39 protein-coding genes (1 of these 39 only partly in view) are annotated in these 43,861 nt (G+C 65.8%); 14 read left to right on the top strand and 25 right to left on the bottom strand.

The window, feature by feature from the left end; genetic code table 11:
• Window positions 1-68, top strand: the 3' end of a protein-coding gene (locus C6W92_RS07825) for a penicillin acylase family protein (RefSeq protein WP_129432444.1). 2,407 nt of this gene lie to the left of the window's left edge; the window shows 68 of its 2,475 coding nt (coding positions 2,408-2,475); the start codon falls outside the window, past its left edge; its stop codon occupies window positions 66-68.
• A gap of 64 nt (window positions 69-132) precedes the next feature.
• On the opposite strand, the gene C6W92_RS07830 is transcribed toward C6W92_RS07825, so the two are convergent.
• The 7 genes from C6W92_RS07830 to C6W92_RS07860 all read right to left on the bottom strand — a co-directional run bounded on the left by C6W92_RS07830 (window position 133) and on the right by C6W92_RS07860 (window position 8,199).
• Window positions 133-921: a xanthine dehydrogenase family protein subunit M gene (locus C6W92_RS07830; RefSeq protein WP_129432445.1), complete on the bottom strand. Its 789-nt coding sequence runs from the start codon at window positions 919-921 to the stop codon at window positions 133-135.
• Between the two features lie 13 nt (window positions 922-934).
• Complete coding sequence (locus tag C6W92_RS07835; protein ID WP_129432446.1) at window positions 935-3,298, bottom strand: xanthine dehydrogenase family protein molybdopterin-binding subunit; 2,364 nt, start codon at window positions 3,296-3,298, stop codon at window positions 935-937.
• A gap of 120 nt (window positions 3,299-3,418) precedes the next feature.
• Window positions 3,419-3,904, bottom strand: a complete 486-nt coding sequence (locus C6W92_RS07840; RefSeq protein WP_129432447.1) for a (2Fe-2S)-binding protein — start codon at window positions 3,902-3,904, stop codon at window positions 3,419-3,421.
• A 102-nt stretch (window positions 3,905-4,006) separates the two neighbouring features.
• Complete coding sequence (locus tag C6W92_RS07845; protein WP_129432448.1) at window positions 4,007-4,999, bottom strand: molybdopterin-binding protein; 993 nt, start codon at window positions 4,997-4,999, stop codon at window positions 4,007-4,009.
• On the bottom strand, window positions 4,996-5,961 hold the full coding sequence (locus C6W92_RS07850; protein WP_129432449.1) for an XdhC family protein: 966 nt from the start codon (window positions 5,959-5,961) through the stop codon (window positions 4,996-4,998). Before C6W92_RS07850 ends, C6W92_RS07845 begins: the two co-directional genes overlap by 4 nt.
• Window positions 5,962-5,969: 8 nt before the next feature.
• Window positions 5,970-7,232: a VWA domain-containing protein gene (locus tag C6W92_RS07855; protein ID WP_129432450.1), complete on the bottom strand. Its 1,263-nt coding sequence runs from the start codon at window positions 7,230-7,232 to the stop codon at window positions 5,970-5,972.
• A gap of 58 nt (window positions 7,233-7,290) precedes the next feature.
• Window positions 7,291-8,199: a MoxR family ATPase gene (locus tag C6W92_RS07860; protein ID WP_129432480.1), complete on the bottom strand. Its 909-nt coding sequence runs from the start codon at window positions 8,197-8,199 to the stop codon at window positions 7,291-7,293.
• Between the two features lie 211 nt (window positions 8,200-8,410).
• Between C6W92_RS07860 and C6W92_RS07865 the strand changes: the two genes are divergently transcribed.
• From C6W92_RS07865 to C6W92_RS07880, 4 genes are all read left to right on the top strand, one after another.
• Complete coding sequence (locus tag C6W92_RS07865; RefSeq protein WP_129432451.1) at window positions 8,411-9,352, top strand: phosphoadenosine phosphosulfate reductase; 942 nt, start codon at window positions 8,411-8,413, stop codon at window positions 9,350-9,352.
• A 40-nt stretch (window positions 9,353-9,392) separates the two neighbouring features.
• Window positions 9,393-10,430 (top strand): dihydroorotase, encoded by a 1,038-nt coding sequence (gene pyrC / locus C6W92_RS07870; protein ID WP_129432452.1) that lies wholly within the window; start codon window positions 9,393-9,395, stop codon window positions 10,428-10,430.
• 77 nt (window positions 10,431-10,507) lie between these two features.
• The gene (locus C6W92_RS07875) at window positions 10,508-11,185 is read left to right on the top strand and encodes an orotate phosphoribosyltransferase (RefSeq protein ID WP_129432453.1); all 678 of its coding nucleotides are present in this window, start codon (window positions 10,508-10,510) and stop codon (window positions 11,183-11,185) included.
• Window positions 11,186-11,415: 230 nt separating this feature from the next.
• Window positions 11,416-12,903, top strand: coding sequence for a replicative DNA helicase (locus C6W92_RS07880; RefSeq protein WP_104019344.1), 1,488 nt, complete (start codon window positions 11,416-11,418; stop codon window positions 12,901-12,903).
• 102 nt (window positions 12,904-13,005) lie between these two features.
• Here the strand turns inward: C6W92_RS07880 and selD are convergent, their stop codons facing one another.
• From selD to C6W92_RS07895, 3 genes are all read right to left on the bottom strand, one after another.
• Window positions 13,006-15,162 carry a selenide, water dikinase SelD gene (gene selD, locus C6W92_RS07885; RefSeq protein ID WP_129432454.1) on the bottom strand — a complete coding sequence of 719 codons (2,157 nt, stop codon included), beginning with the start codon at window positions 15,160-15,162 and terminating at the stop codon, window positions 13,006-13,008.
• Window positions 15,163-15,247: 85 nt separating this feature from the next.
• A complete protein-coding gene (locus C6W92_RS07890; protein ID WP_129432455.1) occupies window positions 15,248-17,023 on the bottom strand; it encodes an SLC13 family permease in 1,776 nt (591 codons plus the stop codon).
• 178 nt (window positions 17,024-17,201) lie between these two features.
• Window positions 17,202-17,471: an usg protein gene (locus C6W92_RS07895; protein WP_104019347.1), complete on the bottom strand. Its 270-nt coding sequence runs from the start codon at window positions 17,469-17,471 to the stop codon at window positions 17,202-17,204.
• Between the two features lie 190 nt (window positions 17,472-17,661).
• Between C6W92_RS07895 and gyrA the strand changes: the two genes are divergently transcribed.
• Window positions 17,662-20,400 (top strand): DNA gyrase subunit A, encoded by a 2,739-nt coding sequence (gene gyrA / locus C6W92_RS07900; protein WP_129432456.1) that lies wholly within the window; start codon window positions 17,662-17,664, stop codon window positions 20,398-20,400.
• Window positions 20,401-20,531: 131 nt separating this feature from the next.
• Window positions 20,532-21,071 carry a hypothetical protein gene (locus tag C6W92_RS07905; RefSeq protein WP_129432457.1) on the top strand — a complete coding sequence of 180 codons (540 nt, stop codon included), beginning with the start codon at window positions 20,532-20,534 and terminating at the stop codon, window positions 21,069-21,071.
• Between the two features lie 50 nt (window positions 21,072-21,121).
• On the opposite strand, the gene C6W92_RS07910 is transcribed toward C6W92_RS07905, so the two are convergent.
• The 11 genes from C6W92_RS07910 to C6W92_RS07955 all read right to left on the bottom strand — a co-directional run bounded on the left by C6W92_RS07910 (window position 21,122) and on the right by C6W92_RS07955 (window position 32,885).
• The gene (locus C6W92_RS07910; protein WP_241691102.1) at window positions 21,122-22,654 is read right to left on the bottom strand and encodes a nucleoside-diphosphate sugar epimerase/dehydratase; all 1,533 of its coding nucleotides are present in this window, start codon (window positions 22,652-22,654) and stop codon (window positions 21,122-21,124) included.
• A gap of 383 nt (window positions 22,655-23,037) precedes the next feature.
• Window positions 23,038-24,405, bottom strand: a complete 1,368-nt coding sequence (locus C6W92_RS07915; protein ID WP_129432459.1) for a sigma-54 dependent transcriptional regulator — start codon at window positions 24,403-24,405, stop codon at window positions 23,038-23,040.
• Complete coding sequence (locus C6W92_RS17640) at window positions 24,402-24,539, bottom strand: hypothetical protein (protein WP_164989191.1); 138 nt, start codon at window positions 24,537-24,539, stop codon at window positions 24,402-24,404. Before C6W92_RS17640 ends, C6W92_RS07915 begins: the two co-directional genes overlap by 4 nt.
• A gap of 16 nt (window positions 24,540-24,555) precedes the next feature.
• Entirely contained in the window at window positions 24,556-25,842 is a 1,287-nt protein-coding gene (locus C6W92_RS07920; RefSeq protein WP_129432460.1) for a c-type cytochrome, read from the bottom strand.
• Window positions 25,843-25,845: 3 nt separating this feature from the next.
• A complete protein-coding gene (locus C6W92_RS07925) occupies window positions 25,846-27,039 on the bottom strand; it encodes a formate dehydrogenase subunit gamma (protein ID WP_241691103.1) in 1,194 nt (397 codons plus the stop codon).
• A 161-nt stretch (window positions 27,040-27,200) separates the two neighbouring features.
• Window positions 27,201-27,794: a formate dehydrogenase FDH3 subunit beta gene (gene fdh3B, locus C6W92_RS07930; protein ID WP_129432462.1), complete on the bottom strand. Its 594-nt coding sequence runs from the start codon at window positions 27,792-27,794 to the stop codon at window positions 27,201-27,203.
• 12 nt (window positions 27,795-27,806) lie between these two features.
• Window positions 27,807-30,704 carry a formate dehydrogenase subunit alpha gene (locus C6W92_RS07935; RefSeq protein ID WP_129432463.1) on the bottom strand — a complete coding sequence of 966 codons (2,898 nt, stop codon included), beginning with the start codon at window positions 30,702-30,704 and terminating at the stop codon, window positions 27,807-27,809.
• Between the two features lie 107 nt (window positions 30,705-30,811).
• Entirely contained in the window at window positions 30,812-31,003 is a 192-nt protein-coding gene (locus C6W92_RS07940) for a ubiquinol-cytochrome c reductase iron-sulfur subunit N-terminal domain-containing protein (RefSeq protein ID WP_129432464.1), read from the bottom strand.
• A 54-nt stretch (window positions 31,004-31,057) separates the two neighbouring features.
• Entirely contained in the window at window positions 31,058-31,687 is a 630-nt protein-coding gene (locus tag C6W92_RS07945) for a molecular chaperone TorD family protein (protein WP_206735514.1), read from the bottom strand.
• Entirely contained in the window at window positions 31,684-32,310 is a 627-nt protein-coding gene (locus C6W92_RS07950; RefSeq protein ID WP_129432465.1) for a DUF3306 domain-containing protein, read from the bottom strand. Before C6W92_RS07950 ends, C6W92_RS07945 begins: the two co-directional genes overlap by 4 nt.
• The gene (locus tag C6W92_RS07955) at window positions 32,307-32,885 is read right to left on the bottom strand and encodes a DUF3305 domain-containing protein (RefSeq protein WP_241691104.1); all 579 of its coding nucleotides are present in this window, start codon (window positions 32,883-32,885) and stop codon (window positions 32,307-32,309) included. Before C6W92_RS07955 ends, C6W92_RS07950 begins: the two co-directional genes overlap by 4 nt.
• Window positions 32,886-33,247: 362 nt before the next feature.
• Here C6W92_RS07955 and C6W92_RS07960 point away from each other — a divergent pair, with 362 nt between their 5' ends.
• Entirely contained in the window at window positions 33,248-35,233 is a 1,986-nt protein-coding gene (locus C6W92_RS07960) for a 4Fe-4S binding protein (protein WP_129432467.1), read from the top strand.
• On the opposite strand, the gene C6W92_RS07965 is transcribed toward C6W92_RS07960, so the two are convergent.
• A complete protein-coding gene (locus C6W92_RS07965; protein WP_129432468.1) occupies window positions 35,227-35,994 on the bottom strand; it encodes a c-type cytochrome in 768 nt (255 codons plus the stop codon). The genes C6W92_RS07960 and C6W92_RS07965 overlap by 7 nt on opposite strands.
• A 63-nt stretch (window positions 35,995-36,057) precedes the next feature.
• Between C6W92_RS07965 and C6W92_RS07970 the strand changes: the two genes are divergently transcribed.
• Genes C6W92_RS07970 through C6W92_RS07985 form a run of 4 tightly spaced genes read left to right on the top strand, consistent with a single transcriptional unit; the run spans window position 36,058 to window position 38,495 of the window.
• The gene (locus C6W92_RS07970; protein ID WP_129432469.1) at window positions 36,058-36,252 is read left to right on the top strand and encodes a DUF6494 family protein; all 195 of its coding nucleotides are present in this window, start codon (window positions 36,058-36,060) and stop codon (window positions 36,250-36,252) included.
• 1 nt (window position 36,253) lies between these two features.
• On the top strand, window positions 36,254-37,315 hold the full coding sequence (gene apbC, locus C6W92_RS07975) for an iron-sulfur cluster carrier protein ApbC (protein ID WP_129432470.1): 1,062 nt from the start codon (window positions 36,254-36,256) through the stop codon (window positions 37,313-37,315).
• Window positions 37,312-38,019 carry a biotin/lipoate--protein ligase family protein gene (locus tag C6W92_RS07980; protein WP_129432471.1) on the top strand — a complete coding sequence of 236 codons (708 nt, stop codon included), beginning with the start codon at window positions 37,312-37,314 and terminating at the stop codon, window positions 38,017-38,019. The genes apbC and C6W92_RS07980 overlap by 4 nt, the downstream gene beginning before the upstream one ends.
• Window positions 38,016-38,495 carry a DUF6505 family protein gene (locus C6W92_RS07985; protein ID WP_129432472.1) on the top strand — a complete coding sequence of 160 codons (480 nt, stop codon included), beginning with the start codon at window positions 38,016-38,018 and terminating at the stop codon, window positions 38,493-38,495. The genes C6W92_RS07980 and C6W92_RS07985 overlap by 4 nt, the downstream gene beginning before the upstream one ends.
• 29 nt (window positions 38,496-38,524) lie before the next feature.
• Here the strand turns inward: C6W92_RS07985 and glyA are convergent, their stop codons facing one another.
• Window positions 38,525-39,832 carry a serine hydroxymethyltransferase gene (gene glyA / locus C6W92_RS07990; RefSeq protein WP_129432473.1) on the bottom strand — a complete coding sequence of 436 codons (1,308 nt, stop codon included), beginning with the start codon at window positions 39,830-39,832 and terminating at the stop codon, window positions 38,525-38,527.
• A gap of 160 nt (window positions 39,833-39,992) precedes the next feature.
• Between glyA and C6W92_RS07995 the strand changes: the two genes are divergently transcribed.
• Window positions 39,993-40,754 (top strand): NAD kinase, encoded by a 762-nt coding sequence (locus tag C6W92_RS07995; protein WP_129432474.1) that lies wholly within the window; start codon window positions 39,993-39,995, stop codon window positions 40,752-40,754.
• Window positions 40,755-41,358: 604 nt separating this feature from the next.
• The gene (locus tag C6W92_RS17645; RefSeq protein ID WP_164989192.1) at window positions 41,359-41,523 is read left to right on the top strand and encodes a hypothetical protein; all 165 of its coding nucleotides are present in this window, start codon (window positions 41,359-41,361) and stop codon (window positions 41,521-41,523) included.
• 76 nt (window positions 41,524-41,599) lie between these two features.
• Here the strand turns inward: C6W92_RS17645 and prpE are convergent, their stop codons facing one another.
• Both prpE and C6W92_RS08005 read right to left on the bottom strand, forming a co-directional pair.
• Window positions 41,600-43,492 (bottom strand): propionate-CoA ligase PrpE, encoded by a 1,893-nt coding sequence (gene prpE, locus C6W92_RS08000; protein ID WP_129432475.1) that lies wholly within the window; start codon window positions 43,490-43,492, stop codon window positions 41,600-41,602.
• A 197-nt stretch (window positions 43,493-43,689) separates the two neighbouring features.
• Window positions 43,690-43,861, bottom strand: a 172-nt coding sequence (locus C6W92_RS08005; protein WP_206735515.1) for a transposase, incomplete at its 5' end; no start/stop codon positions are given.

Consider the following 43,861-nt stretch of genomic DNA (forward strand, 5'->3'; position numbering starts at 1 on the left):
CTCTAGACGAGGGTCTCGCGCGGGCGGCAGCGGTCGGGGTAACGGTGCTCGAACCGCGCGGTCAGTGAATGAAGGCAGGCCGCGCCGGTTGTCTCGACGCAGCCCTCGACCTGGCCATTCCGCGACCGGACCTCAGCCCGCCGCCGCCACCGCCCGGCGCGTCATCACGCCTACGAGATGTGCGCGGTACTCGCCCGAGCCGTGCAAGTCCGAGATCATACCGTCGCCCGACAGACTCAGGCCCTCGACCGCGCCCGCCGAGAAATCGGAGCTGAGCGCAGCCTCGGCTTCGGACCAGCGGAACACGCCATCCTCGGACGCACCGGTGACCGCCACGCGCACGCCGTCCGGGTATTTTGCCACGAACACACCCACGAGCGCGAAGCGCGAGGCCGGCTGGTCGAATTTCTGGTAGCTGGCCTTCTCGGGCACGGGAAACCGCACCTCGGTGATGATCTCGCCGTCCTCCAGCGCCGTGGCGAACATCCCGTCAAAGAAGTCATCCGCCGCGATCTGCCGGTTGGTGGTCACCACCGTGGCACCCGAGGCCAACACCGCCGCCGGGTAGCAGGCCGACGGGTCATTATTGGCGAGGCTGCCGCCAATCGTGCCGCGGTTGCGCACCGCCGGGTCGCCAATATTGGCGGCGAGGCTAGCCAGCGCCGGATAGGCTCCCGCGCCCTTCGCTACGTCGGCATGGCTGGTGCCCCCACCGATGCACAGCGCACCGTCGTCGGCGGTACAGATGCCCTTGATCTCGTCCACCCCCGACAGCGCGACGAGCCGCGCGGGCGCAGCCAGGCGCGCCTTGAGCGCTGGAATGAGCGTCTGCCCACCGCCCAGCGCTTGCGCCTCCTCGGTGCCCAGCGCCTTGACGGCGTCGGTCAGAGTGGTGGGACGGTCTATCTCGAATGCATACATGATCTGTCCTCCCTCAGCCCTGCATCGCCTGCCACACCCGCGATGGCGAGAGCGGCATGTCGATATGGGTGATGTTGCTGCCACCCGAGCGCAGCGCGTCCACGACCGCGTTGACCACGGCGGGTGGGCTGCCGATTGCACCGGCCTCGCCACAGCCCTTCACGCCCAGCGGGTTATGGGTACACGGCGTCTGGCAGGAATGATCGACGGCGAAGAATGGCAGGTCATCCGCGCGCGGCATGGCGTAATCCATGTAGCTACCGGTCAATAGCTGGCCATTCTCGTCATAGGCGCAACCCTCGAGCAGCGCCTGCCCGATGCCCTGCGCCAGACCCCCGTGCACCTGTCCCTCGACAATCATCGGGTTAACCACGTTGCCGAAATCGTCCGCGGCGGCAAAGCGTTCGATGGTGACCCGTCCGGTCTCGGGATCGACCTCGACTTCGGCCGCATAGGCCCCCGCCGGATAGGTAAAGTTGGCCGGATCGTAGAATGCCGTCTCCTCCAGCCCCGGCTCGATATCCTCCAGCGGGTAGTTGTGCGGCACGTAGGCCGCCAGCGTCACGTCGCCCCACGCCACCGACTTGTCGGTGCCGGCGACGGTGAACTGGCCGTCCTTCAACTCGATATCGCCTTCCGACGCCTCCATCAGGTGAGCCGCTATCTTGCGCGCCTTGTTGATGATCTTCTCGGTGGCGCGCACCATCGCCGAGCCGCCGACGGCTAGGCTGCGCGAGCCATAGGTGCCCATGCCCATCGGTACGCGGGCGGTGTCGCCATGCACGATATCCACTTGGTCGGCGTCAATGCCGATCATCTCGGCGATCACCTGCGCGAACGTGGTCTCGTGGCCCTGCCCGTGGCTGTGGCTGCCGGTCATAACGGTTAGCCCGCCGGTGGCGTTAACGCGTACCGTTGCGCTCTCGTAGAGGCCCGCACGCGCACCAAGCTGGCCGACGAGGTTCGACGGCGCGATGCCGCAGGCCTCGATATAGCAGTTGACGCCGAGGCCGCGCAGCTTACCGCGCTTTTCGCTCTCAGCCCGGCGCGCGGCGAAGCCCTTGATGTCAGCGATCTCCTCAAGCTTGTCCATCGTGGCGTGATAATCGCCGGTGTCGTATTCCACCGCCACGGGCGTGGCATAGGGAAACTCGGTGATGAAGTTCTGCCGCCTGAGCGTGATCGGATCGACGCCCAACTCGCGCGCCGCCTTGTCGATCACGCGCTCCAGCTGATAGGTCGCCTCGGGCCGCCCGGCGCCGCGATAGGCATCCACCGGCACGGTATTGGTGAACACCGCCTTGACGTTCACGTAAATCAGCGGCGTCTTGTAGTTTCCGGCCATCAGCGTGCCGTGCAGCCAGGTCGGCACACAGGGCGCAAAGGTGCTCAGATACGCCCCCATGTTGGCATGGGTATCGGTGCGTAGGGCCGTAAAGTTGTTGTCGGCGTCAAGCGCCAGTTCGATCTTCGTCACGTGGTCGCGGCCATGGGCGTCGGACATGAACGCCTCGCCCCGCGTCGAGGTCCACTTCACGGGTCGGTTCAGCGCCTTGGCCGCAAAGGTGCAGAACGCCTCCTCGGCATAATGATAAATCTTAGAGCCGAAGCCGCCACCGACGTCGGGCGCCACCACGCGCAGCTTGTGCTCGGGGATGCCCAGAACGAAGGCGCCCATCAGCAGCCGGATCACATGCGGGTTCTGGCTGGTGGTGTAGAGCGTCGAATCGCCCGTCGAGCGGTTGAAATCCCCCACCGCCACGCGCGGCTCCATCGGATTGGCGATCAACCGGTTGTTGATAAGCTCCAGCGAGGTGACATGCGCTGCCTTGTCGAACGCCTCGTTCACCGCCGCCTTGTTCTCCTCGACGAAGCCCCAGTCGTAACAGAGGTTCGAGGTGAGATCATCATGCACCTTGGTCGCGCCGTCCTCCAGCGCCGCCTTCATGTCCACGACCGCGGGCAATTCCTCGATATCGAGCACGATCGCCTCCGCGGCGTCACGCGCCTGCTCGCGGGTCTCGGCTACCACGGCGGCGATGGGGTCGCCGACGTGGCGCACCTTGCCCTGCGCCAGCACCGGGTGCGCCGGCTCCTGCATCACCTCGCCGAACCGGTCGGTAACCTGCCAGCCGCAGGGGATACTGCCGACGCCCTCGAAATCCGCGCCGGTAAAGACCCGGATAACGCCGGGCGTGCCCTCAGCATCGGTGGTATCGACCTTGTTCAGCCGCCCATGCGCGACATCCGACCGCAGGAAATGCACATAGGCCTGGCCGCGCAGGTTGATGTCGTCGGTATAATTTCCCGTGCCGGTCAGAAAGCGCACGTCCTCGCGCCGCTTGCTGCTGGCACCGATGCCTCCATCCTTTGGCATGTCTCGATCCTCCCTGAATCTTCCGGGGTCTCCCCCGTCCCTGACCCGCGGCGATTCAACTTGCCCGAAATACTTCGGGGGAGCGCCGCAGGCGCGGGGGCAGCGCCCCCTCGATATCGCCTATTCCGCCGCGACCCGGCTCACATCCTGGCCGCTCGCCGCCATGATCGCTTTCACGATGTTGTGATAGCCGGTGCAGCGGCAGATATTGCCCTCGAGATAGTCGCGAATCTCCGCCTCCGTCGGCGTCGGGTTCTCGGCCAGAAGGGCCGCCGCCGACATTACCATGCCCGGCGTGCAGAACCCGCATTGCAACCCGTGATGGTCCTGGAACGCGGACTGGATCGGATGCATCGTGCCGTCGGGTTCGGCCATCCCCTCGATGGTTTTCACCTCGGCACCCTCCGCCTCGGCGGCAACGATGGTGCAGGCTTTCACTGCGCGCCCATCCACATGCACCACACAGGCACCGCACTGGCTGGTGTCACAGCCCACATGCGTACCCGTCAGGCCGAGATTGTCTCTTATGAAATCCACAAGCAGCGTTCGGCCCTCGATCTGGCCTTTCGCCGGCTCGCCGTTCACGGTCATGCTGACCTCTGGCATTGGCTCCTCCCGGTTGCTTTGTTTGTAGCTTCCTGACCTGAGCCTAGCGTCCGTTCCGCAAAACTCAAATGATACTTGAGCATGCCCACCGCGCGCCGGCGGTCAGCCGCGCGGGCCGCGGCGCGGCTGCGGACGCGTGGGAATTTCCTTGAGCAGCCCGCCCACCCCCATAGCCGCGATTTCCTCGGCCCCGCAGGGCAGGCCGCAGGCGACACGCGCCAGCACCCAGTCGGCCCCGTGCAGGACGGGCGAGCGCGCGCTGCCGGGCAGGCCGATCACGGGCCGCGCGCCGATCTCACCCAGAAACAGCAGGTTGCCGGGATCGACCGGCAGCCCGAATCGGATGAGCCGTCCGCCCGCGCGGCGAAGCGCCTGCGGGGCTGTGTCGCGTACATCCGAGGTGGCCGAAGCGGTGAGGATGAGCACGATCTCGCCCGGTGCCTCGATGATCGCGCGCGCCAGCGCCACCGCGTCATGGGCGCAGGTTGCCGTTCCCGCCATCTCCATCCCCAGCCCGGTGACCCGTGCGGTGATCGCCTCCGCGCCCTTGTCTCCCGGCCCGCCGGGAATGTCGGTCACGACGAGGCTGGCGCTGCGATACCGCGCCGTGGCCAATCGCACAGCACCGCGCGCCGCCTCCGCCGCGCGCTCCACCGCCGCACTCGGCACGCCATAGGCGATGATCTTGACCGTCGCGATCATGCCGCCCGCGCGGATCTGGTGGTGGTCGGGCACGGTGGCCACAGTGATCATCGAATCGATGGCGTTGGCTGCGTTGATGTCGGCGGTGTCGAGGCAGATCACGCCGGGCGCCTCGGCTATCAGGTTCACGCGGCCCGTGAACGGGGAACTCAGGCCAATCCCGTCGGCCCCGTCATGCAGCGCGCGCGCCAGCGTATCGGCCGCGGCATCCTCGTGCAGATCGCCCGCTTCCAGCCGCGCGACCGTCACCTCGCCATAGCCCGCCGCCGCCAGCGCCGCGATCTCGTCTGCGCCAAGCACCGCCCCCTTGCGCAACCGCCCCGTGGCCACCTGCTCGGAATGGGCGAGAATCGCACCCTCTGCCTGATCCAGCGGCACGGCGCCGAATTTCATGTGCCTTTCCTCAGAACCTGCGTCATCTGGGCCAGGATGCTTACCGCGATCTCCGCCGGCCCCGCCGCCCCGATATCGAGGCCGATGGGGCCGTGAATGCGCGCGATCTCGACCTCGGAAAATCCGGCGTCGGTCAGCCGCGCCACCCGCTTGGCATGGGTCCGGGTGGAGCCCAGGGCACCTATGTAGAACACCTCCGAGCGAAGCGCCTCCCCGAGCGCGGGATCGTCCAGCTTGGGATCATGCGTCAACAGCACGAGCGCCGTGCGCCCATCCAGCCCCAGCGCTCGCAAGCCCTCGTCGGGCCAGTCGTCCAGAACCGTCTCGCCCGGAAACCGTGCCTCCGAGGCAAAGCTCTCGCGCGGGTCGATCACGACCGGGTCAAAGCCCGCGATCCGCGCCATCGGCACCAGCGCCTGCGCGATGTGCACGGCCCCCACGACAATGAGACGAAGCGGCGGGTTATGGATGGCGACGAAGGTCTCGCCGTCCTCCTCGAAGCCCGAGCGGTCCATGCGGAATCGCGCCTCGTGCCCCTCGCGCTCCAGCCGCCGCCGGGCCGTCATGCCGGTGACATAGGCAACCGGCACGCGGCCTTCCCGGGCCAGCACCAGGTTGGCCAGCACCTCCTCGGGCATGACCGACCCCACCGGCTCGACCAGCACCCGGATCGTACCGCCGCAGGCGAGCCCCACGGCAAAAGCGTCGTCATCGGTGACGCCGTATTCGAGCATCTCCGGGCGGCCCGCCTCTATGGCATCCAGCGCCTCGACCACCACCGCGCCCTCAACGCAGCCGCCCGAGACCGAGCCCGCGATCTCGCCCTCGCCGCTGATTGCCAACTGGCTGCCCACCCGGCGCGGCGCACTGCCCCAAGTCTCGACCACGGTGGCGATCGCCGCCCCCTTGCCCGCCCGGTGCCAGGCGAGCGCGGTCTCGGGGATATCGTCAAACCGGTCCATGATGTCTCTCACCCCTCCATCGCTGCCATCAGGCGCGCTCTCTCACCGCCATCCTCGACGCGCGAGAGCGCTTCGGCAAGCTCTTCGAGAGTGGCAACCGAATGGCCGGCGCGGAACGCGTCCACATGCGGCAACATCGCCCGGATGCCTTGTGCCTTGGGCGCGAACCCGTCCCACCGGAGCAGCGGATTGAGCCAGATCAGCCTCCGCGCCGAGAGGTGCAGCCGCTCCATCTCGTGGCCCAGTTGTCCCGCCTCCTCGCGGTCGAGCCCATCGGTGATAAGCAGCACCACCGCCCCCTGCCCCATCACCCGGCGCGACCAGTCGCGGTTGAATGCGTGCAGGCAGGCGCCGATCCGCGTGCCACCCTCCCAATCCTGCGCCTGTTTTCCGGCGGCGGCAAGGGCCGCATCGACGTCGCGGGTGGCCAGGTGGCGGGTGATGTTGGTGAGCTGCGTGCCGAATGTGAAGGCATGGACCCGCGCCCAGCCAGCACCCTTGTGATTGGCAACGGCATGAAGAAAATGCAGAACCATGCGGCTGTATTGGCTCATGGACCCGGAAATATCGCAAAGCACCACAAGGTTCGGCCATCGCTCGCGCGGGGTCTTGCGATGCAATCGGCGCATTTCACCGCCCCGACGCAGCGCCGCCCGCAGGCTCGCGCGCGCGTCAAACCTCGGCCCGTGCGGATCGGCGATCCCGCGCCGCGAGGCCAGCGGACGCACCGGCAGCGACAGCCGCGCCAGCATCCGCTTCGCCTCTGCGATCTCGGCATTGGACATCTGCTCGAAATCGAGACTGCGCAGCCGCTCCTCGCGCGACATGGTGGCGGTGGCGTCGATCTCGATCACCGTCTCCTCGTCGAGATCCTCACCGTCGCTCTCGGGCGGAGCCCGGTCCACCCCGTCGAGCAGCGCCTCCGCCGCGCGCTTTTCCGCGGGGGCGGCGCCACGGTCCTCCTGCACGCCGCGAATGGCGGGCAGCATCATCGCCATCATGTGCTCCATGTAGCGCGGATCGCGCCAGTAGAGGCGGAATATCTGAGCGAAAACAGTCAGGTGCTCGGGTCGTGTCACCAAGCAGGCGCGCAGCGCGTAGAAAAAATCAGACCGCGAGGTGAACCCCGCCGCCGCCACCGCGCGCACCGCGTCGATTACGCGCCCGGGGCCCACCGGCAACCCGGCGGCCCTGAGCGCGCGGGCGAAATGGACGATGTTATGGGTGAGTTTCGGGTTGTCCGGCAGATCGAATGGCGCGGATTCGGTCATGGCGCCTCGTGGGGACGCCGCCCCCACACCCCCGGCGTATTTCGATCAAGAAGAAACATCAGACAGGCGCCAGTCCCGCCCGCGCCTCATCCAGAATACGCTTGGCTTCCGAACCTTGTAACCGCGCAATATCGTCCTGGTACTTGAGCACTGCGCCCAGGGTGTCGGCGATCACCTCGGGCGAGAGGCTAACCACGTCGAGCGCCAGCAGGCACTTGGCCCAGTCGATCGTTTCGGCCACGCCCGGCTTCTTGAACAGGTCCTCAGTGCGCAGGCGCTGAACAAAAGCCACAACCTCGCGACTGAGGCTTTCGGCAGCCTCGGGAGCACGGGCCTGCAATATTTCGATCTCGCGGTCGAAACCGGGATAATCCACCCAGTGGTATAGACAGCGCCGCTTGACCGCGTCATGCACTTCGCGGGTACGGTTGGACGTCAGGATGACGATAGGCGGCTCGGGGGCGGCGATGGTGCCCAGTTCGGGAATCGTCACCTGAAAATCGCTCAAGGCTTCGAGCAAGAACGCCTCGAACGGCTCGTCGGTGCGGTCGATCTCGTCGATGAGCAGCACCGGCGCGCCGCCCGATTGCGGCCGCATCGCCTGCAACAGCGGGCGCTCGATCAGGAACTCCTCGGTGAAAACCTCGTCCTTGAGATGCGCGCGATCCACCCCGCCCGCGGCCTCGGCGGTGCGGATGGCGATCATCTGGCCCGCGAAATTCCACTCGTATACGGCGGTGGCGGCATCAAGACCCTCGTAGCATTGCAACCGGATCAGTCGGCGGCCCAGCGCAAGGCTAAGCGCCTTGGCGATCTCGGTCTTGCCGGTTCCGGCCTCACCCTCCAGAAACAAGGGCCGCCCGAGCCGCAGCGCGAGAAAGGCGACGGTGCCCAGAGCGCGCCCGCAGACATAGCCTTGCGCACCGAGCATGTCCTGAACTGCGCCAATGGATTGGGGGATATTCACCTGCCAGACCTCCATCTACCTCACCCCGCACAGAACTGCATGGCCCGCGTGCCCCGGTCAAGGGCGCGCACCCGTAACGCTCGTCACCTGCCACCTCGCAGAAAGCCCGCGGATTTTCCCAAGTTTCGCCCCATTCGAACGGCAATTTCTGACCTCGAAGCGGGCTGTAGACCCGCGACGGGGCAGTGTGTAGCAGACAAGGTCGGAGCGGATGCAAGACAAGAGCGATATCACCAGTGCCGATCTCACGGGGCGTGACTGGCAGGACTGGCTCGACCACGCCGAGACGGTGATCGGCGATGACGGCTACATGCAACCATTGGGGAACAAGCACGCAGCGCTGTTTTGCGAGCGCAAGCCGGTGCTGCTTGTCACCTTCGAGAGCTTCGACCGGCTCGAGGTGCTTTCGGAGCGCGCGCACCCCTTCGGCTGGACCATGCTCGAGGCGCTCGGCTGGTCGCATCTGTGCCTGCTCAGCAACGGCGACACATGGTTTCGCGATGCCCGCGTCTACGGCTTTTTCGACCGACTGATTGACGACGGTTTCTTCGACGAGTTCGAGCAGGTGATCTTCTATGGTGCCGGGCCCCGCGGCTATGCCGCCGCCGCGTTCTCAGTGGCCGCGCCGGGGGCAAAGGTGCTGATGCTGCGTCCGCAGGCGACGCTCGACCCGCGTATGGCCGAGTGGGACGATCGCTATCTGGCCATGCGTCGCACCTCTTTCACCGACCGCTACGGCTATGCACCCGATATGCTCGATGCCGCCGCCCACGCGGTACTGCTTTACGATCCCGAGATCGAACTCGACGCCATGCACTCGGCGCTGTTCAACCGCAGCAACGTTTTGCGCTTCCGCACCCGCCACCTTGGCTATTCCATCGAGGAGACGCTCTCGCAGATGGGCTTACTTCCGCGCATCCTCGCTCAAATGAGCGCGGACAAACTCAACTGCCAGAGCCTCGCCCGGCTCTGGCGCAAGCGCCGAGAGGAACAGGGATATCTCTTCCCTTTGTTGCGTCGGCTGGTCAACGAGCAGCGTGACGGGCTTACCGTGCTCTTTTGCACCAACGCGCTGGCCCGGAAACGGGGCGGCCCACGCTACCGAAACGCGCTGAGCAGGGCGCAAGCCCGTCTCGCGGAACGCGACGGCTAGCACTGGCGCAACCGCGCGCGATTGTGTATGCGCTCGGACCATGCAATCGAGCCTGACCATCCGCCGCCCCGACGACTGGCACCTGCACCTGCGCGACGGCGCGATGCTGGCCGCCGTCCTGCCAGAGAGCGCGCGCCACTTCGCCCGCGCCATCATCATGCCGAACCTCGTGCCGCCGGTCGTCACCGGCGTCCAAGCCCGCGCCTATCGCGACCGGATCATGGCCGCGCTGCCCGAGGGGATGGACTTCACCCCCCTGATGACGCTCTACCTGACGGAAGAAACCGACCCGGACGACGTGGCCGCCGCCCATGCCGAGGGACTGATTACGGCGGTCAAGCTCTACCCGGCTGGGGCCACCACCAATTCGGCCTCCGGCGTGCGCGATTTCGACCGCGTGCGCGGCGTGCTGGAGAAGATGGCCGAGGTCGGTCTGCCGCTCTGCGTGCATGGCGAGGTGACCGACCCAGAGGTGGACATCTTCGACCGCGAGGCGGCGTTTATCGACCGCGTGCTCGATCCCATCCGCCGCGCCACACCGGGGCTGCGCGTAGTGATGGAGCATGTGACCACCTCGGATGCCGTGGCCTATGTCACATCTCAGGACCGCGACCTCGCCGCCACGATCACCACCCATCACCTCGTCATCAACCGCAACCACATGCTAGTGGGCGGCATCAAACCACATTACTACTGCCTGCCCGTGGCCAAGCGTGAGGACCACCGCCTCGCCCTGCGCGCTGCCGCCACTTCGGGCGACGCACGGTTTTTCCTCGGCACCGACAGTGCGCCCCATACCGACCCGTTGAAGGAAAGCGCCTGCGGCTGCGCCGGCTGCTTTACCGCGACGAACACGCTCTCGATCCTCGCCCACGTGTTCCAAGAGGAGGGCGCGCTCGACCGGCTCGAAGGCTTCACGTCACTCAACGGCCCAGCCTTCTACGGCCTGCCCCCGAACGAGGCGCGGATCACCTTGACCAAGGGCGATCCGGTCCCCTACCCCGACAAGATTGACACCGGCGACGGCCCCGTCACCGTCTTCGACGCCGGCTTTCCGCTCCATTGGCGGGTGGACTGAGCTTCATCTTGCCCGAAATATCCTCGCCGGAGGCATCATAGTTCTTCGGCACACCGCCCAGACCCAAGGACCACGCCATGATCCCCGCCACCGACCCCCCAAAGGATGAAATTGCCCGCCTCACCGCCCGCATGCTGCTGGAGATCGGCGCTGTGCATTTCAACGCGGACACCCCCTTCACGCTGGCCTCGGGGCTTCCCTCGCCGACCTATATCGACTGCCGCAAGCTCATCTCCTTCCCACGCATCCGCAGCACCTTGATGGATTTCCTCAGCATAACCGTGATGCGCGAGGCCGGATTCGAGGCGTTCGACAACGTCGCCGGCGGCGAGACGGCGGGCATCCCCTTCGCCGCGCTGGTGGCCGAGCGCATGGCCCTGCCGATGACCTATGTCCGCAAGAAGCCCAAGGGCTACGGTCGCAACGCCCGCATCGAAGGCACCATGGCCGAGGGTCAGCGCGTGCTGCTGGTCGAGGACCTCACCACCGATGGCGGCTCCAAGCTCAGCTTCGTCGATGCCATCCGCGAGACCGGGGCCACCTGCGCGCACACGGCGGTGATCTTCTACTACGGCATCTTCCCCGAGACCGAGCGCACCCTCGGCGATCACGGCGTGGCGCTCCACCACCTCTGCACATGGTGGGACGTGCTGGCCGAGGCGCGCGCGCAGGGAGCCATTGCCGCCGCGACACTCGACGAGGTCGAGGCGTTTCTGCACGCACCCCGTAAGTGGCAGGAAGCAAACAAGAAATAAATTCACGCCCAAGAGCGGTGGATAACCCACCACTCGAATCGAAATTCCACTCCAGATATGGTAGAGTAACCGCGTAACACCACAGGATGCGGGACAGGACGTCGCGCGGCTGAGGTCTCGGCCCCCTTATCCCCGCTATCGTCCACAGCTTTGTCCATGTGGCGCGAACCTTGGCTTTGGCGTAGAACACGCGAACGCCGGACATCACGAAGAACGAGGGCAGTACGGGCATGAACGAGGTCAGCGTATTCAATCCCACCGGGGCAGGGATCGAGGCCGCCGACAGTGTGCCCCATTCCATCGAGGCCGAGCAGCAGCTTCTCGGCGCGATCCTGACCAACAACGACATCTACGACCGCGTGGCCGCCATCATCGGCCCGCAGCATTTTTACGATCCCGTCCATGCCCGTATCTTCGAGACTGCGGCGGCGCGCATCACCCGCAACGCGCTTGCCTCGCCGGTGACACTGCGCGCCTTCCTCGAAGAAGATGACGGGCTCAAGGAACTCGGCGGTCCCGCCTACCTCGTCAATCTCGCGGGGGCTGCGATCTCAACCTACGCTGCGCGTGACTACGCGCAGATGATTTATGATCTCGCCATCCGCCGCGAGCTGATCGCATTGGGTCACGACATCGCCGCCCGTGCCGCTCGCGTCGAGATCGGCAGCGAGCCGGGCGACCAGATCGTCGATGCCGAACAGAAGCTCTACCAACTCGCCGAACAGGGCAAGTCGGAGAGCGGATTCCAGAGCTTTCTCAAGGCGGTCAAGGATGCCGTCGACGTCGCCAACGCCGCCTACCAGCGCGACGGTGGCCTCGCGGGGCTCGCCACCGAGCTTCACGACATGGACAGCAAGCTCGGCGGCTTGCATCGCTCGGACCTTCTGATCCTCGCCGGGCGACCCTCGATGGGCAAGACCTCGCTCGCTACCAACATCGCCTTCAACATCGCTCGCGCCTACCGCAAGGGCACGCTCCCTGACGGGACGCAGGGCACCGTGGATGGCGGCGTGGTGGGCTTCTTCTCACTCGAAATGTCGGCCGAACAGCTCGCCAGTCGCATCCTGTCCGAAGCCGCAGAAATTCCCTCGCATAAAATCCGCCGCGGTGACATGGACGAGGGCGAGTTCCGCCGCTTCGTCGAGGCCGCCAAGGCACTCGAATCCTGCCCGCTCTTCATCGACGACACCGCCGCGCTGCCGATCAGCCAGATCGCCGCACGCGCGCGGCGGCTCAAGCGCACCCACGGGCTCGACCTGTTGATCGTGGACTATCTCCAGCTCGTGCGCGGCACTGCCGAGAACCGGGTGCAGGAGATCGGCGAGATCTCGATGGGCCTAAAGGCCATCGCCAAGGAACTCGATATCCCGGTGCTCGCGCTCTCGCAGCTCTCGCGCCAGGTGGAAAGCCGCGAGGACAAGCGACCGCAGCTCTCGGACCTGCGCGAATCGGGCTCGATCGAGCAGGATGCCGACGTGGTGATGTTCGTCTTTCGCGAGGTCTATTACAAAGAACGCGAGAAACCGGGCGACCACGAGCTTGAAAAAATGGCCGACTGGCAAGAGGCAATGGCCCGGCTCGAAGGCAAGGCCGAGGTCATCATCGGCAAGCAGCGCCACGGCCCCATCGGCACGGTGGAGCTCAGCTTCGAGGACCAGTTCACGCGCTTCGGAAACCTCGTGAAACCGTGGCAGCAAGGTGCGGGCGGGGATTTCTAGCAGACAGGCCGAGACTCCGGACCGAGCGGCGCGATTGGCCCGGTTCGGACGGACAGGACGTTCCCCCGCGCGAAGCAAAGGCGTGCTTGCACGCCGCCAGCCTCACCCCGCCGCACCGCTACACCGAAGCGCGCCAGGCATCCCCTCTTCGATCCCGCCGATCAGCGCAGCGTCGTGCCCGGCGGCGCGCAGCCGCGCCACCAGTTCGTTGGCGTGCCCGGCCTCCACCGCGGCCAGCAGTCCCCCCGCCGTTTGCGGATCGTGCAGCAGCGCCTCTCGCGCCGTCTCGCCCAGCCCGGCCACGGGGGCCGCGCGCCGGTTGGCCGCCCAGATGGTCGAGCGCACCCCACGCGCGGCCAGCGCCTCGGCCCCCGGCAATATCGGCACCGCGTCCGCATCGATCCACGCTGCCACGCGCGACTCCAGGCAGATGTTGCGCAGGTGCCCTGCCAACCCGAAGCCCGTCACATCCGTCATCGCCCGCGCCCGCACGAGGATTGCCGCGGCATCGCCCTGCGGCACCGCCAGCCGCGCGAACAGCGCCACGATATCGCGGCCCTCCGCCTCTCCGCGCATCTCGGCGGCCAGCAGCGTGCCGGACCCGATCGGTCGCGTCAGGATCAGCGCGTCGCCAGGTCGCGCGCCCCCGAGCGTGATCGCCGCGCCCTCGACGATCCCGGTGAGCGAAAACCCGATGCTCGCCTCCGCCCCCATGCTCGAATGGCCGCCGACAATCTCAACCCCTGCGGGATTCAGCGCCGCGCGCGCGCCTGCCATGATATCGGCCATGCTGCGAGCCTGCAATGCCTCGCTCATCCGCGGCAGCGTCACCGACACAAGCGCCGCCTGCGGGCGCGCGCCCATCGCCCAGATATCTCCCAGCGCATGCAGCGCCGCAATCTGCGCCATCAGCCCGTGATCCTGGGTAAAGGCGCGCAGATGATCGGTACTCAGCACCTGACCCACGCCCCCGGTCTCAATTACCGCCGCATCGTCGCCCGGGCCCACGATCGCGTCACGCAGCACCGCTGGCGCCACCTTGGCCCCGCAGCCGCCGCACATCGGCTCATGGCCCTCTTCGTCCGACAATGCGCGGTCGCGCGGGGGCGGTTCTTTCCGCATCTCCGGCAACGGGTCGAACTTGCCCATGAAGGCGCGGTCGATCCGGTCCTTCCAGCGCCACAGAAGTCGCCCGGAAAAGGCGATCCCCAACTTCTCGGCCACCGCCCTTTGCTCGCCCAGCGACACCAGCTTGAGATAGTCGCGCTGCGGATGAAACGACCGCGTCGTCCCGCCGGAGAGCACCGCGCGCAGGTTGTCGCGCAGCACCGGCGCCGCGCGCACCGCAAAGACTCCGGCCTTGGGCCGCGGCGCGTTTGAGTGATGCGCACAATCGCCTACGGCGAAAAGCGCTTCCTCCCCCTCAACCCGCAGATCGGGAGCGACGCGCACGAACCCGCCCTCCGTCACCGGCAGGCCGGTTTCCGCCAGCCAATCATGCGCCCGCGCCCCTGCCGCCCCGACCGTCAGGCGTGCGGGCACGCTCTCGCCGCCGTCCAGCACCACGGCCCCGGCCTGCACTTCCGCCACCTGCGCGCCCGTGCACACCCTCACCCCCATATCCGCCAGCGCCCGCATCAGCCGCGGACGCAGCACCGGCCCCTCCGGCGTGATCACGCGTGCACGTTCGATCAGGGTCACCTCGGCGCGTCCCACCACCTGCCGCAGCCGGTGCGCCATGGCCAACGCCACCTCGACCCCCGCGATACCGCCGCCGATCACCGCCGCCTCGGGGGCCTGTCGCCCCGCCGCCACATCGGCCACGAACGCCTCCCAGCGCGCGGCAAAGGGACCGAGCGGCTTGACGGCCACGCCGTGTTCCGAAAATCCTGGCAGGGTCGGCATCCGCGCATGCACGCCCACATCGACCGAAGCCACGTCATAGCCGATCTCGCGCCCGTCCCCGAGCGTGATCCGCCGCGCCTCCGCGTCGATGCCGCACACTGCGCCCACGACCAGCCGCGCGCCCGCGAAGCGCGCCAGCCGCACGAGGTCGATCTCCAGGTCGCGCTGCCGGTAATGGCCGGCCACCATCCCCGGCAGCATCCCCGAATAGGGAGCCACGGGGTTCGGGTCGATCACAGTCAGCCGCGCTCCCGGCAGCGGATCCATCCCCCACATGCGCAGCACCAGTGCATGGGCGTGCCCGCCCCCCACGAGAACGAGGTCGCGGCTCAGCGGCACGGGTTGGGGCATCATCGCGACGTCTCTCCTGCTTGACGCCCGAGCCATAGGCCAGATTGCCGCCGTGCGAAAGCGGCAGCTTGGCGCAGGCGCGCCCCGTTCAAAACGGAAAGAAAAACGGGATCACGAGGATTGCCACCGCCGCGTAAAGCAGGTTGAGCGGCAGGCCCACGACGAGGAAATCGCGGAACTTGTAACCCCCCGCGCCATAAACGAAGGTGTTGGTCTGATAGCCGATCGGCGTGGCGAAACTCGCCGAGGCGGCGAACATCACCGTGATGATGAACGGGCGCGGGTCATAACCCAGCTCAAGCGCCAGTGCGATCGCGATGGGCCCCACGAGGATCGCCACCGCGTTGTTGGTCACCATCTCGGTCAGCAAGTTGGTCAACAAATAGACCGCCGCCAGCACCGCCAGCGGTCCCAAGCCCTGCATAAGCCCCACCATCGACTCGACGATGACTTTCGCCGCCCCCGTCTCCTGCAGCCCGAGGCTCATCCCCAGCATGCCAAAGATCAGGAACAGGATCGGCCAGTCGATCGCCTCGAACGCCTCGTCGGCCTCGACACAGCCGGTCATCATCACCACCACCGCCCCGATCACAGCCAGTCCGGCGATGGGCATCACGCCCAGCGCGGCGAGGATCATCACCGCCGCGATGGTGACGATGGCGATGGGGGCCTTCGAACGGCGCATCGCCTGATCGGCGGGCTCGGTAAGGTTGACGATGCCGCCATCCTCCATCAGCCGCCGCAGCCCCTCGGGCGGCCCCTCAAGCAGAACGGTATCGGCGAATTGCAGACGCACCTCCGGCAAGTCACGGCTTATGTTCTGCTCCTGCCGGTGCACGGCCATCAGGTAGACGCCGTACTTGCGCCGCAGCTTGAGATCCTTGATGGGCCGCCCGCGCAAATGCGAGTGGGGCCCGACGCTTGCCTCCATCGTCACAGTCCGCTCGGCAGTGACGGGCTCGAAGCCACTATCATCCATGCCGCGAAACTCGATCTCACCGTTCTCCTTCAGCCCGAGTATCTCGCCGGTATCGGTCTTGATCACCACCCGGTCACCGGATTCCAGCGTCAGGTCACGCAGGTGGCGGCGCATCGAAACCTCGCCACGCACCACGTCGAGAATGCGCGCTCCCGCCCGGTTGAATGGCAAATCCTCCAGCTTCTTGCCGATATAGCGCGACTCGTGTGGGATAAGCAGCCGGGCGAGGAACTTGCGCTTGCCCTCCTGTCCCAGCGCGCTCGCAAGCGACGACCGGTCCGGCAACAGGAACCTCCCGGCAAAGGCCATGTAAACCACCCCCACCGTGGCCAGTACCAGTCCCGGCAACGTCATCTCGAACATGGTGAGCGCCGGCTGACCCGCATCGCGCGCCACCCCGCTCATCAGGATGTTGGTAGAGGTGCCCACCAGCGTCAGCGTACCACCGAAGATCGCCGCGTAGCTCAGAGGAATGAGCAGCCGCGACGAGCTAACGCCCAGCGACGTGCCCACCGAGATCATTACCGGCGTCAGCAGGATCACCACCGGCGTGTTGTTCATGAATGCCGAGGCCATCATCGAGGCCGCCATCATCAGAAACAGCGCCCGCAGGTAGGATCCGCGCGCTTGCGCGCGCAGCCATCCGCCGATAATTTCAAGAACACCCGTGCGTTCCAGTGCCGCGGAGATGACGAACATCATCGCGATGGTGATCGGCGCCTCCGAGCCGAACACCTTCAGGAACGCCTCGGTCTCTATAATGCCAGTGGCCAACAGCACCGCAGACGCGCCCAGCGCCGTCACCGATGGCGGGAACACCTCCTTGAAGAAACACACGAAGACCCCGAGCAATAGCAGCAGAACGAATATCTGATCGGGGCTCATGGGCGGCACTTTCCTCATCGGGAATGCAGGCTGACCTCATCGGGAATGCAGGCTGACGCGCAGTAACAGCAGGACGCCCCCCGATTTCAACAGCTAATTGCGCAGCGCCGCCACCGCCGCAAGACCCTTGCCTTCATCTTCCCCAAATATTCCCGGGGGAAGTACCCCCACTCTTCGCTCAATGAAGCGTGAACTCGCCGGTCACGTTGCGCCACTCGCCCGGCGCGATCAGCTTGCGATGAGAAAAGCGCACCGAATGCAGCGGCCCCTCGATCTCGCGCTGCCAGAACTCGATGAAATCGAAAAGCTTCGGGTGATCGGGGGCAAGATCGTAATCCTGCCACAGGTAGCTGTTGAGCACGTTCCGATAATCCGGCATCCGGTAGAAGAATTCCGCCGTGGTCAGCCCGTAGCCCTTCAGCAACATTTCCGTCTCGGTCATCTCCATTTTCTGCTCCTGTCTTTGCCTGACCGGATCAGTTTGCCATGAAGGAATTACTTTTCAATAAAAACAGTGTGTTATCACTCTTGATCAGTGGCTGCCACGCGCCCCGCCCCTGCGCCATTGCACCCCATATCGTGGCTCTGATATAGACGGAGGGGCAAGATATAGCGCATGTCACAGGACGGTCAAAAACGTGAGCGATACGCCTCAACCCCCTGAAAACCCAGACGAAACGACGCCAACGGCCTCCGGTCCGCAGGTCTCGATCACCCACGAGATGAAGACCTCCTATCTCGATTACGCGATGAGCGTGATCGTGAGCCGCGCCATTCCCGATTTGCGTGACGGTCTAAAACCTGTGCACCGGCGCATCCTCTACGCCATGCACGAGGGCGGTAACACTCACGACAAACCCTATCGCAAGTCCGCCCGCGCGGTCGGCGACGTGATGGGTAAATACCACCCCCACGGCGATAGCGCGATCTATGACGCGCTGGTGCGCATGGCGCAGGACTTCTCGATGTCCCTGCCGCTCCTCGACGGACAGGGCAACTTCGGCTCCATGGACGGCGATAACGCCGCGGCCATGCGCTACACCGAGGTGCGCATGGACAAGCCCGCCGCTTTCCTTCTCGCCGATATCGAGAAGGAGACCGTCGATTTCCAGGATAATTACGACGGCAAGGACCGCGAGCCGACGGTTCTGCCCGCGCGTTTCCCGAACATGCTGGTCAATGGCGCGGGCGGCATCGCCGTCGGCATGGCCACCAACATTCCGCCGCACAACCTGGGCGAGGTGATCGACGCCACGCTGGCACTGATCGAGGATCCGGATCTGGGCAGCGAGGATCTCATTCAATACGTCCCCGGCCCCGATTTCCCGACCGGCGGGCTGATGCTGGGCCGCTCCGGCGCGCGAAAGGCCTATCTGGAAGGGCGCGGCAGCGTCATCATCCGCGCCAAGACCCGGGTGGAGGAACTGCGCAAGGACCGATACGCCATCGTCATCGACGAAATCCCCTACCAGGTGAACAAGGCCACGATGATCGAGCGGATCGCCGAAGCTGCCCGTGAAAAGCGGATCGAGGGCATCGCCCATGTCCAGGACGAGAGCGACCGCAACGGCGTCCGCGTGGTGGTCGAGTTGAAGCGCGACGCCACCCCCGACGTGGTGCTCAACCAGCTTTACCGCTTCACACCGATGCAGACCTCGTTCGGCTGCAACATGCTGGCATTGAACGGCGGCAGGCCCGAGCAACTGACCCTGCACCGCTTCCTGTCGCTGTTCGTCATGTTCCGCGAGGAGGTGGTCGCGCGGCGCACCGCACACGACTTGCGTAAGGCGCGTGAACGGGCGCATGTGCTCTGCGGTCTCGCCGTCGCCGTATCGAACGTGGACGAGGTGGTGGCCACGATCCGCGCCTCTGCCGACGCCGCCGAGGCAAGGCAAAAGCTGATGGAACGGCGCTGGCCGGCGGGCGACATCCTCGAATATATCGCCCTCATCGACGACCCCACCCACCGCGCCAACGAGGACGGCACCTACAACCTCAGCGAAACGCAGGCCCGCGCCATCCTCGACCTGCGCCTGCAACGCCTGACACAGCTTGGCGTGCGCGAGGTCACCGACGAGTTGCAGGAGCTTGCCGGCAAGATCAAGGACTACCTCGCCATCCTCGCCTCGCGCGAACGGATCATGCAGATCATCTCGGACGAGCTGCGCGAGGTGCGCGAACAATTCGCCGTGCCGCGCCGCACCGAGATCGTGGACTGGTCCGGCGACATGGAAGACGAGGACCTCATCGAGCGCGAGGACATGGTCGTGACCATCACCCAAGGCGGCTATGTAAAGCGCACTGCGCTGGCGGATTTCCGCGCGCAGAAACGCGGTGGCAAGGGTCTGTCGAGCATGGCAACCAAGGACGAGGACGTTGTCACCTCGCTCTTCGTCGCCAACACCCACACGCCGCTTCTGGTCTTCACCACCGACGGCATGGCCTACAAGCTCAAGACTTGGCGCCTGCCGCTAGGGTCGCGCACCTCGCGCGGAAAGGCGATCGTCAACATCCTGCCTATCCCCACAGGCGTCTCGATCGCCGCGATCATGCCGGTGGATCGCACCGAGGAGGAATGGGACGACCTTCAGATCGTGTTCGCTACCTCTGCGGGCGACGTGCGGCGCAATGCGCTCAGCGATTTCACCAACGTGAAACGCAACGGCAAGATCGCTATGGACCTGCCCGAGGGCGTCGAACTGGTCAACGCGCGCATCTGCACCCCCGATGACGACGTGATGCTGGTCACCGATTCGGGTCGCGCGATCCGGTTTCCCGTCACCGATGTGCGCGTCTTCAAGGGCCGCAAATCCACCGGCGTGCGTGGCATCCGCCTCGCTGACGGGGACCGCGTGGTGTCGATGTCCGTGATACGGCATTTCGAGGCCACAGCGGACGAGCGCGCCGCCTATCTCAAGATGCGCCGCGCCGCCGCAGGGGCTCCCGATGACGAGACGGGCGAGGACGAGGGCGATGCCGGGGCGGCGATCGACGCCACCCGCTTCGCTGAAATGCAAGCGGCCGAGAACCTGATCCTGACGATCACCGCACGTGGCACCGGCAAGCTGTCATCGAGCCACGACTACCCGGTACGCGGGCGCGGCGGCATGGGCGTGGCGGCCATCGACCGCGCCATGCGCGGCGGGCCTCTCGTCGCCTCCTTCCCGGTCAGCCCGGAGGATCAGATCATGCTCGCCACCTCCACCGGCCAATCCATCCGCGTGCCGGTCGAGGGCATATCCTTCCGGTCGCGCAGCGCGGGCGGCGTTCGGGTGTTCGACACCGGAAAGGGTGAGGAAGTGGTCTCGGTCGCGTGGATCGCCGACCGCGCCGAAGAGACCGATGAGGACGCGGATGCGGAGGACGCGCTCGGCTGAGGCCGGGCGCGCATTTTCCCTGAAACGGTCAGATTCCGGCCAGAATTCGCGGCAATTGTCACCACAGAGCTTTCGTTCTGGTTGCAAGTGACGTCCGGTTTCCCGCACACGGCAAGAAAGGCCCGACCGTCATGGACCAAGACCCCGCTCCCGGCGTCGATCAGATCGGCATCAACCTGCTGCGGATCGTCACCGGCACCTTCTTCATGGCGGTGGCTCTCGAGCTCGTCGATGGCTTCGACCCTGCGGTCCTGTTCCGGCCCATCCTCAGCCCTGCAATCAGCGGGGTGGCGGGCGCAACCACGCTTCTGGCGCTGGCGATCTGGTTCATGTTGGGTGCGGCCCTGCGGCTTGCCGCGCTGAGCCTTGCGCTCTTCGTGCTGGTCTCGAGCTTCACGACCAATTTCATCGTCGGCTCCGTCGAGGATTTGTCGGCCTTCTGGTATGATCTGACACTCTGCTGCGGCGTGCTGCTGAGCTATCTCACACTGGACGAGCGGCGTTTGCGCCGGGCCTCGGTGTTCTCGCACCACGCGCGAGTGCAGCGTATCGCGGCTCGGCGCCGCGTACGGCCACGCCGTGTAGCTCCGGACCCCGACACCAAGCCGGCCAAGCGCGATCGCCCCGTGCCCAGTGAAGAAATCAACATCTTCGCCGATATCCGGGGCTGAAACCGGAGTGGAATAGTGCTGCCTGGCTCGCTGCCATTCTGCTTATCCCGTCAGTCATTCACAGCCTCTCCCTCAGGGGCCTGTTCGATCCATTGCGCGAGTATGGTGCGCAAGAGAGCCACGTCGCGGGTCTCGATCGCCTCGGACAGCGACCGGAGCGCCTTGGCAAGCTCAATCTCCGAGAGGTGCCCCTCCTGCGCGCGCAGGATGCGTGGGTGCGGCGTGGTAAGCATATCCGAGCCGATGAGCAATTCCTCGTGCAACTTCTCGCCCGGGCGCAGCCCGGTCACGGCGATTTCGATATCGCCGTCAGGATTGGCCGCGTCGCGCAGGGTGAGCCCCGATGCCTCGATCATCCGCAGCGCGATGTCCCGCACGCGGATCGGTTCTCCCATGTCGAGCACGAACACATCGCCGCCGCGCGCAATGGTGCCCGCCAGCAACACCAGCCGCACCGCCTCGGGGATAGTCATGAAGTAGCGCGTGACATCCGGATGCGTGAGCGTGACAGGACCGCCCCGTGCGATCTGTTCTGAAAAAGTGGGAATCACCGATCCCGACGAGCCCAGCACGTTGCCAAAACGCACCATGGAAAATCGCGTGCGCGTGGCGCGGGTAGCGAGATCCTGCACGATCATCTCGGCGAACCGCTTGGAGGCGCCCATCACCGAGGTGGGGCGCACCGCCTTGTCCGTAGAAACGAGGATGAACCGCTCGACACCGGCATCAAGCGCGGCGCTGGCCACGGTTCGGGTGCCGATCACGTTGTTGCGCATCCCCTCAATGGCATTGGATTCCACCATCGGAACGTGCTTGTAGGCGGCAGCGTGGAGCACGACGTCGATCTTCTTGGCCTGCATCAGCACCGAGACGAGCGCCGGCTCGCAGACCGAGCCGAGGATGGGAACGATCTCGACCTCGGGGGCGAGGTCACGCAATTCGCGCTCGATCTGGAAAAGCGCGTGTTCTCCGTGGTCGAGCAAGATCAGCGTCTTCGGCGCGCAGGTCGCGATCTGGCGGCACAGTTCCGCGCCAATGGAGCCGCCCGCACCGGTCACGAGGACGCGTCGCCCAGCATAAGCGTCGGTGACGCCGGGCAACTCGTTTTCCAGCGCGTCACGACCCAGAAGGGTTGTCGGGTCGATGGGATGGCTCTCGTAGGGGGTTATCGCGCGGCCTGTTACCAGATCGGCGAAGGAGGGCAGCGCGTGCACCTCGCAGCCGGTAGCGGCAAGCCGGCGGGTGAGTCGCGTGCGCGCCGCCTCGCTCGCGCTGGGCATGGCGAGGATGATGCGCCCGATCCCGTGCCGCGCAACAAGCGCCTCGATCTCTTCGGGGCCATGCACACGCAGACCCGACACGATGATGCCCCGAAGCCGGGGCTCGTCATCGGCAAAGGCCACCGGGCGCAGCCGGTCATCACGCAACAGCGCGGCGGCAAGCTGCTGGCCGGTTTGCCCGGCCCCGTAGATCAGAACCGGCAGACGGCCTTCCGTGGTCACCGCCGAGGTATCGGGCCGGGACCGTCCAGAGGCGATCCGGGCCCGGATACGTCGCAGCACATTCAAAAGGCTCTCGGGCATGGCTGGGTCCGTCCTCGTGCGGCGGGGGATCGCTCGGCTCATGCCAAGGTAGGCCGACTGGTACTGTGACGGCAATGGTGTTCACCGCCCTGTGACGGATTGTGCGGGCTGGACGGGGCAATCTGCGGGAATGTCTTGCAGCAGTCGCACGGGATCGGACGAGATATGGAACTGATAAACCGCGTCATCGTGGCTCAAGGAGAAGCAACCTTGCCGCCAGCCATGAGATCATGAGATCGGCCGTGGCCTGCGCGCTCATCCTCCTGCGTGGCACCTGTTCGTGCAAAGCGGAGCGGCGCTTGAGCGAGACATATTGCGCCCAAACTGGGCCAAGGCATCGCTCTTTCAGGTGGTCGAAATCACGCGGGTGCGCGCCATCCCGCTCACACCCCCCACGCGGCGCATTTTCGATCCACCGTCTTGCGTGCAACGCCAAGCCGCCGCGCGGCCTCGGCCCGGTTGCCGCCGCAGGCGTCGAGAACGGCGAGGATGTGGCGCTGCTCGACCATCTCAAGCGTCTCGATGGCCTGCGCGCCGGTCACCCTGCCCTGCCCTTCGAACTCCGCCGGAAATTCCCCGAGGATCACCGACCGTTCAATCAGGTTGCGCAACTCGCGCACATTGCCGGGCCAGTCGTAGCGGGTGAGCTTCAGCAGCACCTGGTCGTTGAGCTCCAGCGCGGGCATCCCCAGCGCGGTGGCAAACTCGCTCATGAAGAGCGCGGCCAGCTCCGCTATGTCTTCTTTACGCTCGCGCAGGTTGGGCATTCCGACATTGACGATATTGATGCGGTGATACAGATCGTCACGGAACCGTCCCGCCGCCACCTCGACCGTCAGATCGGCATTGGTTGCGAACAGAAATCGCAGGTCTAGCGGCACCTCGCGCTCAGAGCCAATGGGCCGGATGCGCCGGTCCTCCAGCACCCGTAAGAGCGCCGCCTGCACTGCCATCGGAAGCTGCGCCACCTCGTCGAGAAGGAGTGTGCCGCCTTCGGCATGGAACAGCAGTCCATCCTTGTGCCGCGTACCATCTTCGATCACGCCGAACAGTTCCTCGGCGATGTGCCCCTCGGAGAAGGCAGCGCAATTAACCGCCACGAAGGGCTTGTCGGCGCGGTCAGAAAGGGCGTGGAGCGTGCGCGCGGCGATTTCCTTGCCAGTCCCGCTCGCCCCGGTAAACAGCACCGGCGTGGGCATCGGCCCGAGCCGCGCAAGCAGGTCCCGCACCTCGCGGATCGCTGGAGAATTACCCAACAGCCGCCCGCGCGCCGTGCCACCACCCCCCGACAGCTCGTGCCGCAGCAGGTAGTTGTCGCGCGCGAGATACTTGCGGTCCAACGCGCGCGCCACGGCGTTGAGTATCTGGTTGGCACGGAACGGCTTGAGTACGAAATCGGTAACGCCAGCGCGCAACGCCTTGATCGCCGTGTCGAGATCGGCATAGGCCGTCATCAGGATGGTCTCGGCAAAGAGCCCAACCCGGCGCTGTTCCTCCAGCCAGTCGAGCCCTGTCTTGTCGGGCATGACGTTATCGAGGATCACGAGGTCGAAATGCACCTGGTCGAGGATTTCCCCCGCCTCGGCGCAGGATCGCGCCAGCTCTACATGTCGGCAGCGGGGGCCGAGCGTCTTGGTCAGGAAGTTGCGCATCCCCGGCTCGTCATCGACGACGAGGATCGCGGCCCGCGCGAGGCTCTCGCCATAATCGTCGCGGGGGGTGTGCTTTCGGACGGCGGCACGGGTGCTCATTCGGGCGCTTCGCCCAACCTGACATTGTCGCCCGCGCGCGTCGCCTCGGCGGTATAGCCCAGTTCCGTGAGCACGGTCGGCGCGGCGGCGGCGATCACCCCGCAGGCCACAAAGGCGGCAAGCATCGCTTTCATCGGGTCGTCTCTCCTCTCACTTGGTGGCACGGCGCAGGTAGGTCACGAGGTCCTCACGGTCCTGCGCGGCGGTGATGCGCTGCATCGGCATCTTGCTCCCGGGGATATAGTGATCGGGGCCCAGGTCGAACAGCACGTCGATGGTCTCGTCCGTCCACACGATATCCGAATTGGCGAGCACAGGCGAGTAGGGATAGCCCGGCACGCTGCCCGCTTGCCGCCCGAATAGCCCGTGAAGGCTTGGCCCCGCCTTGCGCGAGGGCGGCGGGGTGAGCGCGTGGCAGATGGAGCATTTTCGCATGAACTGCCGCTCGCCATTCTCCATTTCCTCTGGCGGGCGCAGAAAGCTGTGCTCGGTCTCACCCGCCGGGTCAAACGTGTCGAGCATTGTCACCGGCCAGCCATAGGCCACATTGCTCAGCCCCCCAGCGTAGAGCATCTGTCCATCGCCCGAGAACGCCAGCGCCCAGACCGGGCCACGCGCCACCGCCTTGAAATCGCGGGCAATCGTCCAGGTCTCGGTGTCGATCACCATGATATAGCCCTGCCCGTCGCCGGCGGCGATCTGCCCGGTAGCAGCGTGGTGCTCGAGCGCCAGGATCGGCCGCCGGTCGAGGGTGAAATCGGCGATCACGTCGCCGGTCGCGGGGTTGATCACCCTGGTCACACCATCCACCGCACCATAGGCGATCCACGTCTCCCGCGGCCCAATCACCAGCTTGTTGATGCCGAACCCCTGATCGAGAAGGATGCGCGCGACCGGGTCAGCCTCGCGCCAATCCCAGACGCGCAGCGTGCCATCGGCGGAGGTGGAATAAAGCCGCGTTCCATCTGCGCCGAACGCCACATCTGTCACCGGCCCATCATGGCCGTCGAGAAACCGCGCCGCGCCTCCCGCCACCGGCCAGAGACCGATCGCCCCATCCCAGCTGGCCGAAGCGATCCACGTCATATCCGGCGAGACCGCCAGCCCGGCGATCTTTCCCTTGTGGCCCTTCAGACGACGACTCTTGCCTGTGTACCTGTCCCACGCGATGACATCGAAATCGTCGCCGCCCGAGACCAGCCCGACCTCGCCCAGTGGTGCCAACGCGATCACCGCCGCGTCGTGCCCTTCCAGCCAGTGGGGCTCTCGGCCCTGCCACAGTCCCACCGAGTTGTCGAAACTGGCCGACGCCACCGTACCACCGGGCAGGCTGGCCAGCCCCATGACCGGCCCGCCATGCCCTTTCAGCGTGGTAAACTCTTGCGCCACCGAGGGCGCCGCGGCCAAGAACCACAATCCGGCGATCAGCGTGCGCATGGCCTATTCTGCGGGATGCGTGGCCTTGTCGGGCGCAGGCGCGTGGCCTTTTTCCTGCAGTTCCTCGAGCCACAGCCCGTGGTGTTCGCGCGCCCATTGCTCCTCGACCTCGCCCGAGCCCATCGCGTCGAACGCGCCCTCCATGCCAACAGAACCGATATAGATATGCGCGAGGATGATGGCCGTCAGCGCGAAGGCCATGATCGTGTGCCAAAGCGTGGCGAACTGCATCTCCTCATGCGGCGCCAGCGTCTCGGGCAGCGCGCCATAGCCCACCGCCTGCGGCAGACCGGTATCGTTGAGGATCTGAAAGGTCTTGGCGAACATCGGCAACTCGAACGGAAAGAGCAGCGACAGCCCCGAGACCGAGATCGAAGCACCGAACACGATCACCGCCCAGAAGATCAGTTTCTGCCCGGCGTTGAACTTCTTCGCCGGCGGATGCACGCCCTTGGTGAAGATGCCGCCGCCCACAGCCAGCCATTTGAGGTCGGTGCGGTTGGGGATGTTGTGAAGCACCCACATGACGAACACCATCACAAGCCCCAGCATGAACGCCCAAGAGATGTTGTTGTGTACCCATTTCGAGCCGGCTGCGAGGGTCGAGAACGCCTCAAGCCCCAGCAGCGGAATGATGGCCATGCGACCAAAGAGCACCAGAAGCCCGGTGATTGCCAGCACCACGAAGGAGCCCGCCATCAGCCAGTGGCCGAACCGTTCAACCGCCTGAAAGCGCGTGACGGTGCGCCCGGTCTTCTCGCCATCGATACGGATGCGGCCGCGGATCAGATAGAACAGCACCAGCAGCGCCAGAGTGCCACCGAGAAGCCATGCGCCGTAGGTCGCCAGCGGCCCATTTCGGAATTGCAGCCACCACATGCCCGAATCCTGAATCAGCACGCGCGCTTCCGGTCCACCCGCGGACACTTTCACATCCTCGAGTCCATAGCGCAGCGCGCGCCACACCTCGGCATCCGAAGCCCCGCCCAGCGTCCCAAGCTGGCTGGCCATCCCGGCAGCACCTTCGGGGTTGCCGGTGGCGTTGCGGCGAAAGCTGCTGTCGACCTGCTCGCCGCGCTGGCGGGCGAGGATATCCTCGAGCGTCTGCGCGCCACCGGTCGCGGACCGATCGGGGGCGGATGTATCCGGCGTCTCCTGCGCCATCGCGGGCAGGGCGAGCAGGAAACACAAAGCCATGCTGAGTAGTGCGCGCATGATGTCCTCGATTGTTGTGCGGGAACCTGGTTTCCGTGGAGGAAACCGGATCGGAAACTTTTCAAGTTTCCGGTACCGACGGCCTGAGAGCCTTCCGGCACCGGTATCCGGCCGGGCGCGGCCCGGCCGGACAGGTTCTCGGGTCAGCCGCCCTTCTGCCCGTAGGCCGTGCCCCAGCCCCAGGCGCCCGAGCCAAAACCGCGCGCCACGACGCGTTCACGGTAGATCGCCGAGACCACGTCGCCATCGCCGGCCAGAAGCGCCTTGGTCGAGCACATCTCGGCGCAGATGGGCAGCTTGCCCTCGGCGATCCGGTTGCGTCCGTACTTCTGGAACTCGGCCTGGCTGTGGTTCTCTTCGGGGCCGCCGGCGCAGAAGGTGCATTTGTCCATCTTGCCGCGGGATCCGAAATTGCCCGCTTGCGGATACTGCGGCGCGCCAAAGGGGCACGCGTAGAAGCAGTACCCGCAGCCAATGCACAGGTCCTTGGAGTGGAGTACCACACCGTCCTCGTTCTGGTAGAAGCAATCCACCGGGCAGACGGCCATGCATGGCGCGTCGGAACAGTGCATGCACGCGACCGAGATCGAGCGTTCGCCCGGCGTGCCGTCGTTGATCGTCACCACCTTGCGGCGGTTGATCCCCCACGGCACCTCGTGCTCGTTCTTGCAGGCGGTGACGCAGGCGTTGCATTCGATGCAGCGTTCGGCATCACACAGAAACTTTGCTCTTGCCATGTCTCTATCTCCTTACGCTGGCATGATCTTGCAGAGAGTACACTTGGTCTCCTGCATCTGGGTCACGCTGTCATAGCCATAGGTCTGGGCGGTGTTGCTGGCCTCGCCCAGCACGTAGGGGTCTGCCCCGTCGGGATAGTTCTCCCGCAGGTCGCGCCCTTCGAAATGACCGCCGAAGTGGAAGGGCATGAAGGCCACCCCCGCGCCCACCCGTTCGGTCACCATCGCCATGACCTTGACCTTGGCACCCTCGGCACCCTCGACCCAGACCTGTTCGCCGTCGCGCAGCCCCAGATCGTTGGCGTCGCGCGGGTTGATCTCGACGAACATGTCCTGCTGAAGCTCGGCCAGCCACGGGTTCGACCGCGTCTCGTCGCCGCCACCCTCGTATTCGACCAGACGGCCGGATGTGAGGATCATAGGATATTCCTTCGAGAAGTCGTTCTTCTGGATCGAAGCATAGAGGGTTGGCAGCCGGTAGGCGTGCCGATCCTCGTAAGTGGGGTAATCCGCCACCAAGTCGCGCCGCGGCGTATAAAGCGGCTCGCGGTGCAGCGGCACCGGGTCGGGGAAGGTCCACACCACCGCGCGGGCTTTGGCATTGCCGAACGGCGCGCATTCATGGGCGATGGCCACCCGCTGGATCCCACCCGAAAGGTCGGTCTTCCAGTTGGTGTTGGGTCCCGCGACGGCGTCGATCGCCGCGCGTTCCTCGTCGGTCAGCTCACTATCCCAGCCCAGGTCCATGAGCATCTGCATGGTGAATTCCGGATATCCGTCCTGGATATCGGAGCCCACCGAGTAGACGCCCTCGGCCAAGAGGTTGTCGCCGTCCCGCTCGACACCGAAGCGCGCGCGGAAGGTTAGGCCGCCCTCACTGACCGGCTTGGACATGTCATAAAGCACATGGGTGCCGGGATGTTTCATCTCCGGCGTGCCCCAGCACGGCCAGGGTAGGCCGTAGGTCTCGCCATCGGCGGGCCCGCCGACCGCGCGCAACGAGGTACGGTCGAAGGTGTGCTGATTGGCCATGTGCAGCCGGAGCCGCTCGGGGCTCTGCCCGGTATAGCCGATCGTCCAGGTGCCGCGGTTGATTTCGCGCAGCGTGTCCTCGACATTCGGGGTCACGCCGTCATCCTCGATCTTGATGTTGCGGAAGAACCGGTCGTGGAAGCCGAACTTCTTGGCGAACAGCCCGATGATCTCGTGATCAGGCTTCGACTCGAAGAGCGGATCGACCACCTTCTCACGCCATTGCAGCGAGCGGTTGGACGCGGTGACCGAGCCATAGGTCTCGAACTGCGTCGCCGCGGGCAGCAGGTAGACCCCGTCGGTGCGGTCATGCATCACCGCCGACACGGTCGGATAGGGATCGACCACGACCAGCATGTCGAGCTGTTCCATCGCGGTCTTCATTTCCTTGCCGCGGGTCTGGCTGTTGGGCGCGTGGCCCCAGAGCACCATGGCGCGCACCTTGTTGGGGTTGTCCATGTTCTCGGGGTCTTCGAGCACGCCGTCGATCCAGCGACTCACCGGGATACCGGAGAGGTTCTGGAGCGATTGATCCTTGCCGTCCTTGGCCTTGATCGTGGCGAACCGCCCGGCAAGCCACTCGGGGTCTTCGCCCCAGACGCGCGCCCAATGGGCCCAGGCCCCGGCGCTCAGCCCGTAATAGGCCGGTAGAGTGTGGCTCAGCACGCCGAGGTCGGTCGCGCCCTGCACGTTGTCATGGCCGCGGAAGATATTGGTGCCGCCGCCCGCAACGCCCATGTTGCCGAGCGCCAGTTGCAGGATGCAGTAGGCACGGGTGTTGTTGTTGCCGTTGGTGTGCTGCGTGCCACCCATGCACCAGATCACGGTGCCGGGACGGCTGTTGGCCAGCGTCCGCGCCACGCGGCGAAGCTGCGACCCCGGTGCCCCGGTCACACGCTCGACCTCCTCGGGCGTCCACCCTTTCACCTCGTCGCGGATCTGGTCCATCCCCCAGACACGGGTGCGGATGAATTCCTTGTCCTCCCAGCCGTTCTCGAAGATGTGCCACAGGATGCCCCAGACCAGCGCCACGTCGGTGCCGGGACGGAAGCGCACGTATTCGTCGGCATGGGCCGCAGTGCGGGTGAAACGCGGGTCGCATACGATGAGCGGCGCGTTGTTCTCTTCCTTGGCCTTCAGCACGTGCAGCAGCGAGACGGGATGCGCCTCCGCCGGGTTGCCGCCAATGATGAAGATGGCCTTGGAATTGTGAATGTCGTTGTAGCTGTTGGTCATGGCGCCGTAGCCCCATGTGTTCGCAACGCCCGCGACGGTAGTCGAGTGACAGATGCGCGCCTGATGGTCCACGTTGTTGCTGCCCCAATAGGCCGCGAACTTGCGGAACAGGTAGGCCTGTTCGTTACTGTGCTTGGCCGAGCCCAGCCAGTAGACGCTGTCTGGCCCACTTTCCTCGCGGATCTGCATCATGCCATCGCCGATCTCGTTGATCGCCTGCTCCCAGCTGATGCGCTTCCACTCGCCGCCCTCTTTCTTCATCGGGTACTTGAGGCGGCGCTCGCCATGCGCGTGCTCGCGCACCGACGCGCCCTTGGCGCAATGCGCGCCGAGGTTGAAGGGGCTGTCCCAGCCGGGCTCCTGGCCCGTCCAGACGCCGTCCTGCACCTCGGCCACGACCGTGCACCCCACCGAGCAATGGGTGCAGACGGATTTCACCGTCTTCACCGCCTCTTTGGCGGCGCTCTGGGCGTTGGCGCGGGTAACGGTGCCACCCAAGGCCCCCACTGCGGCAAGGCCACCGATGGCCAGGCCGCTGCCGCGCAGGAACGCGCGGCGATCGACGGATTTGCCGCCGACCTCGGACAGGATACTGGTCCGCTGGGGGCGTCGCGCAACCCCGTTGGTCTTTTTCCTAAGCATGTTTCTCTCTCCTCCCTGGGCCTGGATTCAGGCTGGGTACTGCGGTTTCCACTGACGGTCGGGCGTCACGCAACCAGTCGTCAGCGGCGGTTTACGGCGTCCGGGGGTCAGAACCGGGCGCTGTCGTAATAAGCGCGGGTATGCGCCGTGTCCTGCATCCGGTCGGATGACAGGTCGGGCTCTGCGGCCTCGGCCTTGCTGCCGGTCACGGCCGTGGCCACGGCGACGGCCGGCGCGCCAGTGGCGGCAAGCCGGAGGAAATCGCGGCGGCTTGTGGCCTCCTCGGGTTTCCGTGTCATTCTAGGGTTCCTCCCCTCGTTGATGGCGGCACACGCCGCCGGTTGTTGCGTGGCTCACGCCCCGCTCATCCGAAAGCCCTCGGCCTCGATCTCCATGAACACCCGGCCGAGCGCGCCGACCGAGGCATAGAGAACAGAGGACTGGGCGCCCTCGAGATCCGTGAAAAAGTGCCCCGCCCAGGGGCTGATGTGACGTGCGAAGAACGTCCGTTGATCTTCGAGGCTGCCCGGCGCGCCAAAGCGACCCCGGATCAGCCCGGCCATCATCTCCATGAGCGAAGCGATATTATCCTCGGGCTCGTAGATGTTCTCGGCCCGCCGCATCCCGCGCGCAGCCATGTCACGGCGCAGACTGGCGAGCGGCTTCTCGTTGAGAAAGCCGGTGAGGTAATAGCTGGCGTAAGGCAGCAACTCGCCCCGCCCCAACCCGATGAAGAGCGCGTTGAATTCCGATTCCACCGCGCGCGGCGTGCTCACCTTCGCCACCCGCGCAAGCGCCGACACTGCCTGCCCCATCGCAGTGTCGTCGCCGCTCAGCGCAGCGGTCCGCTCCAGTAGCGCGGCATCGGCGGGGCGTGCCAGCAGCACGGCGAGGAAGTCGTAGAGATCAGCGCGCATGCGATCTTCTTCGGCGATCGCGGGCGCGGCTTCTGTGGTGTCCATAATGGCCTCTTGGTTGGTCATGCCTGCTCTCCGGCGTTGTCGGCATAGGCAAAGCGCATCCGCCGACGCGTCGACGGTTGCGATGCATCTTCCGCATCGGCATCGGCGGCCTCGGTCGGCACAGGCGCAGCCTGTTCACGGGCCTCCGCTTCCGGCGCGACCTCGGCCTCTGCCGCGGGCTCCGCCTCAGCCAGCGCCATCGGTTCGGGTGCCTCGCCCTCGGCCTCCGCGGCAGCCTCTGCCTGCCGGGCCATCTCCTGCACATGGGCGAGCATTCCCTTGCCCACCTGATAGGCAGTCTGCATTCCCTCGATCACGCAGGCGCTGTCGGTGAAATCCTCACCGTAATCCACCATCCCATCGAGATTGGCGAGCGCCGGGTTGCTCAGCCACAGCCGCCGAAGCGCCCGGCGGCGCAGGCGCTCGGGCACGGCCTTGGCCATGAAAGCCTGGAAATCGTCACCCGCCTCGAGCGTGTCGGGATCGGGCAGGCCCAGTTCCTCGCAAATCTCCGCGTCCGACTTGTCGGCCAGCGTGACCTCGCGCTCGGCTTCGGCCTGCTCGGAGGCGGCACGTTCCGCCGCCGCGTCCTCGGCGGCAACCCGCGCCTTGCGGCGCGACCAGAAATCTGCGGCCCCGGTCAATGCATCCTCTCCTTGCGGGCGCGCGACGGTGCGCGGTAGACATCCGTCGTCTGCGGGATACGCGCATCGCCGATCCCATCCTCCGATCCTGTCACCCGAACCCAATCGCGCTTGCGCTTCTTGAACGCCTCCTCGACGTGGTGCGCGGCGACGAAATCGCGGATCAGCGCGATCAACCCCTCGGGCATCGGCACCCGCTCCACCATCTCTTCGCCGGTGTCGCAGTAATCCTGCGCCTCGAAGGGCGAGGCAGTGACCAGCGTCACCTCGAAAGGCATCTGCCCGCCCTGAGCCGCCACCGGGCGCATAACGACGTAAACCGACGGAACCCGCGCGCGCAGCGCCTCAAGATAGGCATCGGTTTGCGTGTGGTGCAGATCGAGGGTCAGCGTGGCAGCGTGATACTCGACGACATCGCCGTCGCGGCGCAGTTCGCGCCATTCCGCGGGGCCCGCGCCGGGTAGCACAGCCACCGCACGCCAGTTCCACGGCACCCACCGCGTCACCCCCGGCGCACGCCGTACGACAACCCCGAGGGGCAGGAGCAATTGCTTGTCATGTGCGACGGCGGTCACGGCTGGCGATGTCCCCAATTGCTGGCCCTGCCAAGATTGGTGCAGTTTTTTGACCACGCAAAGCATTTTCTGTGCGCAACGGTCTACCGCGGCACGATCCCGGACATTTTGAACCACACCGCCACGGTAACCGTGCCGGATTGGACAGATTGACCGGATCGGCGTCAAAATGCTGCGCCGCCGCATGGCAAGATGCTGAAAACAAATGGAATCAATCAGGCTTACGAACCCGTGAAATTAGCCGCTCACGATCGTGCAGCGTGATTCGAATGGCTGTTTACGGCGACCTCGAATCATGTCTAAGCTTCTGCCTGATCCGCGCCAAACGCGCCTTTCCCGAAACCGAAACACCCGGGGGAAACATGCCCAAACGCTTGATATTATGCGACTGCTCCGGCTCTCAGGAGATCGACGCCGCGGCGCTTTCGCGGACTTCCGGGCTTGTGTGCTCTCGGATGCATAGTGCGCTGTGCACCGCCGAAACAGGGTCCGCCACCAAGGCCATCGCCGCCGCGGACGGCGACGAACCGATCATCTGCTGCACGCAGGAGCGCCGGGTCTTCGACGAGATTGCCGCCGATCTGGGCGTCGAGCCTCCCGCCTGCCTCGACCTGCGCGACCGCGCCGGGTGGACTGACGATCAGGCCCCGACGCTGCCCAAAATGTCCGCGCTCGTGGCCGAGGCCACCCTGCCCGCACGCCCCGACAAGAGTGTGGACGTCACCTCCGAGGGGCTGTGCCTAGTCATCGGTGAGGCCGAGGCGGCACTGTCAGCCGCCGAGCGGCTCGCGCCGATGCTGGCGGTCACGGTCCTTTTGACGGACGACAGCGCCCCGCCCGACAATCGCGATTTCGACACGATCAGCGCGCGCATCACGACGGCACAGGGTGCGCTCGGCGGCTTCCACCTCCGGCTCGACGAGTTGCGCCAGGTCAATCCCGGCGGACGCGGCGCGCTGGAATGGACCGCGCCGCGCAGCGGGGCAGAGACGACCTGCGACGTCATCATAGACCTCACTGGCGGCACCCCACTGTTTCCCGCCCCGGAAAAGCGTGAGGGCTATCTGCGCGCCGATCCCGGCAGCCTGCCAGCGGTGGCCGACGCGATCCTCGCCGCCTCGCAGCTTACCGGCACCTTCGAGAAGCCACTCTACGTGGCGGTCGAGCCGCTTCTCTGCGCGCATTCCCGCGCCGAGCAGACCGGTTGTACCAAGTGCCTCGACATCTGCCCCACCGGCGCGATCACACCTGCGGGAGAGCATGTCAGCGTTGATCCGATGGTCTGCGCGGGCTGCGGGGCCTGCGCCGCGCGCTGCCCATCGGGCGCGATCACCTATGACGCACCGCCGCCCGACATGATCCTACGCCGCATCCAGACGCTGGCCTCGGCCTATCGCCGCGCGGGCGGCGAAGCGCCACGGCTGCTGGTGCATGACGCAGACTTTGGCGCGGAGATGATCCGCCTCGCCGCACGCCATGGGCGCGGCCTGCCCGCCGACGTGATCCCGCTGGAAATGAGCGCGCTAGCAAGCTTCGGCCATGCCGAGATTCTCGCCGCCCTCGCCTCGGGCTTTGCCGAGGTCTCGGTGCTGCTGTCGCCCAGCACCGAGCGCGACGCGCCCGACGCCGAGCTGCCGCTTGCGCAGGCGATGGCGGGCGGCCACCCGATACGCCTTCTGGACCTCGCCGACCCCGACATGCTCTGCGACGCGCTCTACAATACCGAGGCTCCCGCGCCGCTCGCCGAGCCGGTCTTGCCGATGGGCAGCCGTCGGCAGGTGGCCCGGCTGGCCGCCCGCGCGCTCAACCCCGGGGCCGAGAGCCTGCCCCTGCCCGAGGGCGCACCCTATGGCGCAATTCTCGTCAATCAGGACGCCTGCACGCTGTGCCTCTCGTGCGTGTCGCTCTGTCCCTCAGGCGCGCTGCTGGACAACGAGGATCTGCCACAACTGCGCTTTCAGGAGGATGCCTGCCTGCAATGCGGCATCTGTGCCACGATCTGCCCGGAAAAGGCGATCACGCTGGAGCCGCGCATGAACGTGACCGAGGCCGCGCTCGGGCAGGTGGTGCTCAACGAGGAAGAGCCGTTTGCCTGCATCGAATGCGGTGCGCTCTTCGGCTCGAAATCGACCATTGAAAAGATCACCGAGAAGCTGGCGGGCAAGCATTCCATGTTCGGCACACCCGACGCCGCGCGCACGATCCAGATGTGCGAGAATTGCCGCATCAACGCACAGTTCGGTACGGCAGACAGCCCGTTCTCGTCGGGCGAGCGCCGGCGCCCGCGCACCACCGAGGATTACCTGTCGAACCGCAAGGTTCAGACGCCGAACCGCAAGGATCACTGAAATTGGATCGGCGCCCCCAGATCGGCGGGAGCGATGCCCGCCACATAGGCGAGGATCGCCTCGATCTCGCCCGGGCTCACCTCGACGGGCACGATGGCCGGCGGAAGGTGCTTGGCAAATCCCCCGGTGACGCCGGTGACCTGCGTGAAGGCAGGGTGCGGGTTGAGCGCGTAGAACGTCTGGAACCGCGCATCCCAGTCCGACAGCGTTCGCAGCGCCTGAAAGGATGGGGTCGAGCCGATACCGCCACCCCGGTCAGAAGCGACGACATGGCAGCGACCGCACTTGGCCTGCGCCACACGTCGCCCCAGCGCGGCGTCGCCATCGAAGCTTGGGGCCTCCTCCTCCATCGCGTCGGCCTCGGGCGGTGCAAAGGGCGCCGTGCCCGCCACCTCGTAGCTCGTGACCGTACGCCGCCCGATCTCCGAGGTCAGCCAATCCACGAAGCGCACCGCACCCGGATGATTGCCTCTGAGGCGAAGCCGCCATGTCTCACGGGTGCCCGTGAACACCGCGCGCCCCTCTTGCGTGCCGAGCGCCGCGTCGGCCGCGGCCTTGCCAGGCACAACCTCGATCCGAACGCCAGTCTTCAACGAGAAACGCGGCAACAGGTAATCGAGCAGCCCGCTTTCCACCAGCGACGCGGGCGCGGCGAGGCTGAACCGCTTGTCATCGGCCTGCGCCGCCAACGGCAAGACGACCGCCGTCACCAGCGCCAGCGCGCCGCAAAGGCACACGAATATCGGGACGAGACGAACCATACCGGAGCGTAGAAACAGGACTATATCCGCGTCAAGCGGACGATCAGAAGAAAGGAGACCGAGATGAGCGACGATTTCAATATGTCGATGCGCAAGTTTCTCAAGCAGGTGGGCGTCACCTCGCAACAGGCGATCGAGGAAGGGCTGCGCGCCAAGGGCGCAACTGCGGGCCAGGAATTCGAGGCCAAGGTGGTGCTGACCGTCGATGGGCTCGATGTCGAGCACGTGGTGACCGGAAAGATCAAGGGGCAGAATTGAAGTGGCGGTAACACGCGAGAGCGTCCTAGAGGCGCTGAAGCAGATCACCGACCCGGTCAGCGGGTCTGATATCGTGGCGGCGGGCGTGGTGCGCGCGCTCAATGTCGAGGGTGACGAGGTGCGCTTCGTGCTCGAGATCGACCCGGCCAAGGCCGAGACCTATGGTCCCGTGCGCGACGCCGCCGAACAGGCGGCGAAATCGGCGGGTGCGGGCAGCGTCTCGGCGGTTCTGACCGCACACTCGGCCAAGGAGCCGCCCGACCTCAAGCCCGCGAAGAAGGCCGAGCCCAAGGGCCCGCAACGCGTGCCTGGCGTCGACCACATAATCGCCATCGCCTCCGGCAAGGGGGGCGTGGGCAAATCCACCATCTCGGCCAATATCGCCTGCGCGCTCGCCGCCGAGGGGCGCCGGGTGGGCCTGCTCGACGCCGATGTCTATGGGCCGTCGCAGCCGCGCATGCTGGGCGTCTCGGGCCGCCCCGCGAGCCCTGACGGCAAGATCATCCTGCCGCTGCGAAACCACGGCGTCACCATGATGTCTATCGGCCTGATGGTAAACGAGGATCAGGCCGTGGTCTGGCGCGGACCCATGCTTATGGGTGCGCTGCAACAAATGCTGATGCAGGTGCAATGGGGCGCGCTCGACTGCCTGATCGTCGATCTGCCGCCGGGCACCGGCGACGTGTCCATGACGCTCGCACAAAAGACCGAAGTGGACGGCGCGATCATCGTCTCCACCCCGCAGGACGTGGCGCTTCTGGACGCGCGCAAGGGAATCGACATGTTCACCCAACTCAAGGTGCCGGTCTTGGGGCTGATCGAAAACATGAGTACGCATATCTGCTCCAATTGCGGGCACGAAGAGCACATCTTCGGCCATGGCGGCGTCAAGGCCGAGGCCGAGAAGATGGGCGTGCCGCTGCTGGCCGAGGTGCCGCTGCATCTCGATATCCGGGTGGCCTCGGATGGCGGCGCACCCATCGTTGTGACCAAGCCCGACAGCCCGCAGGCACAGGCGTTTCGGCAGGTGGCGCGCGATCTCGTCTCGCGCGGCGTGGCATGAGCGCACCCTCCTTTCCGCCGCTGATGTCGAGCCTCGCCGTCACCGGCGCGATATCACCCTTCGACAAGGCCCGCGCGATGGCCGCGCTAGGCTGCGACGCCGGGCTCATCGTGCACAACGTGACCGACAGGCAACTGGCAGCGGCGCTCGTGATGGCCCCCGAGGTGCCGCTGGCGCAGGCGATGGCGATGCTGCCCGCCTGCGGCATCGGCTTTCAGAACGCGCTCGGCGCGCTGGCCCCGCCAGAGGTGGCGGTGCATCTCGAATGGCCGGGCGGCATCCGGGTCAACGGCGCGCGCTGCGGGCGGCTGCGCGTGGCGGCAGGTGGTACCAACCCGGCCGCCCTGCCCGGCTGGCTCGTGGTGGGGCTGGACGTGCCGATTACCCCCGGCACGGATCGCCCGGGCGAAACCCCGGACGAGACCGCCCTGCTCGAAGAAGGTTGCGCCGAACTTGACCCTCTCATGCTGCTCGAGGCCTGGGCGCGGCACACGCTTGTCTGGATCACCCGCTGGGAGGACGAGGGCCCGCGCCCTCTTCACGCCGAATGGCGCGGCCTCGCCTGGGGCATGGGCGAGGCGGTCACGCTTGGTGGCCTAACCGGCACGTGGGTTGGTGTGGACGAGGATTTCGGTATGCTCATGCGCGAGGGTGACATCACCCATCTGATCCCCCTCACCTCGCTGCTGGAGGTCACACAATGAAACTCGCCCGCGCGATCCATTTCGACGAGAGCGACCTGCGCGTCTATCACAGCCCAGCACGCACCGGCGAATGGTGCATTTCCGGCGGCTTCGAATTCTCTAACTGGGGCGAGGGCGATCTGGTCGGCAAGGCGCGGCAGGCCTTCGCCAATGGCTGGCTCGGGGTCGAGACCTTCGGCCGCGCCACCTTCGTCGCGGTCACGCAGATCGAGCCGGACGAGGCCGAGGTCGTGACACGAGCGCTGGCGCAGCACTTCGTCGATGTCTACGGCGCGCCCGATATACAGGCCGCCCTGCCCGTGGCACGGGACGAGATCGCTCAGATGGCCGACCTGTGCGACGAGCACGCGCCCAACACGCTGCTCACCGTAATGCGCGAACTGTCAGAGGCCGGGGTGCACGAAAGCTTTAGCACCATCGCGCCGCAGGGGGCCGAACTCGATCTCGTGGCGGTGCACGGCTCGCTCGACGAATGAGGCGCGCCCGAAGGCGCGCCTCTTAACAATCACAGGCCCGGATAGATCGGGAAGCGCGCGCAGAGCGCCTCGACCTCAGCCTTGACCTTTTCCTCCACCGCGCCGTTGCCGTCCTCGCCATTCGCGGCGAGGCCATCCACCACCTCGATGATCCAGTCGGCGATCTGGCGGAATTCCGCCTCGCCGAAGCCCCGCGTCGTGCCCGCAGGGCTGCCGAGCCGGATGCCGCTCGTCACCGTCGGTTTTTCCGGGTCGAACGGCACGCCGTTCTTGTTGCAAGTGATGTGCGCGCGGCCCAGCGCCTTCTCGGTGGCGTTGCCCTTCACGCCCTTGGGCCGCAGGTCCACGAGCACGACATGCGTGTCGGTGCCATGCGTCACCGTATCCAGCCCGCCCTTGATGAGTTGGTCCGAAAGTGCCTGAGCATTGGCCACGACGGCTTGGATATAGCTCTTGAATTCCGGGCGCAGGGCCTCGCCGAAGGCCACTGCCTTGGCGGCGATCACATGCATCAGGGGTCCGCCCTGGATACCGGGGAAGATGGCCGAGTTGAACTTCTTGGCCAGCGCCTCGTCATCCGTCAGGATCATGCCCCCGCGCGGCCCGCGCAGCGTCTTGTGCGTGGTGGTGGTGGCCACATGCGCGTGCGGGAAGGGGCTGGGATGCTCGCCCGCCGCCACCAATCCTGCGAAATGCGCCATGTCCACGTGCAAATACGCGCCGACGCTGTCGGCGATCTCGCGCATCTTCGCAAAGTCGATCTGCCGCGGAATGGCCGAGCCGCCTGCGATGATGAGCTTGGGCTGATGCTCGGTGGCCAGCGCCTGCACCTGGTCGTAGTCGATCAGGTTGTCCTGCTTGCGCACGCCATACTGGATGGCGTTGAACCATTTACCCGACTGGTTGGGCGCCGCGCCATGCGTCAGGTGCCCGCCCGCATCGAGGCTCATCCCGAGGATGGTATCGCCCGGCTTCAGGAGCGCGGTGAATACACCCTGGTTGGCCTGGCTGCCGGAATTCGGCTGCACGTTGGCAAAGCCGCAGCCGAAAAGCTGGCAGGCCCGCTCGATGGCGAGGTTCTCGGCGATGTCCACGAACTGACAGCCGCCGTAATAGCGCCGCCCCGGATAGCCCTCGGCATACTTGTTGGTCATCACCGAGCCCTGCGCTTCCATCACCGCCGCCGAGACGATGTTCTCAGAGGCGATGAGCTCGATCTCGTCGCGCTGGCGACCGAGCTCCTGCTCTATCGCGCGGGAAATTTCGGGATCGCGCGAGGCCAGCGCCTCGGTAAAGAAGCCGCTATCGGCCACGGGCCGGATTCCGTCATGGGGCATGTGCTGTCCTCCGCCAGAAGATAACTTTCGCGATCACGTAGCCGAAAGGTGTCCCCAAGGAAAGATCGCAAAGCGACACATCCGCCCGCCACACCGGCATGGCTGGCCTTGGGGCGCGAATTGTGCTTCGATCCGCGCGCCAAAGCCGCGAGGAGTCCAGATGCGCCGCAAGATCGCCTTCGTCGCCAGCGACGTCCCCAGCGCCCAAACCGCACGCGCCGCCCTTGTCGCACGCTTCGGCGATGCACCCGAAGCGCGGGCCGACGTGATCGTGGCGCTGGGCGGGGACGGGTTCATGCTGCACACCATGCACCGCACGCAGGCGCTCGACACGCCCGTGTACGGAATGAATCGCGGTACAGTCGGCTTTCTGATGAACGACTATACCGAAACCGACCTGCCCGAGCGGCTCGCCAGTGCCGAGGAAGAGATCATCAACCCATTGGCCATGCGCGCCGAGGCCAATGACGGCACAGTGCACGAGGCGCTGGCCATCAACGAGGTATCGCTCTTGCGCGCCGGACCACAGGCGGCCAAGCTGCGCATCTCCATCGACGGGCGGTTGCGGTTGGAAGAGTTGATTTGCGACGGCGCGCTGGTGGCCACGCCCGCCGGCTCCACCGCCTACAATTATTCCGCCCACGGACCGATCCTGCCCATCGGCTCGGACGTACTGGCGCTCACCGCGGTGGCCGCGTTCCGTCCCCGACGCTGGCGCGGCGCGCTCTTGCCCAAGACAGCCTGCGTCCGCTTCGACGTGATCGACCCGGACAAGCGCCCGGTCATGGCGGATGCCGACAGCCGCTGGGTGGAAAGCGTGAACTGGGTGGAAATCCGCTCGCGCACCGATATCCGCCACCGCATCCTGTTCGATCCCGGCCACGGGCTGGAGGAACGGCTGCTGCGCGAACAATTTACCTAACTTGATCAGAATGACCCTTTTATCCACAGAAATAAGCCACAGACTTGCACAAAGCTGATCAGCAGAGGCCTGGCCATTAAAACGACAGGTCTGCATCGTGACTGCGCCCATAGGTCACCGCAACCAGGCTCTTAGCCGTCTCGGGGCGCGGCCCGCCGCGCAACAGCGCCCCGATGCCGCGAAATCCGTGAAAGGCACATCCAGATCAGCCCACGCCTGAATGAATCGGCGACGAATTTCCGTGCTCACCGTCCCGGTGAGCCGCAAATGCCGCGTGGCGCCCGCGCCCCGCGCCCCGCGCCTAGCCGGCGGAGACGTCGCCCACCACCTGATCGGTGAAAAAGCGATGGGCACCGGGTGGCTGCGGCACGTAACCGTCGGATGACGGATCGGGTATGGCACAGGCCAGACAAGCAAAAAATACATGGATATGAAGGCACACGATGTGTCTCCTCATGTGGAGACAGCTCCCCTGACAAGCGCGCGCACCCCTCCTTGTTATCGGATATCATCGGCACGCTATTGCTTGTCCTACCCCGACTTGCGCACCCTCGCTTGGCCTGCACTACGCAGGTGTGCCATGTCAGGGAAGGGAGGCACGATCATGCGGGTAATGAATGCCATCAGGATACTTCTGCTTGGAAGCCTGATCGTCGCGGGAATCGTCTTGTATCCGGAGCGGGATGGAAACAACCCCGATCCGGCCTCGGTAACCAGTCTCATCCCCAACCCCGTGACGGTAACGATCCTGACCGCGCGCTCGTCCTAAGACACGGCTCTTCTCCTGCCCGGCGCACCGGGCAAGCCGATCCCCCGCGCGGGTCCGCCCGCGCGGGGGAATTTCGTCAATCTTTTGCCAGGCCAATACTTTGCAGGGCACTCTTGATCTCGTCTAGGATCGCCGGATCGTCGATCGTGGCGGGCATCTTGTACTCCTGCCCGTCGGCGATACGTACCATGATCGCACGCAAGATCTTGCCCGAGCGGGTCTTGGGCAGGCGGTCCACCACCACAGCGAGCTTGAACGCCGCCACCGGCCCAATCTGGTCGCGAACGAGGCGGACGCATTCGCGCACGATCTCGTCATGGCCACGGTTGACGCCCTTGGTCAGGCACAGGAATCCCACCGGCGCCTGTCCCTTGAGCGGGTCGCTCGCCCCGATCACGGCGCATTCGGCCACGTCCGGATGGCTGGCCAGAACCTCCTCCATCGCGCCGGTGGACAGGCGATGCCCGGCCACGTTAATCACATCGTCGGTCCGCGCCATGATCCACAGATAGCCGTCCTCGTCCTTCATGCCTGCGTCGCCGGTCTCGTAATAGCCGGGGAAATGGTCGAGGTAGGATTTGCGATAGCGATCTTCGGCATTCCACAGCGTCGGCAGCGTGCCCGGCGGCAGCGGCAGCTTGATCGCGATAGCGCCCAGCGTGCCCGGCGGCACCTCGTGCCCGCCCTCATCGAGGATCTGCACGTCATAACCCGGCATCGCCACGGTGGGCGAGCCGATCTTGACGGGCATCGGCTCGCACCCTGCCGGGTTGCCGGCGATGGTCCAGCCCGTCTCGGTCTGCCACCAGTGGTCATAAACCGGCACGCCCATCTTGTCGGCGGCCCAGTTGATCGTGTCGGGGTCAGCGCGCTCGCCCGCGAGATAAAGCGCGCGCAGGCAGGAAATGTCGTATTTCGCCAGCTCTTTTGCCTCGGGGTCGTCGCGCTTGATCGCACGGAACGCCGTCGGCGCCGTGAAAAAGCTCTTTACGTTGTGCTCGGAGATCACCCGCCAGAAGGTGCCCGCATCGGGCGTGCCCACCGGCTTGCCCTCGAACACGACGGTGGTGTTGCCGTGAATGAGCGGCCCGTAACAGATATAGCTGTGCCCTACGACCCAGCCCACATCCGACGCCGCCCAGAACACCTCGCCAGGGTTCACGTCATAGATGTTCTTCATTGTCCAGTTGAGCGCCACGAGGTGCCCACCAGTGTGGCGCACCACGCCCTTTGGCTGCCCGGTGGTGCCAGAGGTGTAGAGGATGTAGGCAGGGTGGTTGCCCTCGACGGGCAAGCATTCGGCGGGCTCGACCCCGTATTGAAAGGCGTGCCAGTCCAGATCGCGCCCCGGTTCGAGATGGGCAACCTCCTCCTCGCGCTGAAAGATCACGCAAAACTCGGGCTTGTGGCGCGCCTGCTGGATGGCGCCATCCAGTAGTGGCTTATACTGCACCACCCGGCCCGGCTCGATTCCGCAGGAGGCGGCGATGATCGCCTTGGGTGCGCAATCATCGATCCGCACCGCCAGCTCGTGCGCGGCAAACCCGCCGAACACCACCGAATGTACCGCGCCGATCCGCGCGCAGGCCAGCATCGCCTCCAGCGCCTCGGGCACCATCGGCATGTAGATGATAACGCGGTCGCCCTTCTCCACGCCGCGCGCACGCAAGGCACCGGCCAGCCGCGCCACCCGCGAGCGCAGTTGCGCATAGCTGATCTTTTGCTTGATGCCGGTCACGGGACTGTCATGGATGATCGCCGCCTGCGCGCCGCGCCCGGCCTCGACATGGCGATCCACCGCATTCCAGCAGGTATTCACCAGCCCGTCACTGAACCATTCATAGAGCGGGGCGTCCTCGGCAAAGAGCGCTTTCGACGGCTTGCGCGCCCAGTCGATCGCCTCGGCCTGTTCGAGCCAAAATCCCTCGGGGTCAGCCAGCGAACGCGCGTAAATCTCCTTGTATCCCATCGTATCCTCCTCCGATCCTTTGCATCGGTGTTACGGATCGCGTGGGCCTGCGGCAAGCGTCGAGCGCGGCGGCGCGGCAGAAGGCCGCGAAATATTTGCAGAAATCCTCCCAGGTGGCCTGCAAATTTTTGCAAACTACCGGCAAAGCCGACCTACTAGTCTCCCAGATCGGAAACTTTGCAAACTTTACTGAACGACTACCGGCTGGCGCCGGTAGGATCAGCGATGTGCTGTTCCAGGTACTGAAGTACGATGTCTTCGGTGATGGCACCGTTAGTGGTTGAAAAGTACCCTCGCCCCCAAAACCGGCAGCCCCAGTAGCGCTTTCGGATGGCTGGAAACTCCCGTTGCACCTTGTGGGACGAACGG

It is taken from the genome of Roseovarius sp. A46 (assembly GCF_004126395.1).
GTDB classification, from domain to species: Bacteria; Pseudomonadota; Alphaproteobacteria; order Rhodobacterales; family Rhodobacteraceae; genus Roseovarius; species Roseovarius nitratireducens.

Coding starts and splice junctions, on each gene's coding strand:
- C6W92_RS07995 (WP_129432474.1), top strand. CDS start 39,993: ATGCGCCGCAAGATCGCCTTCGTCGCCAGCGACGTCCCCAGCGCCCAA.
- fdh3B (WP_129432462.1), bottom strand. CDS start 27,794: ATGGCAAGAGCAAAGTTTCTGTGTGATGCCGAACGCTGCATCGAATGC.
- C6W92_RS07835 (WP_129432446.1), bottom strand. CDS start 3,298: ATGCCAAAGGATGGAGGCATCGGTGCCAGCAGCAAGCGGCGCGAGGAC.
- glyA (WP_129432473.1), bottom strand. CDS start 39,832: ATGCCCCATGACGGAATCCGGCCCGTGGCCGATAGCGGCTTCTTTACC.
- C6W92_RS07910 (WP_241691102.1), bottom strand. CDS start 22,654: ATGCCCGAGAGCCTTTTGAATGTGCTGCGACGTATCCGGGCCCGGATC.
- C6W92_RS07895 (WP_104019347.1), bottom strand. CDS start 17,471: ATGGAGATGACCGAGACGGAAATGTTGCTGAAGGGCTACGGGCTGACC.
- C6W92_RS07865 (WP_129432451.1), top strand. CDS start 8,411: ATGCAAGACAAGAGCGATATCACCAGTGCCGATCTCACGGGGCGTGAC.
- C6W92_RS07945 (WP_206735514.1), bottom strand. CDS start 31,687: ATGACCAACCAAGAGGCCATTATGGACACCACAGAAGCCGCGCCCGCG.
- C6W92_RS07850 (WP_129432449.1), bottom strand. CDS start 5,961: ATGGACCGGTTTGACGATATCCCCGAGACCGCGCTCGCCTGGCACCGG.
- C6W92_RS07845 (WP_129432448.1), bottom strand. CDS start 4,999: ATGAAATTCGGCGCCGTGCCGCTGGATCAGGCAGAGGGTGCGATTCTC.
- C6W92_RS17645 (WP_164989192.1), top strand. CDS start 41,359: ATGCGGGTAATGAATGCCATCAGGATACTTCTGCTTGGAAGCCTGATC.
- C6W92_RS07875 (WP_129432453.1), top strand. CDS start 10,508: ATGATCCCCGCCACCGACCCCCCAAAGGATGAAATTGCCCGCCTCACC.
- C6W92_RS07985 (WP_129432472.1), top strand. CDS start 38,016: ATGAAACTCGCCCGCGCGATCCATTTCGACGAGAGCGACCTGCGCGTC.
- C6W92_RS07915 (WP_129432459.1), bottom strand. CDS start 24,405: ATGAGCACCCGTGCCGCCGTCCGAAAGCACACCCCCCGCGACGATTAT.
- C6W92_RS07925 (WP_241691103.1), bottom strand. CDS start 27,039: ATGGCTTTGTGTTTCCTGCTCGCCCTGCCCGCGATGGCGCAGGAGACG.
- C6W92_RS07980 (WP_129432471.1), top strand. CDS start 37,312: ATGAGCGCACCCTCCTTTCCGCCGCTGATGTCGAGCCTCGCCGTCACC.
- C6W92_RS07830 (WP_129432445.1), bottom strand. CDS start 921: ATGTATGCATTCGAGATAGACCGTCCCACCACTCTGACCGACGCCGTC.
- C6W92_RS07840 (WP_129432447.1), bottom strand. CDS start 3,904: ATGCCAGAGGTCAGCATGACCGTGAACGGCGAGCCGGCGAAAGGCCAG.
- C6W92_RS17640 (WP_164989191.1), bottom strand. CDS start 24,539: ATGAAAGCGATGCTTGCCGCCTTTGTGGCCTGCGGGGTGATCGCCGCC.
- C6W92_RS07890 (WP_129432455.1), bottom strand. CDS start 17,023: ATGAGCCCCGATCAGATATTCGTTCTGCTGCTATTGCTCGGGGTCTTC.
- C6W92_RS07970 (WP_129432469.1), top strand. CDS start 36,058: ATGAGCGACGATTTCAATATGTCGATGCGCAAGTTTCTCAAGCAGGTG.
- C6W92_RS07935 (WP_129432463.1), bottom strand. CDS start 30,704: ATGCTTAGGAAAAAGACCAACGGGGTTGCGCGACGCCCCCAGCGGACC.
- C6W92_RS07960 (WP_129432467.1), top strand. CDS start 33,248: ATGCCCAAACGCTTGATATTATGCGACTGCTCCGGCTCTCAGGAGATC.
- C6W92_RS07855 (WP_129432450.1), bottom strand. CDS start 7,232: ATGACCGAATCCGCGCCATTCGATCTGCCGGACAACCCGAAACTCACC.
- pyrC (WP_129432452.1), top strand. CDS start 9,393: ATGCAATCGAGCCTGACCATCCGCCGCCCCGACGACTGGCACCTGCAC.
- C6W92_RS07905 (WP_129432457.1), top strand. CDS start 20,532: ATGGACCAAGACCCCGCTCCCGGCGTCGATCAGATCGGCATCAACCTG.
- selD (WP_129432454.1), bottom strand. CDS start 15,162: ATGATGCCCCAACCCGTGCCGCTGAGCCGCGACCTCGTTCTCGTGGGG.
- C6W92_RS07965 (WP_129432468.1), bottom strand. CDS start 35,994: ATGGTTCGTCTCGTCCCGATATTCGTGTGCCTTTGCGGCGCGCTGGCG.
- prpE (WP_129432475.1), bottom strand. CDS start 43,492: ATGGGATACAAGGAGATTTACGCGCGTTCGCTGGCTGACCCCGAGGGA.
- C6W92_RS07880 (WP_104019344.1), top strand. CDS start 11,416: ATGAACGAGGTCAGCGTATTCAATCCCACCGGGGCAGGGATCGAGGCC.
- C6W92_RS07920 (WP_129432460.1), bottom strand. CDS start 25,842: ATGCGCACGCTGATCGCCGGATTGTGGTTCTTGGCCGCGGCGCCCTCG.
- C6W92_RS07940 (WP_129432464.1), bottom strand. CDS start 31,003: ATGACACGGAAACCCGAGGAGGCCACAAGCCGCCGCGATTTCCTCCGG.